Consider the following 41,009-nt stretch of genomic DNA (forward strand, 5'->3'; position numbering starts at 1 on the left):
GCGCTCCGCGACGCGCCGGCCGCGGCCGCCGTCAAGGGTGGGCTGCGCATCCGAAAGGTGCTCTCGCGCGCCGCGAAGGACGTCGCGCCCGACGCGGCGACGAGCCTGCGCACGATGGTCGCGGGCCTCGCCGTCCACCTCGATGAGCGCGAGCTGCGCCGCATCCGCGCGAGCCTGCTCAGCCACCACCAGCACAACAAGCTCGCCGGCAACCCCGCCGACGTCGTCGAGGCCCTCGCGGCCGCGGCGTGGCTGCAGGTGCGCGAGCACACGAACCTGGAGCGCCCCGAGTTCGTCGACCGCTTCGAGGATTCGCGCGACGTCGAGGCGTTCGTCACCGACTGGTGGCGCCCGATCGACCCGCGTCACGTGCTGCTGTGGCTCGGTGACGCCGACCGGCTCGCGCGCTATGCACGCGGTGTGCTGAGCATTGGTGAGCAGGCGGAACTCGTCGCGTCGATCGCCGTCGCGGTCGAGCGCGGCGAGTGGTCCGTGGCCGACGTTGCGCTCGTCGACGACCTGCTCGCCCGCCTCGCCGAGGTGCCCGAGGCCGCCCGCGAGGAGCGCGGTTTCTACGAGATCGAGGAGTTCGACAACCTCACCGACTACGGCGTCCACGAGGTCGAGGTGACCGGATCGCGCCGTCAGGGCGGCGAGGGCGGCTTCGAGGTGACACCCGCCGACGCCCGCGAGCGCCTGCTCGCCGGGCGCCTCACGCGCGCCGAGGAATACAGCCACGTCCTCGTCGACGAGGCGCAGGACCTGTCGCCGATGCAGTGGCGCGCCGTCGGTCGGCGCGGAAAGTTCGCGTCGTGGACGGTCGTCGGCGACCTCGCCCAGGCGTCATGGCCCGACCTCGACGAGGCCGCCGAGGCGCGCGACGAGGCCTTCGGGACGAAGAAGCGCCAGAGCTTCCACATGACGACGAACTACCGCAACGCGCGCGAGATCTTCGACTTCGCGGCCGACCTCATCCGACGCTACGTGCCCGACGCCGACATCCCCGAAGCCGTACGCGAGACCGGCATCCACCCCGTCTCGATCGACGTGAGCCGCGACGACGTCATCGCCCGCGCCCGCGAAGCCGTCAGCGACCTGCTCGAGCAGGTCGACGGCAGCGTCGCCGTCATCGCGCCCGCGGCGTGGCGGCAGGCGCTGGCTGAGCTCGACGGCGCAGCGGGCCGCGTCGTCGTCATCGACCCGATGTCGACGAAGGGCCTCGAGTACGACGCGACGCTCGTCGTCGACCCCGATGAGATCACCGCCGAGTCACCTGGCGGCGCGCGCGTTCTCTATGTTGTGCTGACTCGTGCGGCGCACCGCATGACTGTGCTCGACGTGCGCTGACGCGAGACACGAGTGACGACGGAGCGAGGACGACATGACCCACACCCCTGACGCCGCGCTGCCGGCGAGCGACGGCCCCGACGGCGGCGCGAGCGCGACCGCGGGCGACGGCGGTCTGCACGGCTCGGTCGCGGGCACGTCCGACGCGGTGCTGGGCGCGTACCGACGCAGCATCGACAACATCGACGCGGCGATCATCCACATGCTCGCCGAACGCTTCCGCATCACGCAGGCCGTCGGCGAGTACAAGGCGACGCACGAGCTTCCGCCCGCCGACCCGTCGCGCGAGGAGCGTCAGGTCGCCCGCTTGCGCAGCCTCGCCGCCGAATCGGGCCTCGACCCCGAGTTCAGCGAGAAGTTCCTCCGATTCGTCATCGACGAGGTCATCCACCACCACCTGCAGGCCGCGTCCGACGCGTCCTGACGTCGGCGGTTCGCGTGTGCGTCAGCCGAACAACGCCACCGTCTGACGACTGATGGCGACGAGGGCGCCGCTCGCGGGGTCGTAGATGCGCGCCCCCGAGTGGGCGTAGCCGTCGTGGGCGGCGTCCGTCGTGACGTCGTACCACCACGTCGTCGCCGGGTCGGACGAGACGGGCGCAGTGAACTCGAGCGTCCACGTCATCGTCGACATCGGGGCCGGCGAGTGCAGCATCTGCCCCGCTGCCGGCGGCCACGCGTCGATGAGCGTGACGAGGTGCGCGACGCCGAAGTCGTCGGTCAGCTCGCGGAATCGCATGTAGCCGGTGAGGTCACCGTCAGTAGCTGCGGAGAACGGCAGCACCCCGCTGGCCGGGCGCAGGTCGACGCGTGCGATGAACTCGGGCGTGAACGGCTCGATGTACGGAATGGCCTCGAGCATCTCGAACGCCGGGCGCGTGCCTGCGTCGAAGGTCGGATCGAGCGCCACCTTCGAGTCGCGTTGCGCACCGAACGTCAGCAGGGCGATGGCGCGGACGGTGCTCTCGCCGGAATCGTCCGGCTGCACGAGGCGCGCCTCGACCTGTGTCGCCGACTTGCCCTGCCGCAGCACCTCGACGCGCACCTCGGCCGGGCCGGCGGAGGCCGGTGCGACGAAGTTGACGGTGAGCGAACGCAGCGACGTCGGATCCGCGGCCAGCTCACCGAGCACGCGGGCGACGAGGACGCCTGCGACGACGCCACCGAACGTCGCCCGACCCTGCCCCCAGCCCGCCGGAATCGTGACGGCGTGCTGCCGCGCGGCGGCGGCGAGCAGGACGTCGATGTCGTGCCGGTTCTGTTCGCCCGGCGTGTTCGAGGTGGTGGTGTCGCTCATGACGCCATCGTAGGAGTCGATTGGCCTTGTGTGGGCTGAGTCATACCGGCGAGTAATCCAGGGGGTGGCGGGGCGTGGCCGGGCCCTTCCCACCCACGGCGCGCGCCTGCATCGGCCGGCGTCGAGCAGGGTGGCCACCAGGCCGACGTGGTGCGCTGCGGTCAGGTCAGTCGTTCGCCATGCGCCACCCTGCGGCGATGGCCTCGGCCGCGGAGCAGAACATGCGCTCCCCCTTGCTCGGCGTGATGACGGTCTTGTCGTACGTCGCCGAACCGGGCGCGTGCGCGATCTTGGCGCCCTTCGAGTTGATGTTGCCCTTGATCGCGCACGCTCCGCCGCTCGAGCCGGCACCGGCCGGCGACGATGGAGCGGCTGGCGCGACGGGCGTCGAGGGTGCCGGCGCAGCTGACGTCGACGCAGCAGCGCTCGAGCCTGCGTCATCCTGGTGAAAACCGTTGCACGGCGGGCCCCACGTGCCGCGGTGGGCGTTCTTCGCCTGGTTCTGTGCCGCGAGATATTCGAGGCGATGCTCGTACGGCCCGTCGTAGGTCTCCTCACGCCCGTAGCCGCCCTCGATCTGCGCGAGCGCGACGTTCGTCGTCCCGCCGACGAAGACGTGACGCAGCAGGCGGCCGTACTTGTCGCGATCGCCCTGCGACGAGTCCGCCGCGAGCTGCACCTGCTTGCTCTGCACGAGCGACTGCATGTGACTGCTCGCCTCCTTGCCGAAGCACTGCACGGGCGTGTTCGGCTTGCGCGTCTCGGGGGTGTCGAGGCCGATGATGCGGATCTTCTCGCGCTTTCCGTCGATACGGACGGCGATGGTGTCGCCGTCGATGACGCTGACGACGTCGTACGCCGCTCCCGGACCCGTCCCGGCGCCCTGCCCGTGCGTGTCGCCGCCCTTCGCGGAGCTCGACGTGGCGTCGGACGCCGGTTTCGTCGATGTCGAGCCACTGTCGGCAGGCGTGGGCCCTGACGCTGACGCGCGCGACGAGCCCGACGCCGAGGGCGCCGGCTGCGTGCCGTTCGACGAGGACGCCGTGGGCGACGCGCTCGTCGCCGAGTGCGATGCGTCCGACGAGGTGCCGCAGGCCGCGGTGCCCGCGAGGAGCGCAGCCGCGCCCAGGCTCGTCACGGCTCCGCGGATCGTCGTCATCGTCATCACGCGCGTCAGCGTAGACGTCGACACCGACAACGCGGCCCGATCGGGGCGCAGAAGCCCGTCACTCCGGCGTTGGCTGACCCGATCACCGGCCCCGCCCGGCTCGACGAATGTGGCCGAGAATCGCCGATGGGTACGGGGGGCGGCCGTCAGGGGGTGACGAGTTCGCGCAGGCGCTGCGGGCCGACGGCGAGCAGCAGCGTCGGAAGACGCGGGCCGGTCTCCTTGTCGATGAGCAGTGTGTAGAGCAGCTTGAAGAACTCGCGCTGGCTCGCGCCGAGGGCTGCGGCCGTCTTGGGGTCGGCCTTGCGGTCGGGTCGGAAGTCGGCACCCTTGCCGATCTGCACCTTCGGCACACCGTAGACCTGCGTCGTCAGCCCGTCGAGCGACCACGCGTCCTCGATGCGCGGCAGCCCCTGCTCGCCCGGTACGTCGAGGCCGTCGAGCAGGATGCGCAGGGCGGTCTTCTGCTCGTCGCTGGCGGCTGCGAGGGCGTCGGCGTTCTTCGTCTCCCGCACGACCGTGCGTTCGTCGTCGGGCATGTAGCGCGCGACCCAGTTCTCGACGTTCGTCAGGCGCGGGCGCAGCGCGTCGAGGCTCGACGGGGGGTTCGCCGGGTCGAGCGTGCCGACGATGCGCAGCGTCTGCGTCTCGTCACCCGTCGTGATGTCGCTGATGCTCGCGAGGGTGCGGTAGGCGACCGGGTACTCGGTCGCGGGCAGCACCTTCTCAGCCGTCGTCGACGCGCGCACGTAGGCGGCGACGTCACCGGGCTGGCCCTTGTCGGCGGCGACCTTCGCGACGAGCGCGTCCCACTCGTCGTACATGCGCTGCACGTCGGAGTCGAACGCGACGGTGAAGCTCTGGTTCGGCTTCTTGCGCGCGTAAAGCCAGCGCAGCAGGGCCGGTTCCATGATGCCGAGCGCGTCCTTCGGGGTCGGCACGCCACCCTTGCTCGAGCTCATCTTCGCCATGCCCTTGATGCCGACGAACGCGTACATCGGGCCGAGCGGGCGCTCCCACCCGAAGATCGGAGCGACGTCCTTGCCGACGACGAAGCTCGAACCGGGGCTCTGGTGATCGACGCCCGACGGCTCGAAGACGACCTTCTCGACCGACCAGCGCATCGGCCAGTCGATCTTCCACACGAGCTTGCCGTTGCGGTGCTCACGCAGGTCGACGGTCTCGGTGTGCCCGCAGCGGCACGTGTACGTGAGGTGGTGCGTGGCGTCGTCATAGGCGGTGACGGTGGTGAAGTCGGTGCCGCACGCCGAGCAGTACGGCTTGTACGGGTAGTAACCGGACGCGCTGCCGCCGTCGTCCTCGGCTGCTGCGCCGGAACCGGCCTCCGCCTCGGCGGCTGCCGCCTGCTCCTCCTCGGACAACACGGGCGCCTTCTTGCCGCCCTTGACGGGCTTGCCGCTGCCGGCGGCGTCGCCGTCAGGCTTCGGCAGGGTGCGGTAGCGCGCGAGGATGGCGTCGAGTTCGTCGCGCTTGCTCATCGCGAAGAGGATCTGATCCGTGTAGGCGCCCGCGCCGTACTGTTCGCTCTGGCTGATGCCTCGGTAGACGACTCCGAGCGCGGCGAGGCCCTCCTCGAACTGGGCGCGGAAGTGCTCGGCCCAGCTGCTCGCCGAACTGCCCTTCGGCGCGGGCACGCGCGTCAGCGGCATGCCGATGTACTGCTCGTACGAGGCGTCGACGCCCTCGACGTTCGGCACCTTGCGGTAGCGGTCGAAGTCGTCCCAGCTGATGATGTGCTCACACTCGATGCCGCGGCGACGGATCTCGTCGGCGACGAGGTGCGGCGTCATGACCTCGCGCAGGTTGCCCAGGTGCACCGGGCCCGAGGGGCTGATGCCGGAGGCGACAACGACCTTCGTGCCACGCTTCTCGGCTTCGGCGATCGTCTCGTCGGCAAGTCGCGAAACCCAGTCGGCGTCAGGAGGCAGCACAGTCGTCATGGCGCCATTTTAGGGGCGTGCACGCCGTGCTCGGAACCACGGACCGCGGCCGTCACGCCGCCGCGAATCGCGTGGGGTCGAATAGGTCGACGGCGTGCGGCGTGTGGCCACCGAGCGCGAGATCGGCGAGGATCTCGCCCACCACGGGGACGAACTTGAAGCCGTGCCCCGAGAAGCCGCACGCGACGACGACGTTGTCGTACGCGGGGTGCATGCCGATGACGAAGTGCTCGTCTGGTGTCGTCGAGTACATGCAGGCCTTGGCGTCCGACGCGGGCGAATGCGCCAGCGCCGGCAGGGTGAGCGCGAGGCGCTCGCGCATCCGTTCGTCCTCCCACGCCTCGACATCACGCGCGATCGTCTCGGGATCACACTCGGCCCCCATTCGGAAGAACGCCACCTTGGCGCCTCCATCCGGCCCGTCGATGGCCGGAAAGCCGTAGATCTGGGCCGCATCGGCCCGCTCGTGGATGTAGATCGGCCCCGCGGCGAAACTCGCGTACGCAGCACCGGTGGGGAACCAATGCATCACCTGTCGCTCGATCGTGATCGGCACCTCGAGTTCCTCGAGCAGACGGGGCGCCCAGGCGCCAGGGCACACGACGAGACGATCCCCGCGCAGCTCACCCTCCGATGTCCGCACCGTCACGCCCGAGGGATTGCTCGACCAGTCGAGCACCCGAACGCCGAAGCGTAGATCGGCACCCGCGGCGAAGGCACGGGCGAGGTGAGCACGCACGGTGTTCTCGGGCCGGGCGAAGCCCGCGGCGGCCTCGAAGAGCCCGACCTCGTGGTCGGCCGGGGTGAAGTGCGGAAAACGCCGGCGGATCTCGGCCGCATCGAGGACCTCATGGGGCAGGTCCCACTGCTGGGAGGCAAGCAGGCTGCCGGAGAACGTGAGCGAGTCGGGATCGCCTGCGTAAAGGCCGCCGGTGAGCGTCCGGACGGGCTCATCGGCCGAGGCCTCGAGGTCGTCCCACAGCTCGTAGGCGCGCAGGAGCAGCGGAACGTAGGCGGGATCCTCGAAGTAGGACTGCCGGATGATGCGCGAGCCGCCATGGCTCGAGCCCATGGCATGGGCGGGTTCGAACCGCTCGAGGCCGATGACCTGCGCACCGCGGCGCGCGAGATGTGCCGCGGCAGCCGACCCCATGCCGCCCAGACCGATGACGATGACCGTCTCCATGCCTATTCCTCTCAACCGAGTTGCCCCGACGCGTACGTCGCGGTCACGTGCCGCCAGCATGCCACTGTGGAACCGCCTGCAGGGTAAGCAGATGCCTAAGCAACCAAGACGTAACGTCGGGCCGGTTGACGTCACCTCCGCGTTACATCGATGACACGGCAGCCGACCTCAGGCACGTCAGTGTGGGAAGCAACCGAGTTGCTGAAACAGCATCACCGTGATGCTCTGCGCGAAAGGCACACCGATGGCCACTCCACCTGACACCATCTCCACCACCCTCCCGGGGTCCACCGCGATGCGTCGACGCGTCATCGCCGGCTCCTTCGTCGGCAATTTCGTCGAGTGGTTCGACTACGCGGTCTACGGCTACTTCGCACATGAGATATCGGGGGCCTTCTTCCCGAACGACACTCCTCGAACGGCCCTCGTGAAGACGTTCGCGCTGTTCGCGCTGTCGTTTCTCTGCCGCCCCATCGGAGGTGTCGTCTGGGGCCACATCGGCGACCGCATCGGGCGACGCTCGGCACTCGCCGCGTCGATCCTGCTCATGTCGGGCGCCTCCTTTCTCATCGCGCTCCTGCCCACGTATCACGCCGTCGGCATCCTCGCGCCCGTCCTCCTGCTCGTGCTGCGCCTCGTCCAGGGTTTCTCCGCTGCCGGCGAGTACGCCGGAGCGAGCGCATACCTGACGGAGTACGCCCCCGCATCACGGCGCGGCCTCACCGGTGCCGTGGTACCCGCTTCGACCGCGTCCGGCCTGCTCGTGGGGTCGCTCATCGCCGCGGGGATGAGCGCGTGGATGCCGGCGTCGGACCTCGCCTCCTGGGGATGGCGGCTGCCGTTCGCCCTGGCGCTGCCTCTCGGCCTCGTCGGATTGACGATCCGCCGTCGCCTCGACGACAGCCCCGAGTTCCTCGCTGCCCGTGAGAACACGCCGGCCTCCGAGGCCGCGCCGATCGCCCTCGTCCTGCGCGAGCGCCGCGCCCTCGTCGTCACTTTTGCCGCGGCCCTGCTCAACGCCGTTGGGTTCTACGTCGTCCTGTCCTACCTGCCCACCTACCTCAGCACCGAGCTCGACCTCGATCAGACTCTTTCGTTCGTCGCCGCCACGATCGCGCTCGGCTGCTACATCGCCCTCGTCCTCGGCGCCGGGGCACTGTCGGATCGCTACGGCCGCAAGCCGCTCATGTACGCAGCCAGCACCCTGTTCATCGTCGGCTCCGTCCCTGCCTTCGTCGCCCTCGGATCGGGCAGCTTCGCCGTCATCGTGCTCGTGCAGATCCTGCTCGGCGGGGTGCTCGCACTCAACGACGGAGTACTGCCCTCCTTCCTCGCCGAGCAGTTCACCACCCGAACGCGCTTCACCGGTTTCGCCCTGACGTTCAACCTCGCGAACGCGCTTTTCGGCGGCACCGCACCGATGATCGCGACGTGGCTCGTCGGCCGCACGCACTGGACCATCGCACCGGCCGTCTACCTCGTCGCGGTCGCCGTGGTCACGCTGGTCGCCGTCGCCTTTGCCCGGGAGACCGCCGGCAAGCCCCTCGCCCGCGATTGACACCCGCCCTCGCACGAACCCGATCTCACCTCTGACCCACCTGGAAGGAACCAACCATGACCACGAACACGACCTCCGGATCGCCCACGACTCCCCCGGTCGACGCCACAGCCCACGCCCTGGAGACGTTTCGCTCCGATCGCCTGCGCACGGTGCACAACGGCACCAAGGTCCCGCTGACGTTCTCCGCCGGCGAGTTCGAACGTCGGCTCGCGGGGCTGCGATCGACGATGACACAGCTTGGTGTGGACGCCGTCGTCCTCACCTCGATGCAGGCGATCAAGTACTACTCCGACTTCCTCTACACCTCGTTCGGTCGTGGTTACGCTCTGGTCGTCACGCACGAGACGAGCACGACCGTCTCGGCCGGGATCGATGCCGGGATGCCATGGCGACGCAGCCACGGGGATAACGTCGTCTACACCGACTGGGAACGCACCAACCCCGAACACGCCGTCGCCACCCTCCTGGAGACCGCACACGTCGCGCGCGGCGTCATCGGATTCGAGTACGACCACCTCACGCTCCATCGCCGAGATCAGTTCGCTGCCGCTCTGCCCGGGGCGCGCATGATCGACATCGGCCAGGCAGTCATGCGTCAGCGGATGATCAAGTCCGCCGAGGAGATCGCCCTCATCACCGAGGCTGCCCGCATCGCGGATCTCGGAGCGGCTGCGATCCGCGACGCGCTCGACGGCATGCCCGCCGGAGGTTCGAGCGAGTACGAGATCGCCCTGGCCGGCACCGAGGAGATGGTGCGTCGCATCGCGTCGTCCTTCCCGGACAGTGAGTTGCGGGACACGTGGGTGTGGTTCCAGTCGGGCCTCAACACCGACGGCGCCCACAACTGGCCCACGACCCGGCGCGTGCAGCCCGGCGACCTGCTCAGCCTCAACTGCTTCCCCATGGTTTCCGGGTACTACGTCGCCCTCGAACGGACGATGTTCTACGGCGAGCCTGACGACGCGACCCTGGCGCTGTGGGAATCGCTCGTGACGGTGCACGAACGCGGCCTGGAGCTCATCCGCCCCGGCGCACGATGCCGCGACATCGCCGACGAGCTGAACGGGTTGATGGCCGAACTCGGCATCCTGCCGCTGCGCACCTTCGGCTACGGCCACTCGTTCGGGGTGCTCTCCCACTACTACGGGCGCGAAGCGGGCCTCGAACTGCGCGAGGACATCGACACGGTGCTCGAACCGGGCATGGTCGTGAGCATGGAACCGATGATCACGGTGCTCGACGGCAACCCCGGTGCCGGCGGCTATCGTGAGCACGACATCCTCGTCATCACCGCAGACGGGGCGACCAACATCACCGGCTACCCCTACGGGCCCGCCCACAACATCGTGCCCGCGCGTCACTGACACGTGCGCCACTGCGACGTGGGGGCCGGTGAGGTGCGCGGACGGCCGGCCCCCACGCCATCACGCCGAGGAGGACCATGACGACCGAGAGCTCGGGCTTTCCCGCCCTGCGCAACGGGCTGGACGTGCTGCGCGCCTTCGATGCCGGCCACGACCGGCTCGGCGTCGTCGAGCTCGCCGAACGTACTGGCCTGCACAAGAGCACGGTCTCGCGCCTGCTCGTCGCCCTCGAGGACGAGGGCCTCGTGGAGCGGGACGAGCAGAGCCGCAAGTACTCCCTCGGGCTCGGCCTCGTCCTGCTCGCCGGGCCGCTGCTCGGATCGCTCGACGTTGGGCACGCCGCCCGTCGCCCCCTGCGCCATCTACGAGACGTCACGGGCGAGTCAGCCGCGCTCGTACGATGGACGGGCCAGGAGGCCGTCGTCATCGAACAGGTGGCGAGCCGGCACGACATCGCACACGTCACGCCGGTCGGTGCGCGCTACGCGACGGCATTGAGCGCATGCGTGCAGGTGTTCCTCGCGGACCAGCCGCCGACGCGCGTCGACGCGCGGATCACTGCGGGCACCATCGACCTGCCCGGGGCGGACGACGGGGCGCTCGAGGGGCTCCACGCCCTGCTCGAGGAGGGTCATGACACGGGCGTCTTCATCAACGATCGGCGAACGTCTGCCGACGTCATCGGCCTCGCAGCGCCGGTGCACGACCATCGCGGAGATCTCGCCGCCGCCGTCCTGCTCGCGGCGCCCGCCCATCGAGTCGGCGCGGACGGCATCGGCCTGCTCGCTCGCGCCACCCGCGAAGCTGCCGAGCAGACGTCACGAGCGCTGGGGTACGTCGCCTCTCCTCGCCCGGACGGGTCCGTGCACCTGCCCCCGCATGAGGGCGGGTAACTCATGGGTAGGCGGGTAAGGACCCGGCTATCTGTGAGTTACTCACCATCTTGGGGCCGGCTGCTCGTGCACCGACACGGACGCCGGGCTCGTCAGAGCTTCGCGAGCCACTTCTCGTGGGAACCGTCGAACGGTGCGACGCCGTCACGCACCATCGTCATGACGGTGTCGGCAGCCTCACGCGCCGCCGTCACGAGTCGCGGCGGGTAGCTCATCTCGCGGGCGTGCCGCTCGAACTCGTCCTCGTCGTCGATGCCGAGGTCACCGTTCGTGCGCTTGACGACGTCGAGGTCGAGGTCGAGCGTGAACGCCTCACCCTGGTTGACGGTCGTCGGCGTCGTGATGTCGACGTAGACGTCGATGTCATGGTCCTTGCCGCCCGGAGCGGTGTTGAAGGTGGCCACCCACCAGGCGTCGTCGGGAACGAGGACGACGAAGTCGCCGTGCGCTGCGAACTCGAGCCCGGGTCGTGCCACACGGGTGCCACCCGTCACCCCAAGCCACAGCCCCTGTGCGTCACGGCCGAGCACGACGGCGTCGAACCCCCAGTGCTCGTCACCGTTGTACTTGCCGAACTGCAGTCGGATCGCTTCCCTCGCCACACACCCAGCCTACCGGCGGCCCGCCGGCGCCAGGACGCACACGAACGCGCCGCAGGGGTCGACTCGTCAGCGAGTCGGCCCCTGCGGCGAGAGATGGGAGAGTCAGTCGTTCAACAGATCGTGGCGGACGATGACCTCGTCACGACCCGGGCCGACGCCGATGACGCTGACGCGCGCGCCGATCTGCTTCTCGACGAACTCGATGTAGCGCTGCGCGTTCTCGGGCAGGTCCTCGAACGTGCGGCAACCGGTGATGTCGGCGTTCCAACCCGGCAGCATCTCGTAGATCGGCTTCGCGTGGTGGAAGTCGGTCTGGTTCTCCGGCATCTCCTCGACGCGCTCGCCGTCGATGTCGTACGCGACGCAGACGGGGATCTCGTCGAAGGAGTCGAGGTTGTCGAGCTTCGTGACGACGAAGTCGGTGACGCCGTTGACGCGTGTCGCATAGCGCCCGATGACGGTGTCGAGCCAGCCGATGCGGCGCGGGCGCCCCGTCGTCGTGCCGAACTCGCCGCCGATCTCGCGCAGGCGGTCGCCGACCTCGTCGTGCAGCTCCGTCGGGAACGGGCCCTCGCCGACGCGCGTCGTGAACGCCTTGAGGATGGCGATGACGCGGTCGATGCGCGTCGGCGGGATGCCCGCACCGGTGCAGGCGCCCGCCGAGATCGCGTTCGAACTCGTCACGTACGGGTAGGTGCCGTGGTCGACGTCGAGCAGCGTCGCCTGACCGGCCTCGCACAGCACGACCTCGTCGGCGTCGAGCGCCTTGCTCAGCAGCAGCGACGTGTCCTTCACCATCGGGCGCAGCCGCTCGACGTACTGCAGCAGATCCTCGACGACCTCGTCGACCTCGATCGCGCGACGGTTGTACGTCTTCACCAGCAGCTGGTTCTTCGTCTCGAGCGCCGCCTCGACCTTCTGTCGCAGGATCGACTCGTCGAAAAGGTCCTGCACACGGATGCCGATGCGGTTCATCTTGTCGGCGTACGTCGGGCCGATGCCGCGCCCGGTCGTGCCGATCTTGCGGTTGCCGAGGAAGCGCTCGGAGACCTGGTCGATCACCTTGTTGTAGCGCGGGATGAGGTGCGCGTTCGAGGAGATGACGAGCTTGCTCGTGTCGAGACCACGCGCCTCGAGGGCGTCGATCTCCTCGAACAGCACGCCGAGGTCGACGACGACACCGTTCGCGATGACGGGCGTGACACCCGGCGTCAGGATGCCCGACGGCAACAGGTGCAGCGCGTACTTCTCACCGTCGATGACGACCGTGTGCCCGGCGTTGTTGCCGCCGTTGAACTTCACGACGTAGTCGATTCGGCTTCCGAGAAGGTCGGTGGCCTTGCCCTTGCCTTCGTCGCCCCACTGGGCGCCGACGAGAACGATTGCCGGCATCGGTATCAACTGCCTTTGCGTAGCTGGTGGGCTGACGCCGCTCCCCCGCCACGCTCGACCCCCGGCGCGCGGCGGCCTCGAGCGACGAACCGGGCGTCAACTCTTACCGCCCAAGGTTACCCGCTGGCGCGCATCCGTCGCGGTCGTCGTCAGCAGGCGAGCCGATGCGTCGCCCGCCGAGCACCACCGGACGCCCCTCATCGAGTGCCTGGTCAGCCCTCGAAGCCGGTGAGGCCACGTTCGGTGAGCTTCACCGCGAGCTGGAAGCGCGTCTCGACGCCGCACTCCTCCATGAGCGCCGCGACGCGGCGTCGCACCGTCCGCAGGCTGACGCCGAGCGCCCGCGCGATCGCCTCGTCCTTCAACCCGGCCTGCATGAGCTCGACGAGACGCTCCGACGTCGGTTCCGCGCCGTCGTCGACGCCGGAGGCCGCCGCCCACATCCGGTCGAACAACTCGACGAACGCGCGCACGACGACGGCGTCGCGCAGCACGACGTACCGCCCACCCTCGCCGCCCCAATCGGTGTTGGCGATGACGGCATCCGTTCCGTAGCAGACGAACTCGTTCGGGATGTGCGTCGCGAGGCGCTGCTCCTCGCCCAGGTTCGCCCACTCGACGACGTCGAGGCTGCGCGTGCTCGCGGCGTCGAACTCGTGCAGGCCACGCAGCAGGCGCCCGTCGGCGACGAGGCGCGCGAGCACCGGCTGCTCCCCGGCGCTGACGGCGAGTGCGTCGGTGTGCGTGAACCGGATCGGGCCCGAGGTCGATGCCGCCAGGTGCTCCATGACGTCACCGAGCCCGTCGATCTCGACGTACTCGCGACCCGCCTCGGCGGTGTCGGCCTGCTCCTGGCCTGCACGATGGTCGCCGGCGAAACCATCGATGGCGTCGCGCAGGCGGGCGAGGTCGCGACGTCGCTCGGCGTGGCGCGCCTCCTCGGCCGACAGGACGCGTTCGAGCCCGGCGCGCGGATGATCGGCGGAAGGGCGGCCGTCCTCGGTGATGCGCACGAGACGCAGCGCGCGCAACTGTTCAGCCGCTGCCTCGACGTCACCGACGGGCGTGTTGAGCCGCGAGGCGTACACACCGAACGGTCGCGCCTGGTCACGCAGCACCTGGCGGTAGAGCTGTTCGGCGAGGTCGTCGATGCCGAGGACGGCGAGAGGATTCACGCCGTCAGGCTAACGCGCCGTGGCCGCCAGATGACATGCGACGGGGGTGTGGCCCCTCCCGGCCACACCCCCGTCGCGCCCGCCCTGTTCCAGGCGGCGGACGACGCCCGACTCCCCGTTCGCTCATCCCCCAGAGATACCGGGCGCCGACAGCCGCGCCCCGAGAGGCACGACGATTCGACGCACCGGGTGCGAGCGCTCCCTGATCGGGCATCGTCACATCTGAGACGCGGCGATCAGGAGATCGGTTCCCTCACGCCGACATCATTTTCGGACGCGGCGCTCGAGCGCGTCTCAGACGCCCAACTCACGCGCCGCGGTGGCCGAGGAGTCGCGCAGGAAGTCGGCGCAGCGTCGCTGCTCGTCGACCTCACCGATCTCGCCGGCGGCCTTGCTCAGCGCGGCGAGTGCGCGCAGGAAACCGCGGTTCGGCTCGTGCTCCCACGGAACGGGCCCCTGGCCCTTCCACCCGGCGCGGCGCAGGGAATCGAGGCCGCGGTGGTAGCCGGTGCGCGCGTAGGCGTACGCCTCGACAGCCTCGCCGTCACCCAGCGCGTCCTCGGCGAGCGTCGCCCACACGAGCGAACTCGCCGGGTACATGCGGGCCACGTCGCGGGCGTGGACGCCGAGGTCGAGCTTCTCGGCTGCGGGGTCGACGTCGAGCTTGGTCTCCGGAATGGCAAGAAGGTTGTCCATGCCGCCATTCAAGCATCGACACCCGACAACCCCGCCGCGGCGGGCCGGCAACACCCACGTCACACCCCTCACACCGCCGACCGACTCCACCGAGCGTCAGGACCAACGTCCCAGCCCCTTTCATCGCTCGTGCCGCACGACGAGAATGGAGGCATGACCTTCCACGTCAGCACCGCGACCCCCTGGCAGCCCTCCCCCGGAACCGAGCTCACCGACGCGACTCTCGAGACGATCCACCGCTGGTGGCGCGCCGCCAACTACCTGTCGGTCGGGCAGATCTACCTGCTCGACAACCCCCTGCTGCGCGAGCCGCTGACGCGCGACAACGTCAAGCATCGCCTGCTCGGGCACTGGGGTACCACGCCCGGGCTCAACTTCCTCTACGCCCACCTCAACCGCGTCATCGCCGAGCGCTCTCAGCCGACGATCTACGTCACCGGCCCCGGCCACGGCGGCCCCGGCATGGTCGCCAACACCTACCTCGAGGGCACGTACTCGCAGATCTACCCGAACGTCGGGCTCGACGAGGCGGGCCTGCGCCGGCTCGTGAAGCAGTTCAGCTTCCCCGGCGGCATCCCGTCGCACGCGGCACCCGAGACGCCCGGCTCGATCCACGAGGGCGGAGAGCTGGGTTACGCCCTCAGCCACGCCTACGGGGCCGTCTTCGACAACCCCGAACTGCTCGCGTTCACCGTCATCGGTGACGGCGAGGCGGAGACGGGGCCGCTCGCGACGTCGTGGCACTCGAACAAGTTCGTCAACCCTGTCACCGACGGCGTCGTCCTGCCCGTGCTGCACCTCAACGGCTACAAGATCGCGAATCCGACGGTGCTCGCCCGCATCAGCGACGAGGAGCTCGATGCCCTCATGCGCGGCTATGGCCACACGCCGTACGTGTTCGAGGCGGGCTTCGACGACGAGGATCCGATCTCGATCCACCGCCGTTTCGCGACGCTGCTCGACGAGGTGTTCGACCACATCGCCCGCATCAAGGCCGAGGCCGCCGAAGCGGGTGCCGAGAACGCCGAGCGTCCGCACTGGCCGATGATCGTCTTCCGCACGCCGAAGGGTTGGACGGGCCCGAAGACGATCGACGGCAAGGTCGCCGAGGGTCACTGGCGCAGCCACCAGGTGCCGCTCGCCAACGCCCGCGACACCGACGAACACCTCCACGACCTCGACGCGTGGCTGCGCAGCTACCGCCCCGACGAGCTGTTCGACGAGGCCGGCCGCCCAGCCGACGACATCATGGCCCTCGCCCCCGACGGCGAGCTGCGCATGGGCGCGACGCCCTACGCCAACGGTGGCGAACTGCGCATCGCCCTCGAACTGCCCGACTTCCGCGACTTCGCCGTCGACGCGGGCCGCGACGACGAGCGCGGCACCTCGGTCGCCGAGTCGACGCGGGTGCTCGGCGAGTGGTTGCGCGCCGTCGCAGCCGCGAACCCTGAGAACTTCCGCATCTTCGGTCCGGACGAGACCGCGTCGAACCGGCTGCAGGCCGTCTACGAGACGACGAACAAGCAGTGGATGGGCGCGTACGAGCCCAACGACGCCGAAGACCCGATGGGCCGCGTCGGGCAGGTCATGGAGATGCTGTCGGAACACCAGTGCCAGGGCTGGCTCGAGGGATACCTGCTCACCGGCCGCCACGGGCTCATGTCGAGCTACGAGGCGTTCATCCACATCGTCGACTCGATGTTCAACCAGCACGCCAAGTGGCTCAAGGTGACGAACGAGATCGGCTGGCGTCGACCCATCTCGTCGCTCAACTACCTGCTGAGCTCGCACGTGTGGCGTCAGGATCACAACGGATTCAGCCACCAGGACCCCGGTTTCATCGACCACGTCGTCAACAAGAAGAGCGACGTCATCCGCGTCTACCTGCCGGCCGACGCGAACACGCTGCTGTCGACGTTCGACCACGTCCTGCGCACCGAGCAATACGTCAACGTCGTCGTCGCAGGCAAGCAGCCCAACCCCGTCTGGCTCACGATGGACGAGGCCGTCCGGCACTGCGCGCGCGGCCTGGGCATCTGGGAATGGGCCGGCACCGAGGTCGCCGGCGAGGAGCCCGACGTCGTGCTCGCCTGCGCGGGCGACATCCCGACGATCGAGGTGCTCGCCGCGGCGAAGATCCTGCGCGAACGCGTGCCGGGGCTGAAGGTGCGCGTCGTCAACGTCGTCGACCTCATGCGCCTGCAGGCCGAGAAGGAGCACCCGCACGGCCTGAGCGACCGCGAGTTCGACACGATCTTCACACCCGACAAGCCCATCGTGTTCGCCTACCACGGCTACCCGTGGCTCATCCACCGCCTCACCTACGGCCGGAGCGGCCACAGCAACCTGCACGTGCGCGGGTTCATCGAGGAGGGCACGACGACGACGCCGTTCGACATGGTGATGCGCAACGACCTCGACCGCTTCCACCTCGTCATCGACGTCCTCGACCGTGTACCCGGCCTCGGTGCACGCTGCGCGGGGCTGCGTCAGGAGATGCAGGATCTGCGCCTCGAGGCACGCGCCTACGCCTACGAGAACGGCGAGGACCTCCCCGCCGTCGCGTCGTGGGTGTGGTCCGACGCCGGCGACACCGGCACCGAAACCGGCGGCCCGCAGCAGGACACGGGCGGCGACAACGTCTGATACCTGACACGCGAACGGCCCGCCCCGATCATTCGGGGCGAGCCGTTCCTCAGCGGCGGGTCAGGTGATCAGGCCTTGGCGGCCTTGCTCTTGCCAGCCGAACCGAGCTCGTTGCAGGCCTGGACGACACGCTTCGCCATGCCCTCCTCGGCGGCCTTGCCCCAGGCACGCGGGTCGTACAGCTTCTTGTTGCCGACCTCACCGTCGATCTTGAGGACGCCCTCGTAGTTGCCGAGCATCCAACCGGCGACGGGACGCGTGAACGCGTACTGCGTGTCGGTGTCGACGTTCATCTTGACGACGCCGTACGAGACGGCCTCGGCGATCTCCTCGGGCGAGCTGCCCGAACCGCCGTGGAAGACGAGGTGGAACGGCTTGTCCTCCGCCTCGGAGAACTTCGCCTTGACAGCGTCCTGCGCGTCCTTGAGGACGGACGGGCGCAGCTTGACGTTGCCCGGCTTGTAGACGCCGTGCACGTTGCCGAACGTCAGGGCCGTCATGTAGTACACGTCAGTGCCCGCGCCGAGCGCCTGGGCGGTCGCGATGGCGTCCTCCGGCGTCGAGTACAACTGCTCGTTGATCTCGTTGGCGACGCCGTCCTCTTCACCGCCGACGACACCGACCTCGATCTCGAGGATGATGTTCGCCTCTTTGCACTTGGCGAGAAGCTCCTGGGCGATCTCGAGGTTCTCTTCGAGCGGCACGGCCGAACCGTCCCACATGTGCGACTGGAAGAACGGCTCGCCACCGTTCTTGACGTTCTCGATCGACGCCTCGAGCAACGGACGGACGAAACCGTCGAGCTTGTCCTTCGGGCAGTGGTCGGTGTGCAGGGCGATGTTGACGTCGTACTGCTTGGCGACCTCACGAGCGAACGCGGCCATGGCGAGCGCGCCCGCGACCATGTTCTTCTGCGTCGGGCCCGAGAAGTACTCGGCGCCACCGGTGGAGACCTGGATGATGCCGTCCGAACCGGCCTCGGCGAAGCCACGGATGGCGGCGTTCAGCGTCTGCGACGACGACACGTTGATGGCCGGGTACGCGAAGCCCTCCTTCTTCGCGCGATCGAGCATCTCGCGGTAGATCTCGGGGGTTGCGATGGGCATGTCATCACCTCTCGTGTTGGCACAACAATGACGCGTTTCGGGCGCACTTCGTGAGCGGCTGGCCCGCTGCGTCCATCCTCGCACGGGGCGTCGCGCAACGGGGCGGGCGGCGGGAGTTTGCTTCGCCCGAGTTCCGGCCGCGTCAGGCGCGGGGGTGGGCGTCGCCGGCGTCCGCGTGGCTGCTTCCGATTGCGCTCCCATGGGCGTCGCCGTCGACACGCTGGCCGAACACGTGCCGTCGGATCCACGCGTGCATCGTGACGGCGGCCGCGGCGCCCGCGTTGATCGAGCGCGTCGAACCGAACTGGGCGATGTCGAGGACGGCGTCGGCGCGTTCGAGCGCGTCGGCGCTCACACCCGGGCCCTCCTGGCCGAAGAGCAGGACGCAGTGCTCGGGCAGGTCGAACGCCTCGAGCGGGACGCTGCCCGCCACGTTGTCGATGGCGATGACGGGCAGGCGCGTGGGGTGGCCGGCGGCGTCGACGGGCCCGGCCGTGGCGGCCCAGGCGAGCAGGTCGTCGACCGTGGGGTGGTGGAACTCGTGCTGGTAGCGGTCGGTCACCATCGCGCCGCGACGGTTCCAGCGCCGCCGTCCGACGATGTGAAAAGCCTTGGCGTTGAACGCGTTCGCCGTGCGGATGACGGAGCCGATGTTGAAGTCGTGCTCCCAGTTCTCGACGGCGACGTGAAACGCATGACGCGCCGTGTCGAGCTCTTCGACGATGGCGTCGTGCCGCCAGTAGCGGAAACGATCCTCGACGTTGCGGCGGTCGCCGTGCTCGAGCAGCTCGGGGTCGTAGCGCGGGTCGAGCGAGCCGTCGGGTGTGCTCGGCCAGGCGCCCTGCCACGGTCCGACGCCGACCTCGTCCGTGCCCCCAGCGTCAGCACGGCGGTGTTGTGCGTCGCCGTCGTCGATCTGTTTCGCCCCGTCCACGTCTGCCATGGCCGTCAGCGTAGGCGGGCGCGACGAGTTCACCATCGTCCGGGTGACGCGCCGTACCTCACCCGCGCGTCTCAGCGGTTTCTTATCGCCCGCCGGTAGGCTCGGCCTCGTGATGCATGCCCTCGGCCCTCAGTTCATGGATCCGAACTACCTGCTCGCCCACTTCGGCGGCGCGTTCTTCTGGATCTCGCTCGCGATCGTCTTCATCGAATGCGGGCTCCTGTTCCCGATCCTGCCCGGCGACTCGCTGCTGTTCGCGATCGGCATGTTCACCGCGACGTCTGCCACGAGCGGCTTCGACATCCCCCTCTACGTCTCGCTGCCGGCTCTGTGCGTCGCCGCGTTCGCGGGCAACGTCGTCGGCTACGAGATCGGGCGGATCGTCGGCACCCCCCTGTACGAACGCGACGGCAGGGTGCTGAAGAAGAAGTACTTCGACCAGACGAACGCGTTCTTCGACAAGCACGGCAGCAAGGCCCTCGTCATCGGACGCTTCGTGCCCATCGTCCGCACGTTCATCACCGTCGTCGCGGGCGCGAGCCACATGGACCGCAAACGCTTCTTCACCTGGTCGGCCATCGGTGCCGTGCTGTGGGTGCTCGTCGTGACGTTCGCCGGGTTCTTCCTCGGCCGCGCCTTCCCGAGCCTCGGCAAGAACATCGACGCCGCCATCATGGTCGTCGTCCTCGTCAGCGTGCTGCCGATGATCTTCGAGTGGGTCAAGCACCGCAAGCGCGCCAAGGCGCTCGTCAAGGAAGCCGGCGACATCGTCGACCACAACCCTGACAACTGAAACTCGTCGCGACCACGCTGACGAAGCGAGCAACGCTGCCGCATCGAGAAACGCTGACGAGCGGCGCCCGGCCCAGGCCGCGGCGCCGTTCGTGCGTGCGGTTCGTCGGACGTCGCGTCACTCCCTAGGATGAGGGCGTGGATACCCAGGCTGTTCTGACCCTGCTCCAGCAAGCCGCCGAGACCTACATCAACCCCCGTTTCGAGGCGCTCGCCTCGCACGAGGTGACCGAGAAGAACCCGGGCGACCTCGTCACCGTCGCCGACCGCGAGGCGGAGGTGTTCATCACCGCCGAACTGCAGAAGGCCTACCCTGACGCGCTGATCGTCGGCGAAGAAGCCGTCGCAGCCGACCCGAGCATCCTCGACCGCATCGAATCCGCCGACCACTGGTTCACGGTCGACCCCGTCGACGGCACGAAGAACTTCGTCCACGGCTCACCGAACCACGGCGTCATGGTCGCCGAGATGCGCGGCGGCGACATCGTCCGCAGCTGGATGTGGCAGCCGCAGCTCGGGCACGCGTACGTCGCGGAGAAGGGCAATGGCGCCTTCCTCGACGGGGTGCGCATCGAGCCGCACGTCGTCGGCGATGCCCCGAAGGGCGTGACGTCACGTCAGACGCGCGTCGGCGAATCACTCGACGGGCTGCCGCCGCTCGGGCTGTCGTGGGTGTGCTGCGCGGTCGACTACCCCCAGATCGCCTCGGGCGGCGCGGACTACATCCTGTACGTCACGACGAAGCCGTGGGACCACGCGCCCGGCGCGCTCTTCATCCGCGAGGCGGGCGGCGTCTCCGCCTACGCCGACGGCTCGCCGTACGACCCGCGCTACGAACTGACACCCAAGCCGCTGCTCGTGACGGCCGACGCCGCGCTGCACGAGCGGTTGCGGCCGTTCGTCTGATGACGCGCTGCGCTGCCTGCGTGAGTGGCGCCGATTGAGTGAGTGGCGCCGATTGAGTGGGTCGCGCTGGCTGCGTGGGGGCGTGGCCGTGTGAGCCGGCCGGCTGTCGGTTAGGAGCTTGCAACCCCACCATGCGGAATTACAGCTCCCAGCGGCGCCCCTGAGGGCCGAAAACCCGCCATGCCGGCTCGCAGCTCTGACCGGGGCATGACGAACCCGCGCCGAGCGTCGGTCAGGCAGTCTGCGTCGGTCAGGCAGTCTGCGTCGGTCAGGTGGTGAGCGTCGGTCAGGCGTCGCGCTTCAGGTGCTGGTAGCTCGCGATCAGTCGCTCGCGCCACCACTGCCGGCGCTCGGGGCTCGCGCGGTGACGCTCGACGCACGTCGGGTCGAGGTGGCGCGCGGCGGCGGCGCGAGCTACGTCGATCGTCCCGTCACGAGGGACGAGGGGGTCGGCGATGACGTCGCCGTCGAGCAGGTTGATCGTGCCGAGGCCGCACGCGTGATCGAGCTCGGTCAGAGCAGCCGCGAGCGCCACGCCGGCCGCCATCCCGGGGCTCGAATCGAGCGCCGAACTGACGACCATCGGGAGGCCTGTCTCGTCTGCGATGCGCAGCGCCGCGCGCACTCCCCCGAGCGGCGCGACCTTGACGATCGCGAGATCAGCGGCCTCGAGCTCGACGACACGCATCGGGTCGTCGGCCTTGCGGATCGACTCGTCGGCGGCGATGAGAACGTCGATTCCGTTGCGCGCGAGCGTCTTCCGAACGCGCGCCAGATCTTCGACGGGCATGACGGGCTGCTCGACGTATTCGAGGTCGAACGCAGCCAGTCGTGTGATCGCGGCGACGGCCTGGTCGACATCCCATCCGCCGTTCGCGTCGAGACGCACCTTCGCGTCGGCGCCGAGGCCGTCACGGACGGCGGCGACGCGGGCGACGTCGTCGTCGAGGTTCTGGCCCCTCTCTGCCACCTTGACCTTCGCGGTGCGGCACCCATCAAACCGGGCGAGCACCCCGGCGACGGCGCCGGCGGGAACAGCCGGGACGGTCGCGTTGACGGGCACCGTCGCGCGCACCGGCTCGGGCCACCCGAGGTACGCCGCCTCGATCGCAGCCGCGAGCCAGCGCGACGCCTCGGCCGGCCCGTACTCGAGGAACGGCGCGAATTCTCCTGCACCACAAGGCCCCTGAAGATAGGCACACTCGCGATGCTCCACACCACGAAAGCGCGTGTTGAGCGGAATCGAGACGACCTCGAACCCATCGAGCAGCTCATCGAGCGACGAGAGGGGCAGTTCAAGAGGCCGCGCGTTCATGCCCCCTATCGTCGCAGCAGCTTCCGCGATGCAGGCCCCGGGACACGAACCGCCCTTACGCCACGTGCAGGCCCGCGCGTCCAGCCCGGGACATGAACTGCCTTCATGCCATCTGACGGCCATGCGCGGGCGGCGCTTCCCACACTCGCGCGCAGCGCCCCCGCGAATACGAGCGGCAGGGTCGAATCGGCGCATCCTGCCGCTCCTACTCGACCGATTCGCTCGTGTTCAGGAGGCGGACACACAATGGCGTCATGACGAAGATCGCGCTCATCACCGGAACCTCCAGCGGCATGGGGCTGCACGCCGCCATCGCTCTCGCCAAGGCGGGCGCCACGGTCGTCGCGACGGTTCGTTCGTTCGACAAGGCGGGCGAGCTCAACGAGGCGGCGGCCAAGGCGGGCGTCACGCTCGACGTCCGTGAACTCGACGTCACCGATCATGGCGCGGGCGAGAAGCTCGTCAATGCGGTCGTCGAGCAGTACGGGCGACTCGACGTGCTCGTCAACAACGCGGGGCGCGGGTGCGTCGCTACCGCGGAGACGCTCGACATGCTGACGATCAAGGAGCAGATGGAGACGAACTACTTCTCGGCCGTCGCGCTGACGCAAGCCGCACTGCCGCACATGCGCAAGGCCACGTCCGGCATGATCCTGACGGTGACGTCGGTCGGCGGCGCCGTCGGCCAGCCGTTCGCCGACGCCTACTGCGGCGCCAAGTTCGCCGTCGAGGGTTTCATGCAGTCGCTGTCGACGGTCGCCGCGGCGTTCGGCATCAAGGTCAGCGTCATCGAACCGGCCGCCGTGGCGACGAACTTCGTCGAGAACGTCCAGCGCGACGACGCGGGGCCGTACGCCGACCTGCTCGCCGCGTACATGAAGCGCACCGAAGGTGCCTTCGCCAACGCCCAGAGCGCCGAGAGCGCGGGCGAGGCCATCGCCGGGGCGGCCCTGTCGGACGAGTACCGCTTCCGCTGGCAGACGAGCGACGCGGCGACGACGTTCGCGGGGATGTCGCTCGCGGACCTCGACGGCTCGAAGGTGTTCGAGGCCACGCGGAGCTGGACGCAGGGCTGACGCAGCGCAGACAAGACGAACGCACCGGACGATCACGGATCGTCCGGTGCGTTCGTCGTCGGCAAGGCCGGTTCCAGAGCGGCGACGTCGAGGGCCTCAGGCGTGTGCGCCACCCTCGATGAGCACGACGCCGACGGCGATGAGGGCCATGCCGCACCACATCATGCGAGTGATGGGCTCCTTGAACACGAACCGGCTGACGAGTGCCGTCAGCGCGACGCCTGCGGCGGCCCAGATGCCGTACGCGACACCGATGCCCATGCCTTCACTCAGAGTGCGCACGAGCAGGTACAGCGCCAGGGTGTAAGCGACCCCGACCACGGCGTAGTACCGGGCCCGCCCCTGCGCTGCGACGCGCATGAAGGCCGTGCCGATCACCTCGCTGATGACCGCACTGACGAGGAAGATGTAGCTCACGCGCGCACCTCGTTCATCGTCGCGCTCGAACCGTCCTCGGCCGGTGCTTGGGAGTCGGAGCCGACCTCGACCATGATCACGCCCCCGATGACGAGTGCGACGCCGCAACCCATCATCAGCGTGAAGGGCTCGCCGAACACCACCGTCCCGACGAATGCCGTGAGCGCCACGCCGAGCGCGCCCCAGATGCCGTAGACGACGCTGAGTGCCATGCCCCGGCGCAACAGCAACGCCAACAGGACGAAGGCGACGAGGTCGGCGATGAGCGTGAGCAGAAACCACGCGGCGTCCTGCTCCGCGCGCTTCAGCGCTGACGAGCCGATGACCTCGCACACGACCGCGCATCCGAGCATCAGGTAGTTCTTCACGCCTCCTCCTCCTTCACGTTCTTGATCTTCTTGCCGGGCTTCGTGTCGGGTTCGTGTGGCGACGTGTGGTGAGGGGCGTCATCGTCGACGGCGCCGATCTCCGATGTGGCGCCCATGCAGGACGTCGTCAGCATGCCCCTGGTGCGAAGACGCTGCGTGTCGCTCGCCCTGCGTCTGAGGGGCGAGGAGCTGTTCGGCGAGTGCCTGCACGCCCGAGCGGCCGTCGTCGTCGAGGGGCAGGGCGCCGCTGGCGTCGGCGAACCACACGCCGTCGGCCATGAAGCGGGCGCCCTCGAGGCGTGCCCGCGTCTGCGGGTCGAGACCTTCGGGCAGCGCCACCCAGGGCTCGAAGTGCTCTTCCCAGCGGCGCGTGAGGACCTCGCGCAGGCGCGGATCTGCCATCATCGCGAGGTCTGCTTCGTCGACCTCGCCCGCGAGCATCCATCGGACGTACGCCGTCAGCCGCGGCCACGGCGACACGGGGTCGACGTCCGCCAGGAGCTTCTCCAGTTGGCGCTTCTGGTCGTCAGCCACCCGATCGACGACCGCGAGCATGAGCGCTTCCTTGGTCTTGAAGTGGTACATCAGCCCCGGCTTCGTCAGCCCGGCCGCGTGCGCGACCGTGTCGAGCGACACCGGCTCCTGACGCCGCATCAGCGCGAGCGCCGCGTCGAGGATGACCTCACGTGAACTCTGCCTCATGGCCTTTACTTTACCTTTCGGTTGGTAAAGTTCGAATGCCGCGAACGGGGGCTGGGCGCCGGCCTCTGCCTCTGCCTCTGCCTCTGCCTCTGCCTCTGCCTCTGCCTCGGGGGACGATGGACCAAAGCGATGAGCGCGCACCCCCGCGGGTGCGCGCTCATCGCAGATCACGTGTGGAACGCCCGGCCCGCCATGCGCGAAGACCGCGCCCTCACCTTGCCCGCAAATGCACCTGGGTGCATTTGCGCGCAGAGGGCGGCCCCCGGCCTCAGCAGGAGACGGCGCGGGCGGCCCTGGGGGTTCTCAGAAGTACCAGGGGAAACCCGACCAGTCGGGGTCGCGCTTCTCGAGGAACTGATCGCGGCCCTCGACGGCCTCGTCCGTCATGTAGGCGAGGCGCGTGGCCTCACCGGCGAACACCTGCTGGCCCATGAGGCCGTCGTCGGTGAGGTTGAACGCGAACTTCAGCATGCGCTGTGCCTGCGGCGACTTCGCCATGATCTCCCGCGCCACCTGCAGGGCCTCGCTCTCGAGCTCGGCGTGCGGGCAGACGAAGTTGACCGCACCCATCCGGTGCATGTCGTCGGCGGTGTAGGTGCGGCCGAGGAAGAAGATCTCGCGCGCGAACTTCTGCCCGACCATCTTCGCGAGGTACGCCGAGCCGTAGCCTGCATCGAACGAGCCGACGTCGGCGTCGGTCTGCTTGAACCGCGCGTGCTCGCGGGAGGCCATCGTCATGTCGCACACGACGTGCAGGCTGTGCCCGCCACCGGCGGCCCAGCCGGGCACGAGGCAGATGACGATCTTCGGCATCGTACGGATGAGCCGTTGCACCTCGAGGATGTGCAGACGCCCACCTTCGGCCTTGACACGCAGTTCGTCGACGCCGCTCGCGGAGTCGTCACCCGTTGGATCGGCCGCGTACTGGTAGCCGGAGCGGCCACGGATGCGCTGGTCGCCGCCCGAGCAGAACGCCCACTTGCCGGCGCTGCCGGTGCCCTCGGGCCCGGGGCCGTTGCCGGTGAGCAGGACGACGCCGACGTCCGGCGTGCGGCGCGCGTGATCGAGCACGCGATACAACTCGTCGACGGTGTGCGGACGAAAGGCGTTGAGCACCTCGGGACGATCGAACGCCACACGCACACAACCGAGTTCGCGACTGCGGTGGTACGTGATGTCGGTGAGATCCTCGAACCCCTCGACGGCGGTCCACGCGCTCGGGTCGAAGGGGTTCTCTGGCTGCCGGACGGCTTCGTCAGGGGTGGTCTCACTCATGCCGTCAGTCTAGGACGCGGCGGTGACGACCCCATCGCGCCACTCGAAGGGCGACGGTGGCGGCCCCGCAGCCCCGTGCACCCCTGCGATTTTCGTCCCCCTCCGTGAATTTCGTCCACATTCGCCACTGGCCGTGGCAGAGTGCCGGTCGTCATGGACGGCGGCGAACTCGGCAGGAGCATGCCCGCCGGCACCGACCGTCGCGGGCGTCGTCACCCTCCGTGGACGGACGCGGCGAGCTCGTCAGGAGCATGTTCGGCGGCGACGCCGACCGTCGCGTCACGCCGTGACGCCGTGATGGCCGACCCCGCGCCGGCGACGACGACGAGGAGCACTGCAAGCGTGCGCGTCGCACCGAAGCCCTGATCGAGCAGCAGCCAACCCGCGAGCGCCGCGATGACGGGTTCGAGGGCGAGCAGCACCCCGAACACGGCCTTCGGCAGCCGCCGCAGCGCCGACAGCTCGAGCGCATACGGGACGACGGAGGCGAGGAACGCGGTGCCGATGGCGAGCGCGAGGTAATGGACGTCCGTCAGCCCCGTCCAGGCGCCCTGCGCTCCGAACGGGACGAGCGCGACGGTGCCGACGACGAGCGCCATCGCGAGGCCACCCGCGCCGTCGACCGCTCCCCCGACGCGTTCACTCGCGAGGATGTACAGCGCCCAGAAGAACCCCGCGCCTAGGACGAACGCGACGCCGACGAGGTCGAGCGAACCACCTGCGTCATCAAAACCGAGGATCACGACCCCGACGAGCGCCAGCACGATCCAGGCGAAGTCCTTGAGCTTGCGCGACAGGATCGCGGCCAGCCCGAGCGGGCCGAGGAACTCGATGGCGACCGCCGGGCCGAGAGGAATGCGCGCGATCGCCTCGTAGAACATCCCGTTCATACCTGCGAGAGCGAGGCCGAACGCGGCGACAGCCGTCCACTGCGAACGCGTCCAGGTGCGCACCCTCGGGCGCGTCACCAGCGCCAGCATGACGGCGGCGAGACCGAGCCGCAGCGTCGTCACGCCCGTCGCTCCGAGCGGGCCGAAGAGCTGCGTCGCGAGGCTCGCCCCCAACTGCAGGGATGTGCACGAGCCGATGACCATGAGAACGGCCGGGGCCGTCGAGGAGGACATGACGCTGGATGAGGAAAACCGTGACGGGGCCACCGAAGCTCCTGAACATCTGTGGGCCGCCGCAAACCCGGGTTCTCACGACAGTGACCGCGCCGCGGTCACCACTGCTGACGGGCGCCACGATACGGCCGCGCCGCAACGCGTCGCCAGACGGGCTCAGCCCGTGAACCGGTGGCATGCAGACGGGGCCCTGGCAGCGTCGTCACCCAGCCCCGATCGCTCATCCCCAGCCCCGACCGCTCGTCCCTCACGCTCCGCGCTCGACCCACCGTGCCCCATCTGGGGACCGGCGGGCGAGAGCGTCAGGAGGTGCGGTGCACCTTGTGCTGCGCGGCCTGGGCGCGCGGACGCACGACCATCTGGTCGATGTTGACGTGCTCCGGCAGTTCGGCAATGTAGGCGACGGCGTCGGCGATGTCGTCCTGCGTCAGCGGCGCCTCGACGCCCTGGTACACGGCCGCGGCCTTGTCGGCGTCACCGCCGAAGCGGACGAGCGCGAACTCGTCACTCTTCACCATGCCGGGGTCGATCTCGCAGACGCGCACCGGCTTGTCGAACAGCTCCAGGCGCAACGCCCCCATGAGAGCGCGCACGGCGTGCTTCGAACCGCAGTACCCGGCGCCGCCCTCGTAGCTGACGATGCCGGCCGTCGACCCGATCGTGATGATGACGCCGTGTGCCGCCTCGAGCGCCGGCAGGAACGCCTGGATCGTCGCCGCGGTTCCGATGACGTTGACGTCGTACATGCGGCGCCAGTCGTCGAGGTTCGCGGTCGCGACGGGCTCGGCACCGAACGCGCCACCGGCGTTCGCGACGAGCACGTCGACGCGCGAGCCGGCCTGAGCGGCGAGGTTCTTCACGTCGTCGACGTTCGTCACGTCGCACTGGACGGCACGCCCGTCGATCTCCCGGGCGAGTTCCTCCACCCGGTCGAGTCGGCGCGCCGCGCACACCACGTCGTACCCCCTCGCCGCGAGAGCGCGAGCCGATGCCCGCCCGATCCCGCTGCTCGCACCCGTCACCACTGCCACCTTGCGCTCAGTCATGACCCCATCCTGCCCGTCCTGGCCGCACCCCGCACCTGACGTCCGCCGGCGCGAGGCACCTCACCTGGCTCTGCCGGGCGCGTCGTACAGTGAACGTCATGCCTGAGCTCGTGCCGTTCGCCGTCGACCGCGCCGACATCACGCCCTACTACGAGGCCCTCGATGCCGCGCTCGCCGGAACCGGACCGGCCCTCGCGCCCTACGAGGCGGGCACTCCGGCCCCCGACGTCCCGCGTCACCCCACCGACGCGCCCGAACGCCTCGCGCTCGTCGTCTCGACGAGCGGATCCACCGGCACCCCGAAGCGCGCGATGCTGACGAAGGACGCGCTCATCGCGAGCGCCACCGCGACCCACGAGCGCATCGGCGCGGGCACATGGTTGCTTCCGCTGCCGCCGCATCACATCGCGGGCACGCAGGTCATCGTGCGCTCACTCATCGCGGGCACGACACCGATCGTCATGGACGCCTGGTCGCTCGAGCAGTTCACCAGGGCCACGACGCTCGTCGCCCGCAACGCGCCGCCCTTCTCCCCCATCCACACGAGCCTCGTCCCGACGCAGCTGCGTGACGTCCTCGACGCCGCCGAGCGCGACGACCCCGTCGGCGTGCGCGCTCTCGAGGCGGCTCGGCGCTACCGCAGCATCCTCGTCGGGGGCGCCGCGACGCCCCCCGACCTGCAGTCGCGCGCCAGCGACGCCGGGCTCTCCATCGTGACGACGTACGGCTCGAGCGAGACGGCCGGCGGCTGCGTCTACGACGGCGTCCCCCTCGCGGGCGTCGGCGTCCACGTCCTCGACGCTGACGACGAAGGCCTCGGTCGCATCGCCCTGTCCGGCCCGACGCTGGCGAGTGGCTACCTCGGCGACGCCGAACGATCGGCCGCGACGTTCGTCGCCGCACGCACTCTCGCCAGGCCCACGATCGACTCATCGCCCGTCGACTCCGCTCCCGACGGCGACGCGTCCCGCGAATCTGCCCCCACGGGGCTGTCAGAGCGCCGACGCAGCGAGGCGACACCCGGCGAGGCGACGCTGTTCCTCACCGACGACCTCGGACGCTTCGACGGCGCGTTGCACATCGAGGGGCGCATCGACGACGTCATCAACACCGGCGGGTACAAGGTGAGTCCGCGCGTCGTCGAGGAGGTCGTCCGCGGTGTCGACGGCATCCGTGACGTCGTCGTCGTCGCCCGCCCGCACGAGCGCTGGGGGCAGTGCGTCGCTGTGGCTGTCGTCACGACCGAACGTAGCGAGGCAACCGCCGACGCGCTCGCGCGTCTCATGGGTGAGTGCCGAAAGGCGTTGCCGCCGTATGCCGTCCCGGCCATGGCCCGCGTGCTCGAGACGATCCCGCTGACGGGCGTCGGCAAGCCCGATCGCGCGCTCATCGCCCGCTCGCCCGAGTGGCACAATCTACGAGACCCCCGCTAGATCGCCGGAGCACCGGCCCACACGACCTGGAGAACATCCCGCACATGGCCACCCTGAACCAATGGGTCGAGGGCGCGCGCCCCCGCACGCTGCCCGCCGCCATCGCCCCCGTCCTCGTCGGAACGGGCGCGGCCTACGCGATGGAGAAGGCGAACCCCGGCTATGCGCTGCTCGCGCTCATCGTCGCGCTGTTCCTCCAGATCGGCGTCAACTACGCCAACGACTACTCCGACGGCATCCGCGGCACCGACGAGGACCGCGTCGGCCCGGTGCGTCTCGTCGGTCAAGGCCTTGCGAACCCGGGCAACGTCAAGCTCGCCGCGTTCGGATGCTTCTTCGTCGCCGCGTTCGTCGGCCTCGCGCTCGTCACGCTGTCGAACACGCCGTGGCTGCTGCTCGTCGGCGTCGCCGCCATCCTCGCGGCCTGGTTCTACACCGGCGGCAAGCGCCCGTACGGCTACATGGGGCTCGGTGAGGTCTTCGTCTTCGTCTTCTTCGGCCTCGTCGCGGTACTCGGCACGACGTACACGCAGGCCCACACGCTGTCGCCGTCCGCGTGGGCGAGCAGCATCGGCGTGGGCGCGATCGCCTGCGCGATCCTCGTGACGAACAACCTGCGCGACATCCCGACGGACGTCGAAGCCGGCAAGCACACCCTCGCCGTGCGGCTCGGCGACAAGGCCACCCGCACGTTCTACGTCCTGCTCATCGCCGTGTCCGTCGCCGCCGTCGCGGTGTGCACGCTGTTCCACGTCGCCGCTGCGGCGGGCTTCGTCGCCCTCATCGCCGCGATCCCGCCGGTGCTGCGCGTCATGCGCGGCGCCACGGGCCGCGACCTCGTGCCGGCCCTCGCCGGCACCGGCCGTTACCAGCTGCTCTACGGCCTGCTCCTCGGCGGCGGCCTCTACGCCGCGCACCTCATGCACTGACGGCCCTGACGGCTGCAGCGCCCACCACGCCGTCATCCGCTGCCAATCCGACGACGACAGCGGCAACGACGACAAAGACTTCAACACACGCGAAGGCCGGCCGCCCCCTCGGGGACGGCCGGCCTTCGTCATCATTCGTCCGCGACCAGCACGCCCGGCCCGTCAGGGGCCCGGTGCGGATCGAGCGTCGATCAGTCCTCTTCGACGTCCTCGGCCTCACGCATCTGCTGCGCACGGGCACGACGCTTCTCGACGCGATCTTCGACGACGTCGACCGTCTCCTGACGGAAGCGGTTGAGCGCGAAGAAGCTGATCGCCGTCGACGCGAGCGCCGCGACGATGAGCAGCAGGAAACTGCGCAGCCCGCACAGGTAGCCCAGGCACACGCAGCCGAAGAAGACGAGGATGCGCAGAACGGTGTAACGAGCGACAGGTGCCATCAGCCGATCACAGCCCCGAGTAGGAGTGCTGGCCGACGAAGAACACGTTGACGACGCCGTAGTTGATGAGGATGCACGCGAAGCCGACGAGGACGACGGCGGCGGCCTTGCGTCCGCTCCACCCGACCGTCACGCGGCTGTGCAGGTAGGCCGCGTAGACGATGAAGATGACGAGCGACCACACTTCCTTCGGGTCCCAGTTCCAGTAGTGACCCCAGGCCTCCTGCGCCCAGATGGCGCCGCACAGGACGGTGAACATCCACAGCGGGAACGCGATGATGTGCACGCCGTAGGAGAGGCGGTCGAGGGTCTCCGAATCGGGCAGCGAGCGCAGGAAACCGCCGCTCTTGCCCCTCTCCTCGCGCGTCTTCTGGGCGAGGTACAGCGCTGTGATGACGAAGCCGATCGTGAACAGGCCGACGGACAGCGTCGCGACCGTCACGTGGATCGACAACCAGTACGACTGCAGCGACGGCATGAGCTTGCTCGCCTCGGTGTAGTACACCTTCGCCGCGAGGATGAGGAACAGCGTCGCGGGCAGCGTGACGAACGCGCCAAGCCAGCGCACGTCCTTTCGCAGGCTCCACAGCAGGAAGCACACGAGCAGGAACGCGGTACCGGCGAGGTCGAACTCGTACATGTTGCCCAGCGGCGGGCGGTGCACGGCGAGCGATCGCATGACGATGCCCGCGATGAGGAACGCGGCACCCAGCCACGTCAGCGCCATGCCGGTGCCGGCCCACTGACGCTTGTGACCGTCGGCCGGGACGTCGGGGGTGCCGTCGCCGTCGAGGTCACGACGTTCGCGGGTGCGTTCGAGTACCGCCGTCGCACCACCGACGCTGGCCGTCGACGACGCTGCCGCGCCGGCGCTCGTGGCCTCGGCGCTCATGGCGTCGGCCTCGACAGCAGCCTCATCGGCCGCGCCTCGGCGTCCGGCCCGCGCCTGACGGCCAGGGGCCTGGGCGAGATCGACGCAGAACGAGAGCATCGCGAGGGTGAGGACGAGCGCGGCCGCATACACGGCGCGCGTGGAGTTCTGCGCGAGGGTGCTGTGCGCCTCGTCGATGAATGCGAAAGCGGACATCATGCCTTACCTGTCGTCTTCGTGGTGGGGGCCGCCGCGCGGCTGATGCGTTCGAGGATGTCGTCGACCGCCAGCGCGAGACGAGGATCCTCACCCTTGGCGAGCCCACCGATCTCAACCACTGTACGCGCGTCGGTGTCACCATCCGTAGCGGGACGGACGCGGACGAACACGCGCCGACGACGGATCGTCAGGGAAAGCACGAGGCCGGCGAGTGCGAGGACGCTGAACAGCAGGGCCGGCCCCTTGCCGGGGTCGTGACGGATCGACAGCCCCGCCCACCGTGGCGCCGCGTCGAACGTCACGGAGCCGAGGTTGTTCGGCAGCTGCACCGTCTGGCCGAGGGCGAGCTGCAGACGCACCGGCTGGCCCTTCTCGTCCTTGAGCTGCGTCATCGTGCCGGTGTCGAGGCTGAACACCGACTGCGGGCGACCGTTCGGGTACAGGTCGCCCGTGAACGCCGTGAGGTACAGCGCCGGCGCCTTGGCGTCGGGGAAGGCCGAGCTCGGGCCCAGGTTCGGGTCGAGGTAGGCCGTCGGCAGGAAGAAGCCGGTGAGGCCGATCTGCTTCGGTGAGGCGCCCGAGATCTTGAATGCGCCGGTCGACTTGTACTTGTTGTCGATCGACAGGAACGGCGTGGATTCGTCATACAGGACGTTGCCCTTCGCGTCCTTGAACGTGATCTTCGGGGCGTAGCCGTTGCCGAGCAGGTACACCTCGCCGCCTCCCACCTTCAGCGGGTGGTTGACCTTGATCGTGTCCTTCTTCCACGCGCTGTTCGCCGACTCCCGGTAGTCGACGTCGGCGGTGAAGTCGCGCGGTTGACCCCACTGGCTGCTCGTCGGGTCGACGTTGCTCTCGAACATCACCTTGAGCGTGTTCATCTTGAGCGCCCAGTCGGGGATGTCCTGCTCCGCATCGACCCACGGCCCGAGCTTCAGGGTGTCGTAGCGCGACGGCGTCGAGGCGAAACCGCTGCCCTCGGGGACGATGACGTCACCGCGCCAGCCCCAGACGTGCCCGGCCGCGACCGAGACGATGATGCCGATGAGGCTGAGGTGGAACAGCAGGTTGCCCGTCTCGCGCAGCATGCCGCCCTCGGAGGCGACCTCGAACTCGCCCGTGCCCTTGCGCAGCGCGAACCGCTTGCGCCGCAGGACGGTACGCGTCGCGGCGATGACCTGCTCGGGGGTCGCCTCGAGCGTCACCTCGCGGTGCGCGGGAAGGCGTGAGAGGCGGCGGGGCATCGCGGGCGGGCCCTGCCGCATCGCCTTGTAGTGCACCCGGACGCGCGGGATGATGCAGCCGACGAGCGACACAGTCAGCAGAAGGTAGATGGCGGCGAACCACGGCGAGCTGTAGACGTTGAACATGCCGAGCCGGTCGAGCCACGGCGCCAGATCCGGATGATCGAGGCGGTACTGCGTGACACGCTGCTCGTCGATCGAGTGCTGCGGGAAGATCGAGCCCGGCACGGCCCCGACCGCGACAAGCAGCAACAGGAACAGCGCCGTGCGCATGCTCGTCAACTGCCGCCAGAACCAGCGCAGGCCGCCGAGGAACCCGAGACGCGGCTGCGTCACCGTCGCCCGATCGTCCCGCGAGGACGTCTTCGTCGAGTCTGCGTCGGCCGCATCGTCACGGGGCACGTCGTCGCGCGCCGCACCGCCCATGGATGCCTCGCCGTGAGCAGCGTCGTCGACGCGGAACGCGCCGGGTTCGGGGTTGTCTGACGTCTTGGCCACTAGATCACCGGTTCGAACTGATTGACGAGATGGGTCTGGATGTCGGCGATGAGCGAGTTCCACAGACCCGTCACCATGAGCACGCCGATGGCGATCATGAGGCCGCCGCCGACGAGCTGGATCGGACGATGCCGCGCGCGCAACCACTTCGAGGCGCGCTCGGCGCGGCTCCAGCCGGCCGCGATGAGAATGAAGGGGATGCCGATGCCCAGGCTGTAGCAGGCGGTGAGCAGCAACCCGCGCCCGTTGACGCCGCTCGATCCGAGTGCGGTGTTGGCCGCGAGGATCGCGCCGTAGACCGGCCCGACGCACGGCGACATGCCGAGCGCGAACACGGCGCCGAGCAGCGGAGCGCCGAGCAGCCCCGCGGCCGGGCGCCAGCGCACGGTGAATCCGCGCTGGCCGAGCACGCCGAGGAACAGCAGGCCCATGACGATGACGAACACCCCGCCGACGCGCAGCAGCAGCGTGTCGTGGGCGCCGACGGTGTCGACGAAGAACGACAGCGCGGCCTGCAGGCCGACGAACACGACGGAGAAGCCGAGGACGAACAGGCACGCGCCGAGGATGATGCGGGTGCGACGCTTCTCGTCGGTCAGGCCGGTCACGTAGGCGAGGAAGCCTGGTACGAGTGGCAGCACGCACGGCGAGGCGAACGAGACGAGCCCCGCGAGGGCAGCGAAGAACATCGCGAGCGGCAACGCGCCGTCCGCGACGATCTGTCTCGGCGAGTCGCTCGCCGCGAGCAACGCGATCAAGCCTTCTCCGCCAGCACCTTGTCGACCATGTTGCGCACCGTCGTCTCCGTCGTCGCCCCACTGACGCGCGCGGCGATGCGGCCCTGCGCGTCGAGCACGAGCGTCGTCGGGGTCGCGGAGACCTTGCGCTGAAGGCCCTGCAGGTTGGCGCCGTCGTCATTGGCCAGGGACGGGTACGTGACGCCCCACTTCTTCAGGGTCGAACTGGCGACGGCGTTCGAGTCACGCTGGTCGATGCCCATGAACACGACGTTCTTGCCCGCCTTCTCGTACGACTGCCACGCCTTCTGCAGGTGCGGCATCTCGGCCCCGCACGGGCCGCACCAGGCGCCCCAGACGTTGAGCACGACAACCTTGCCGCGAGCCTGCTCCACGTTCCAGTCGGTGCCGTCGAGCAGTTTGCCACTCAACGTGACGGGCTTGTCGCGCTTGGCTGCGGGAAGCTCCTCGACGGTTCCGTCGCCGCCGACGTAGCCCTTCTGGTCCTGCGCCTGCTTGCTGATCTCGTCGTTCTTGCCGTCACCGCACGCCGTCGCACCGAACGTCAGAGCACCGGCAGCGATGACGGCGGCGGCGCGCCGGGTGATGCTGCTGCTCATGCTCCCACCGCATTCGTCGAGGCGGCGAGCAACCGGCCGGCGGGTTCGGTGTAGCGCACGTCGGTGATCTCATCGTCGATGAACTCGATCGTCGTCACCGACGCGAGCGTGCACTCGCGCGAGCGCGGGTCGTGCCACAGGCGCTTGCCCTCGGCGAAACGACGCGCCGTCCACACCGGCAGCTGGTGGCTGACGATGACGGCCTCGTGCCCGGATGCCGCATCACGAGCATCACGGATCGCCGCATCCATGCGCGCGGCGATCTCGTCGTACGGCTCGCCCCAGCTGGGGCGGAACGGGTTGGTGAGCTTCGGCCAGAAGCGCGGCTGCATGAGCTGCTTGGGGTTCGAGCCCACCGTCATGCCCTCGAAGTCGTTGCCTGCCTCGATGACACGCTCGTCGAGCGTGACGGGCAGACCGAGCTTGTCGGCGATCGGCGCCATCGTCTCCTGCGCTCGCTCGAGCGGCGAGCTGACGAGGTGCGTGACGTCGCGTGGCGCCAACCACTGGCTCGTCAACTCGGCCATCTCGTGCCCGAGCTCAGAGAGGTGGTATCCATCGAGGCGCCCGTACAACACCTTCTCGGGGTTGTGGACCTCGCCGTGGCGCACGAGGTGCACGAGCGTCGTGACGGGCACCCGCGGCTCGCTGACGGCGGCGGGCGACGGCTGCGGCGTCCGCGACGGATCGGAGGTGGCGTGCTCGGACATGCTCACAGTGTCGCAGCCGAGTCTGTGGACGCCGCGGCGCGCGCCGCGGTCGGCAGCGCTTCGACGATGTGCGCGACGGCCTCGTCGTCGTGGCTCGCGGAGACGAACCAGGCCTCGAACGACGACGGCGGCAGGTGCACGCCCTGGGCGAGCATCGCGTCGAAGAAGCGGGCGAAGGCATGGATGTCCTGTTTCTTGGCGCCGTCGTAGTTCGTCACGGCCTCGTCGGTGAAGAAGATCGAGAACATCGAACTCGCCCACTGCACCTGGTGCGGGACGCCGGCCTTCGTCAGCTCGCTCGAGGCCGCATCGGCGATCGTGTGTGCGACGCGGTCGAGGTGCGCGTAGACCTCCGGCGTGCAGGCCTGCAGCGTCGCGAGGCCGGCGGCCGTCGCGATCGGGTTACCGGCGAGGGTGCCCGCCTGGTAGACGGGGCCGTCGGGTGCGAGCAGCTCCATGAGGTCGCGACGCCCACCGAACGCGGCAGCCGGGAAGCCGCCGCCCATGACCTTGCCGAACGTGAACAGATCTGGCGCCGTCTCACCCTGCTGGCCCTCGTGACCGAACCAGCCGGCCGCGGAGCAGCGGAAGCCCGTCATCACCTCGTCGGAGATGAGCAGAGCGCCGTGCTTCGTGGTGATGTCGCGCAGCGCCTTCGTGAAACCGGGCGCCGGCGTCACGACGCCCATGTTGCCCGGCGAGGCCTCGGTGATGACGGCGGCGACCTCGTCACCGTGCTCGGCGAAGGCCGCGTCGAGCGCGTCGACGTCGTTGTACGGCAGCACGATCGTCTCTCCCGCACTCGAGGCGGGGACGCCGGCCGAGTCGGGCAGGGCGAACGTCGCGAGGCCGGAGCCGGCGGCGGCGAGCAGCGCGTCGACGTGGCCGTGGTAGCACCCTGCGAACTTGACGATCTTGCTGCGCTGCGTCGCGCCGCGGGCGAGACGGATGGCCGACATCGTGGCCTCGGTGCCGGAGGAGACGAGGCGTACCTGCTCGACCGGCTCGACGCGGCTGACGATCTCGGTGGCGAGCGCCACCTCGTTCTCGCTCGGCGTGCCGAAGCTGAACCCGCGCGACGCGGCCTGCTGCACCGCGTCCATGACGCGCGGGTCGGCGTGGCCGAGGATCATCGGCCCCCACGAGCAGATGAGGTCGACGTAACGGTTGCCGTCGACATCCGTCAGCCACGGCCCCTTCGCCTCACGGATGAAGCGCGGCGTGCCGCCGACGGCGCGGAACGCGCGCACCGGGGAATTGACGCCGCCTGGGGTGACCGAGCGGGCGTGATCGAGCAATGCCTGAGACGTCGAGGTGTTCTGGCTCATGCGCATCATTGTTCCATCGCGCACTGACAATCCCCTCCACGCCGGCCCCCTCACGGCCCGTGAGGCCCACCACAGCAGCGTCGCGTCGTCGCACCCGCGACGGGGACGGCCGGTGCGCGCCGTCGTAGGGAACGTCCCGTCATACTCTTCGCTCCGGGCGTGGCAGGTGGCGCCTCGACACACCGTGCGCGGGGCGGTGGCGTGCTCCGGTCGTCAGCGCTCGCTGGCCTCGACGGCCTCGCCGACGCGGCGCATGGCATCCCCGAGGCTCGCGAACTGACGCGCGGGCATCACGTCGACCATGAAGGCGCGCACACTCGCGACGTGCACCTTGGCTGCCTCGTGCAGGGCCTGCAGCCCGTCCTCGGTGAGGACGAGTTCGACACCGCGCGAGTCGTCGAGGCAGGGCTGACGCTCGACCCAGCCGCGCCGTTCGAGGCGGTTGGCGGTGTGCGTCAGCCGACTGCGTGACTGCACGACGATGGTCGCGAGCGCACTCATGCGCAGGCGCCGACCCTCCGATTCGGAGAGCATCGAGAGGATCTCGTACTCGGCCAGCGACATGCCGTGGGCGAGCAGTTCACGATCGAGCGCCGTCTCGAGCGCCCGCGCGCCGCGCAGGTAGTGGCGCCACGCAGCCTGCTCGGACTCGCTCAACCACGCCGTCTCGCCACCTCGCGTCACGCTACTCGCCTCTCCTGCAACCGATTCCTCAACAGACCTAGTATTCCCGGTGTTCAGCGTCAGTTCCACACGAACCCCCTGTTGGGGTGTGGAATGGAATACGCACCCCCGGGCATGTAGTTTAAAATTCAACAACACTCCGCTACGGTGAGTGCATCGCCCATCAACGATCTGAAGGAAAGGGGCTCGTCATGGCCTCCCTCAACACCCTCCCCGCCGGCACCTGGAACATCGACCCGGCGCACACGGAGATCTCGTTCGTCGCCCGTCACCTCATGGTGACGAAGGTGCGCGGCAAGTTCACCGACTACTCGGCAACGGTCGTCGCCGCCGACCCGATCTCGGATTCGAGCGTCGAGTTCACGGTGCAGACCGCGTCGGTCGACACGGGCAACGCCGACCGTGATGCGCACGTCAAGTCGGGCGACTTCTTCGACGTCGAGACCTACCCCACGATGACGTTCAAGGCCACGCAGATCACGGACGACGAGATCACGGGTGACCTGACGATCAAGGATGTGACGAAGCCCGTCACGTTCTCGTACGACTTCAACGGTGTCGCGACCGACCCGTGGGGCGCCACGCGCGCCGGTTTCGAGGCGTCGGGTGAGATCAACCGCAACGACTTCGGCATGACGTTCAACGCTCCCCTCGACGGTGGCGGCGTCCTGATCAGCGAGAAGATCAAGATCAACCTCGACCTCGAGTTCACGAAGGCCTGACGACGATCAAGCGAGCGTAGGTAGGACCGCAGCGTCGTGTTCGTCGAGCACGGCGCGGGTGGAGTCACCGCAGCGAAGCGAGGATGGCTTCACCCGCGCCGGGCGCGGACGACCGCGCATGTCAAGCGAGGATCCTGCCGAAGCGAGCGTTGAGGAGTCAGGCCCGGAAAAAGGCCTGACGACGATCAAGCGAGCGTAGGTAGGACCGCAGCGTCGTATTCGTCGAGCGCGGCGCGGACGAACGCGCATGTCATGCGAGGATCCTGCCGAAGCGAGCGTTGAGGAGTCAGGCCCGGAAAAAGGCCTGACGACGATCAAGCAACCACAGGGGTTGTGGAGGTTCGTGCTTCATGGAGCACGAACCTCCACAACCCCTGCGTCGATGAGTGCGGCTTCGATCTGGTCGAGGAACGCATCAGGGTCGCTGCGCAGGCCGATGTCGGGAACGCGCAGGACGCGATCGCCGTGGAGGGCGACGGCGTTCTGCCGCAGTGCGTCGGTGATCGGGTTGGCGCCGCCCTGGTGGTGTGCGCCGTCGATCTCGGCGACGCGGCCGTCGGCGTTCCAGCGTGCATCGAGGTACCAGCCCCCGTCGGGGCCCTGGCGCACGACCTGACGATCCGGCAGTGGAGACCGGCGTCGACGCGGGTGCGCGACGAAGGCGAGTTCGTCGATGGATTGCGACCCACCGCCGATGTCGCGGATGAACCCGGCGATGGCACGTCGTCGCCGCAGCGTGGGGTGCATCTGCGACGCCGTAGAGAGCCACTCAGGTGTGGTGAGGCGCTGTTGCACCGTCATCGCGAGCAGCGCCCCGGCCGCGTGATCCGTGGCGGCGAAAGAGGCGGCACGAATGGCTGCGACGTCCTCGCGCGCTCGCGGAACGGGAGGGGCGTGCAGCGGCGGCACGTGGCGAACACGATGCTCACTCACGCCGTCGCCAGGCCGAACCGCGCCTTTCGCGGGCCCGCAGCATCCCGGCGCACGAGCGTACGCACGTAGTGACGCTCGACGCCTCGCTCGCGCAACTGAACGCGGCCGACGACGCCGCACGAGGCCACGGCCAGGTCAGCCGCCACCTGCGTTGCACTCACTCGCTCCACAGTCATGGATCCAGCCTGACGCGCGCGCCGCGCCCGGCGCCATCGACGCCGGCCCACCCTGGGGCCTCCCCCACCTCACGATGACGCCCACGATCGTCACCGCCGGGAATGACAGCCGCAGACGCCAAGGGTTGAGGAGGTTCGCGCCCCCCCTGGAGCGCGAACCTCCTCAACCCTTGCGTCGATGACTGATGCAGCGGTCAGACGATGAGACCGGGCGTCTGCTTCGACGCCTTCTCGAAACGCGCCTGCACGTCAGCCCAGTTGACGATGTTCCACCACTGCTTGACGAACGTCGCCTTGTCGTTCTTGTACTGCAGGTAGTAGGAGTGCTCCCACATGTCGAGCATGAGCAGCGGAACCATGCAGATCGGCACGTTGCCCTGGTGGTCGAAGTGCTGAACGATGTACAGCTTCTGCGCGACCATGTCCCACGTCAGCACCGACCAGCCGGAACCCTGCACACCGAGGGCGTTGGCCTCGAACTGCGCGCGGAACTTGTCGAACGACCCGAAGTCGGCGTCGATACGAGCCGCGAGATCACCAACGGGCTTGTCACCACCGTCAGGCGACATGTTCGTCCAGAACACCGAGTGATTGACGTGGCCACCGAGGTGGAACGCCAGGTTCTTCTCCAGCGTGCCGAGGAACGTGAACTCCTCCTTGTCACGCATCTCCGACAGCTGGTCGACGGCCGTGTTGATGCCCTTGACGTACGTCGCGTGGTGCTTGTCGTGGTGCAACTCCATGATCTCGCCCGAGATGTAGGGCTCGAGAGCTGCGTAGTCGTAGGGAAGTTCCGGGAGCGAGTAGTCAGCCATGACCCCACGCTATCTACCTGCGACGAAGTCGCAACTAAGGCATACCTCGTCAGATGCGATACAGTCGCACCTGGGACGGGAAGCGCGAGAGGCCACGAGCACCAACTCGTGGCCTCTCGTCATGCGTGACGCGATGGGCTGGGCGCCCGATCGGTCGTCAGCACGCGTCAGATCGCCAGCGCACGATCTTTTGACGCGCTTCCTCAACGCTCGTTAAAACCTTCGCAAGCTCAGGCCCCACCGAGCCAGATCGCCAGCGCACGATTTTTTTGACGCGCTTCCTCAACGCTCG

The 41,009-nt window shown here is 69.0% G+C and carries 39 protein-coding genes and 1 pseudogene; 12 read left to right on the forward strand and 28 right to left on the reverse strand.

What is annotated here, in order from left to right:
• Positions 1 to 1,347, forward strand: a pseudogene (locus HMPREF0321_RS01480) (ATP-binding domain-containing protein); the annotation flags it as partial.
• 34 nt (positions 1,348 to 1,381) lie between these two features.
• Entirely contained in the window at positions 1,382 to 1,771 is a 390-nt protein-coding gene (locus HMPREF0321_RS16910) for a chorismate mutase (protein WP_006943679.1), read from the forward strand.
• 21 nt (positions 1,772 to 1,792) lie between these two features.
• Here HMPREF0321_RS16910 and HMPREF0321_RS01490 read toward each other — a convergent pair whose 3' ends face one another.
• The 4 genes from HMPREF0321_RS01490 to solA form a co-directional block, all read right to left on the reverse strand.
• Positions 1,793 to 2,644, reverse strand: coding sequence for an acyl-CoA thioesterase II (locus HMPREF0321_RS01490; protein ID WP_006943642.1), 852 nt, complete (start codon positions 2,642 to 2,644; stop codon positions 1,793 to 1,795).
• Between the two features lie 166 nt (positions 2,645 to 2,810).
• Complete coding sequence (locus tag HMPREF0321_RS01495; RefSeq protein WP_050786422.1) at positions 2,811 to 3,809, reverse strand: thermonuclease family protein; 999 nt, start codon at positions 3,807 to 3,809, stop codon at positions 2,811 to 2,813.
• 149 nt (positions 3,810 to 3,958) lie between these two features.
• Complete coding sequence (lysS, locus tag HMPREF0321_RS01500) at positions 3,959 to 5,773, reverse strand: lysine--tRNA ligase (RefSeq protein ID WP_040014273.1); 1,815 nt, start codon at positions 5,771 to 5,773, stop codon at positions 3,959 to 3,961.
• Positions 5,774 to 5,825: 52 nt separating this feature from the next.
• Positions 5,826 to 6,959 carry an N-methyl-L-tryptophan oxidase gene (gene solA / locus HMPREF0321_RS01505; RefSeq protein WP_006943656.1) on the reverse strand — a complete coding sequence of 378 codons (1,134 nt, stop codon included), beginning with the start codon at positions 6,957 to 6,959 and terminating at the stop codon, positions 5,826 to 5,828.
• A 244-nt stretch (positions 6,960 to 7,203) separates the two neighbouring features.
• Here solA and HMPREF0321_RS01510 point away from each other — a divergent pair, with 244 nt between their 5' ends.
• The 3 genes from HMPREF0321_RS01510 (at position 7,204) to HMPREF0321_RS01520 (ending at position 10,777) form a co-directional block, all read left to right on the forward strand.
• The gene (locus HMPREF0321_RS01510; RefSeq protein ID WP_006943636.1) at positions 7,204 to 8,517 is read left to right on the forward strand and encodes an MFS transporter; all 1,314 of its coding nucleotides are present in this window, start codon (positions 7,204 to 7,206) and stop codon (positions 8,515 to 8,517) included.
• A 56-nt stretch (positions 8,518 to 8,573) separates the two neighbouring features.
• Entirely contained in the window at positions 8,574 to 9,884 is a 1,311-nt protein-coding gene (locus HMPREF0321_RS01515) for an aminopeptidase P family protein (RefSeq protein ID WP_006943692.1), read from the forward strand.
• A 77-nt stretch (positions 9,885 to 9,961) separates the two neighbouring features.
• Positions 9,962 to 10,777, forward strand: a complete 816-nt coding sequence (locus HMPREF0321_RS01520) for an IclR family transcriptional regulator (RefSeq protein WP_006943622.1) — start codon at positions 9,962 to 9,964, stop codon at positions 10,775 to 10,777.
• Between the two features lie 92 nt (positions 10,778 to 10,869).
• Here the strand turns inward: HMPREF0321_RS01520 and HMPREF0321_RS01525 are convergent, their stop codons facing one another.
• The 4 genes from HMPREF0321_RS01525 to HMPREF0321_RS01540 all read right to left on the reverse strand — a co-directional run bounded on the left by HMPREF0321_RS01525 (position 10,870) and on the right by HMPREF0321_RS01540 (position 14,642).
• Positions 10,870 to 11,379 (reverse strand): DUF402 domain-containing protein, encoded by a 510-nt coding sequence (locus HMPREF0321_RS01525; RefSeq protein ID WP_006943696.1) that lies wholly within the window; start codon positions 11,377 to 11,379, stop codon positions 10,870 to 10,872.
• A 102-nt stretch (positions 11,380 to 11,481) separates the two neighbouring features.
• Positions 11,482 to 12,771 (reverse strand): adenylosuccinate synthase, encoded by a 1,290-nt coding sequence (locus HMPREF0321_RS01530; protein WP_006943627.1) that lies wholly within the window; start codon positions 12,769 to 12,771, stop codon positions 11,482 to 11,484.
• A 212-nt stretch (positions 12,772 to 12,983) separates the two neighbouring features.
• On the reverse strand, positions 12,984 to 13,946 hold the full coding sequence (locus tag HMPREF0321_RS01535) for a response regulator transcription factor (RefSeq protein WP_006943668.1): 963 nt from the start codon (positions 13,944 to 13,946) through the stop codon (positions 12,984 to 12,986).
• Between the two features lie 294 nt (positions 13,947 to 14,240).
• Positions 14,241 to 14,642 carry a DUF3151 domain-containing protein gene (locus tag HMPREF0321_RS01540; protein WP_006943618.1) on the reverse strand — a complete coding sequence of 134 codons (402 nt, stop codon included), beginning with the start codon at positions 14,640 to 14,642 and terminating at the stop codon, positions 14,241 to 14,243.
• A 153-nt stretch (positions 14,643 to 14,795) separates the two neighbouring features.
• Between HMPREF0321_RS01540 and HMPREF0321_RS01545 the strand changes: the two genes are divergently transcribed.
• Positions 14,796 to 17,288: a phosphoketolase gene (locus HMPREF0321_RS01545; RefSeq protein ID WP_006943697.1), complete on the forward strand. Its 2,493-nt coding sequence runs from the start codon at positions 14,796 to 14,798 to the stop codon at positions 17,286 to 17,288.
• Positions 17,289 to 17,356: 68 nt separating this feature from the next.
• On the opposite strand, the gene fbaA is transcribed toward HMPREF0321_RS01545, so the two are convergent.
• Together fbaA and HMPREF0321_RS01555 are read right to left on the reverse strand one after the other, a co-directional pair.
• Entirely contained in the window at positions 17,357 to 18,394 is a 1,038-nt protein-coding gene (fbaA, locus tag HMPREF0321_RS01550) for a class II fructose-bisphosphate aldolase (RefSeq protein WP_006943632.1), read from the reverse strand.
• 142 nt (positions 18,395 to 18,536) lie between these two features.
• Positions 18,537 to 19,337 (reverse strand): TrmH family RNA methyltransferase, encoded by an 801-nt coding sequence (locus tag HMPREF0321_RS01555; RefSeq protein WP_139023524.1) that lies wholly within the window; start codon positions 19,335 to 19,337, stop codon positions 18,537 to 18,539.
• A gap of 112 nt (positions 19,338 to 19,449) precedes the next feature.
• On the opposite strand from HMPREF0321_RS01555, the gene HMPREF0321_RS01560 reads away from it, so the two are divergent.
• Both HMPREF0321_RS01560 and HMPREF0321_RS01565 read left to right on the forward strand, forming a co-directional pair.
• Positions 19,450 to 20,130 carry a DedA family protein gene (locus tag HMPREF0321_RS01560; protein WP_038571631.1) on the forward strand — a complete coding sequence of 227 codons (681 nt, stop codon included), beginning with the start codon at positions 19,450 to 19,452 and terminating at the stop codon, positions 20,128 to 20,130.
• A gap of 137 nt (positions 20,131 to 20,267) precedes the next feature.
• Positions 20,268 to 21,035: an inositol monophosphatase gene (locus HMPREF0321_RS01565; RefSeq protein WP_006943701.1), complete on the forward strand. Its 768-nt coding sequence runs from the start codon at positions 20,268 to 20,270 to the stop codon at positions 21,033 to 21,035.
• 286 nt (positions 21,036 to 21,321) lie between these two features.
• Here HMPREF0321_RS01565 and HMPREF0321_RS01570 read toward each other — a convergent pair whose 3' ends face one another.
• Positions 21,322 to 22,350, reverse strand: coding sequence for an o-succinylbenzoate synthase (locus HMPREF0321_RS01570; protein ID WP_006943687.1), 1,029 nt, complete (start codon positions 22,348 to 22,350; stop codon positions 21,322 to 21,324).
• Positions 22,351 to 22,604: 254 nt separating this feature from the next.
• Between HMPREF0321_RS01570 and HMPREF0321_RS01575 the strand changes: the two genes are divergently transcribed.
• On the forward strand, positions 22,605 to 23,426 hold the full coding sequence (locus HMPREF0321_RS01575; RefSeq protein WP_006943695.1) for an SDR family NAD(P)-dependent oxidoreductase: 822 nt from the start codon (positions 22,605 to 22,607) through the stop codon (positions 23,424 to 23,426).
• 96 nt (positions 23,427 to 23,522) lie between these two features.
• Here HMPREF0321_RS01575 and HMPREF0321_RS01580 read toward each other — a convergent pair whose 3' ends face one another.
• The 6 genes from HMPREF0321_RS01580 to HMPREF0321_RS01605 form a co-directional block, all read right to left on the reverse strand.
• A complete protein-coding gene (locus tag HMPREF0321_RS01580) occupies positions 23,523 to 23,843 on the reverse strand; it encodes a multidrug efflux SMR transporter (RefSeq protein WP_006943678.1) in 321 nt (106 codons plus the stop codon).
• On the reverse strand, positions 23,840 to 24,211 hold the full coding sequence (locus HMPREF0321_RS01585) for a multidrug efflux SMR transporter (protein ID WP_006943680.1): 372 nt from the start codon (positions 24,209 to 24,211) through the stop codon (positions 23,840 to 23,842). Before HMPREF0321_RS01585 ends, HMPREF0321_RS01580 begins: the two co-directional genes overlap by 4 nt.
• 78 nt (positions 24,212 to 24,289) lie before the next feature.
• The gene (locus HMPREF0321_RS01590; protein ID WP_006943684.1) at positions 24,290 to 24,913 is read right to left on the reverse strand and encodes a TetR/AcrR family transcriptional regulator; all 624 of its coding nucleotides are present in this window, start codon (positions 24,911 to 24,913) and stop codon (positions 24,290 to 24,292) included.
• Between the two features lie 303 nt (positions 24,914 to 25,216).
• Positions 25,217 to 26,188 (reverse strand): 1,4-dihydroxy-2-naphthoyl-CoA synthase, encoded by a 972-nt coding sequence (locus HMPREF0321_RS01595; protein ID WP_006943640.1) that lies wholly within the window; start codon positions 26,186 to 26,188, stop codon positions 25,217 to 25,219.
• A gap of 212 nt (positions 26,189 to 26,400) precedes the next feature.
• On the reverse strand, positions 26,401 to 27,312 hold the full coding sequence (locus HMPREF0321_RS01600; RefSeq protein WP_040014275.1) for a DMT family transporter: 912 nt from the start codon (positions 27,310 to 27,312) through the stop codon (positions 26,401 to 26,403).
• 302 nt (positions 27,313 to 27,614) lie between these two features.
• Positions 27,615 to 28,358 (reverse strand): SDR family NAD(P)-dependent oxidoreductase, encoded by a 744-nt coding sequence (locus HMPREF0321_RS01605; RefSeq protein ID WP_006943688.1) that lies wholly within the window; start codon positions 28,356 to 28,358, stop codon positions 27,615 to 27,617.
• 98 nt (positions 28,359 to 28,456) lie between these two features.
• Between HMPREF0321_RS01605 and HMPREF0321_RS14550 the strand changes: the two genes are divergently transcribed.
• Together HMPREF0321_RS14550 and HMPREF0321_RS01615 are read left to right on the forward strand one after the other, a co-directional pair.
• Positions 28,457 to 29,791 (forward strand): AMP-binding protein, encoded by a 1,335-nt coding sequence (locus HMPREF0321_RS14550; RefSeq protein ID WP_139023525.1) that lies wholly within the window; start codon positions 28,457 to 28,459, stop codon positions 29,789 to 29,791.
• Between the two features lie 44 nt (positions 29,792 to 29,835).
• The gene (locus HMPREF0321_RS01615; protein WP_006943699.1) at positions 29,836 to 30,720 is read left to right on the forward strand and encodes a 1,4-dihydroxy-2-naphthoate polyprenyltransferase; all 885 of its coding nucleotides are present in this window, start codon (positions 29,836 to 29,838) and stop codon (positions 30,718 to 30,720) included.
• A gap of 191 nt (positions 30,721 to 30,911) precedes the next feature.
• Here the strand turns inward: HMPREF0321_RS01615 and HMPREF0321_RS01620 are convergent, their stop codons facing one another.
• From HMPREF0321_RS01620 to HMPREF0321_RS01655, 8 genes are all read right to left on the reverse strand, one after another.
• Positions 30,912 to 31,160: a DUF4229 domain-containing protein gene (locus HMPREF0321_RS01620; protein ID WP_006943689.1), complete on the reverse strand. Its 249-nt coding sequence runs from the start codon at positions 31,158 to 31,160 to the stop codon at positions 30,912 to 30,914.
• A 7-nt stretch (positions 31,161 to 31,167) separates the two neighbouring features.
• Positions 31,168 to 32,250: a c-type cytochrome biogenesis protein CcsB gene (ccsB, locus tag HMPREF0321_RS01625; protein WP_239303277.1), complete on the reverse strand. Its 1,083-nt coding sequence runs from the start codon at positions 32,248 to 32,250 to the stop codon at positions 31,168 to 31,170.
• Complete coding sequence (locus HMPREF0321_RS01630; RefSeq protein ID WP_006943686.1) at positions 32,247 to 33,992, reverse strand: cytochrome c biogenesis protein ResB; 1,746 nt, start codon at positions 33,990 to 33,992, stop codon at positions 32,247 to 32,249. The genes ccsB and HMPREF0321_RS01630 overlap by 4 nt, the downstream gene beginning before the upstream one ends.
• On the reverse strand, positions 33,992 to 34,750 hold the full coding sequence (locus HMPREF0321_RS01635; RefSeq protein ID WP_006943620.1) for a cytochrome c biogenesis CcdA family protein: 759 nt from the start codon (positions 34,748 to 34,750) through the stop codon (positions 33,992 to 33,994). The genes HMPREF0321_RS01630 and HMPREF0321_RS01635 overlap by 1 nt, the downstream gene beginning before the upstream one ends.
• Positions 34,747 to 35,349 (reverse strand): TlpA disulfide reductase family protein, encoded by a 603-nt coding sequence (locus HMPREF0321_RS01640; RefSeq protein WP_006943681.1) that lies wholly within the window; start codon positions 35,347 to 35,349, stop codon positions 34,747 to 34,749. Before HMPREF0321_RS01640 ends, HMPREF0321_RS01635 begins: the two co-directional genes overlap by 4 nt.
• Complete coding sequence (locus HMPREF0321_RS01645; RefSeq protein WP_006943634.1) at positions 35,346 to 36,065, reverse strand: histidine phosphatase family protein; 720 nt, start codon at positions 36,063 to 36,065, stop codon at positions 35,346 to 35,348. The genes HMPREF0321_RS01640 and HMPREF0321_RS01645 overlap by 4 nt, the downstream gene beginning before the upstream one ends.
• Positions 36,062 to 37,387 (reverse strand): glutamate-1-semialdehyde 2,1-aminomutase, encoded by a 1,326-nt coding sequence (hemL, locus tag HMPREF0321_RS01650; RefSeq protein WP_136788520.1) that lies wholly within the window; start codon positions 37,385 to 37,387, stop codon positions 36,062 to 36,064. Before hemL ends, HMPREF0321_RS01645 begins: the two co-directional genes overlap by 4 nt.
• Before the next feature lie 213 nt (positions 37,388 to 37,600).
• Positions 37,601 to 38,071, reverse strand: a complete 471-nt coding sequence (locus tag HMPREF0321_RS01655; RefSeq protein WP_006943685.1) for a MarR family winged helix-turn-helix transcriptional regulator — start codon at positions 38,069 to 38,071, stop codon at positions 37,601 to 37,603.
• Between the two features lie 191 nt (positions 38,072 to 38,262).
• On the opposite strand from HMPREF0321_RS01655, the gene HMPREF0321_RS01660 reads away from it, so the two are divergent.
• Positions 38,263 to 38,793, forward strand: a complete 531-nt coding sequence (locus HMPREF0321_RS01660) for a YceI family protein (protein ID WP_006943676.1) — start codon at positions 38,263 to 38,265, stop codon at positions 38,791 to 38,793.
• Positions 38,794 to 39,141: 348 nt separating this feature from the next.
• Here HMPREF0321_RS01660 and HMPREF0321_RS15870 read toward each other — a convergent pair whose 3' ends face one another.
• The 3 genes from HMPREF0321_RS15870 to HMPREF0321_RS01670 form a co-directional block, all read right to left on the reverse strand.
• On the reverse strand, positions 39,142 to 39,726 hold the full coding sequence (locus HMPREF0321_RS15870; protein WP_006943691.1) for a hypothetical protein: 585 nt from the start codon (positions 39,724 to 39,726) through the stop codon (positions 39,142 to 39,144).
• Positions 39,723 to 39,902: a hypothetical protein gene (locus tag HMPREF0321_RS15875; RefSeq protein WP_131941659.1), complete on the reverse strand. Its 180-nt coding sequence runs from the start codon at positions 39,900 to 39,902 to the stop codon at positions 39,723 to 39,725. Before HMPREF0321_RS15875 ends, HMPREF0321_RS15870 begins: the two co-directional genes overlap by 4 nt.
• A 194-nt stretch (positions 39,903 to 40,096) precedes the next feature.
• Positions 40,097 to 40,717 (reverse strand): superoxide dismutase, encoded by a 621-nt coding sequence (locus tag HMPREF0321_RS01670; protein ID WP_006943682.1) that lies wholly within the window; start codon positions 40,715 to 40,717, stop codon positions 40,097 to 40,099.
• Positions 40,718 to 41,009 lie beyond the last annotated feature (292 nt).

The organism is Dermacoccus sp. Ellin185, from assembly GCF_000152185.1.
In the GTDB taxonomy this organism is placed as follows: Bacteria; Actinomycetota; Actinomycetes; order Actinomycetales; family Dermatophilaceae; genus Dermacoccus; species Dermacoccus nishinomiyaensis.

Excerpts from the sequence above, each read along its gene's own strand:
- fbaA (WP_006943632.1), bottom strand. The coding sequence starts at position 18,394 with ATGCCCATCGCAACCCCCGAGATCTACCGCGAGATGCTCGATCGCGCG.
- HMPREF0321_RS01605 (WP_006943688.1), bottom strand. The coding sequence starts at position 28,358 with ATGACTGAGCGCAAGGTGGCAGTGGTGACGGGTGCGAGCAGCGGGATC.
- HMPREF0321_RS01640 (WP_006943681.1), bottom strand. The coding sequence starts at position 35,349 with ATGAGCAGCAGCATCACCCGGCGCGCCGCCGCCGTCATCGCTGCCGGT.
- hemL (WP_136788520.1), bottom strand. The coding sequence starts at position 37,387 with ATGAGCCAGAACACCTCGACGTCTCAGGCATTGCTCGATCACGCCCGC.
- ccsB (WP_239303277.1), bottom strand. The coding sequence starts at position 32,250 with ATGATGTCCGCTTTCGCATTCATCGACGAGGCGCACAGCACCCTCGCG.
- solA (WP_006943656.1), bottom strand. The coding sequence starts at position 6,959 with ATGGAGACGGTCATCGTCATCGGTCTGGGCGGCATGGGGTCGGCTGCC.
- HMPREF0321_RS01540 (WP_006943618.1), bottom strand. The coding sequence starts at position 14,642 with ATGGACAACCTTCTTGCCATTCCGGAGACCAAGCTCGACGTCGACCCC.
- HMPREF0321_RS01490 (WP_006943642.1), bottom strand. The coding sequence starts at position 2,644 with ATGAGCGACACCACCACCTCGAACACGCCGGGCGAACAGAACCGGCAC.
- HMPREF0321_RS01545 (WP_006943697.1), top strand. The coding sequence starts at position 14,796 with ATGACCTTCCACGTCAGCACCGCGACCCCCTGGCAGCCCTCCCCCGGA.
- HMPREF0321_RS01515 (WP_006943692.1), top strand. The coding sequence starts at position 8,574 with ATGACCACGAACACGACCTCCGGATCGCCCACGACTCCCCCGGTCGAC.
- HMPREF0321_RS01510 (WP_006943636.1), top strand. The coding sequence starts at position 7,204 with ATGGCCACTCCACCTGACACCATCTCCACCACCCTCCCGGGGTCCACC.
- HMPREF0321_RS01595 (WP_006943640.1), bottom strand. The coding sequence starts at position 26,188 with ATGAGTGAGACCACCCCTGACGAAGCCGTCCGGCAGCCAGAGAACCCC.
- HMPREF0321_RS01530 (WP_006943627.1), bottom strand. The coding sequence starts at position 12,771 with ATGCCGGCAATCGTTCTCGTCGGCGCCCAGTGGGGCGACGAAGGCAAG.
- HMPREF0321_RS01555 (WP_139023524.1), bottom strand. The coding sequence starts at position 19,337 with ATGGCAGACGTGGACGGGGCGAAACAGATCGACGACGGCGACGCACAA.
- HMPREF0321_RS01600 (WP_040014275.1), bottom strand. The coding sequence starts at position 27,312 with ATGTCCTCCTCGACGGCCCCGGCCGTTCTCATGGTCATCGGCTCGTGC.
- HMPREF0321_RS01660 (WP_006943676.1), top strand. The coding sequence starts at position 38,263 with ATGGCCTCCCTCAACACCCTCCCCGCCGGCACCTGGAACATCGACCCG.
- HMPREF0321_RS01615 (WP_006943699.1), top strand. The coding sequence starts at position 29,836 with ATGGCCACCCTGAACCAATGGGTCGAGGGCGCGCGCCCCCGCACGCTG.
- HMPREF0321_RS14550 (WP_139023525.1), top strand. The coding sequence starts at position 28,457 with ATGCCTGAGCTCGTGCCGTTCGCCGTCGACCGCGCCGACATCACGCCC.
- HMPREF0321_RS01495 (WP_050786422.1), bottom strand. The coding sequence starts at position 3,809 with ATGACGATGACGACGATCCGCGGAGCCGTGACGAGCCTGGGCGCGGCT.
- HMPREF0321_RS01560 (WP_038571631.1), top strand. The coding sequence starts at position 19,450 with ATGCATGCCCTCGGCCCTCAGTTCATGGATCCGAACTACCTGCTCGCC.
- HMPREF0321_RS01575 (WP_006943695.1), top strand. The coding sequence starts at position 22,605 with ATGACGAAGATCGCGCTCATCACCGGAACCTCCAGCGGCATGGGGCTG.
- HMPREF0321_RS01570 (WP_006943687.1), bottom strand. The coding sequence starts at position 22,350 with ATGAACGCGCGGCCTCTTGAACTGCCCCTCTCGTCGCTCGATGAGCTG.
- HMPREF0321_RS16910 (WP_006943679.1), top strand. The coding sequence starts at position 1,382 with ATGACCCACACCCCTGACGCCGCGCTGCCGGCGAGCGACGGCCCCGAC.
- lysS (WP_040014273.1), bottom strand. The coding sequence starts at position 5,773 with ATGACGACTGTGCTGCCTCCTGACGCCGACTGGGTTTCGCGACTTGCC.
- HMPREF0321_RS15875 (WP_131941659.1), bottom strand. The coding sequence starts at position 39,902 with ATGACTGTGGAGCGAGTGAGTGCAACGCAGGTGGCGGCTGACCTGGCC.
- HMPREF0321_RS01670 (WP_006943682.1), bottom strand. The coding sequence starts at position 40,717 with ATGGCTGACTACTCGCTCCCGGAACTTCCCTACGACTACGCAGCTCTC.
- HMPREF0321_RS01620 (WP_006943689.1), bottom strand. The coding sequence starts at position 31,160 with ATGGCACCTGTCGCTCGTTACACCGTTCTGCGCATCCTCGTCTTCTTC.
- HMPREF0321_RS01590 (WP_006943684.1), bottom strand. The coding sequence starts at position 24,913 with ATGAGGCAGAGTTCACGTGAGGTCATCCTCGACGCGGCGCTCGCGCTG.
- HMPREF0321_RS01520 (WP_006943622.1), top strand. The coding sequence starts at position 9,962 with ATGACGACCGAGAGCTCGGGCTTTCCCGCCCTGCGCAACGGGCTGGAC.